This is a genomic window from Croceibacterium segetis, assembly GCF_011320115.1.
Lineage (GTDB): Bacteria > Pseudomonadota > Alphaproteobacteria > Sphingomonadales > Sphingomonadaceae > Croceibacterium_B > Croceibacterium_B segetis.
Genome location: NZ_JAANOZ010000012.1, coordinates 1 through 56125, shown reverse-complemented (window position 1 = coordinate 56125; position 56125 = coordinate 1). Strand labels below are relative to the sequence as shown.

Genomic DNA, 56125 nt, shown 5'->3' with positions numbered 1-56125 from the left:
CCGCGCTCCATCAGTGATACCCCTCGCCGCCGACCTTGCCGCGGAACACCCAGTAGGACCAGGCGGTGTAGCCGAGGATCAGCGGGATGGTGATGAGGAAGCCCATGAACATGAACCACTGGCTGCGCGCCGACGTGGCCGCGTCCCAGATCGTCAGCTCGCCGGGCACGACGTAGGGCCACATGGTCACACCGACGCCGGCCATGCCGAGAGCAAACAGCGCCAGCGCGAGCAAGAACGGCGCCAGCTCCCACTTCTTCGCCAGGCCGTAGAACAGGAAGCCGGCGATGATCACCGTCAGCAGCGGCACCTGGCTGGCGAAGTAGATCTCCGGCGTGCCGAGCCAGCGCTCGCGGTACTCGGGCAACAGCGAGAGGTTGTAGAGGCTCACCGCGGCCATCAGCGCCAGCGTGGCGATCGCGGCGCGCACGGCGAGGCGGCGGACCTTTTCCTGCACATCGCCCTCGAGCTTCCACACCAGCCAGCAGGCGCCGAGCAAGGCGTAGCCGGCGACGACGCCGAGGCCGGTCAGCAGCGTATAGGGCGTCAGCCAGTTCCACCAGCTGCCCGAATAGGAGCGGCCGGTGACCTCGATCCCCTGCAGGATCGCGCCGAGCACCATTCCCTGGCAAAGGGCAGCGACGAGCGAGCCGCCGAAGAAAGCGAAGTCCCAGAACGCCCGATGCCGTTCGTCGCGCCAGCGGAACTCGAAGGCGACGCCGCGGAACACCAGGCCGAGCAGCATGGCGATGATCAGCGGGTAAGTCGCCGGCAGGATCACCGCATAGGCGAGGGGGAAGGCGGCGAGCAGCCCGCCGCCGCCCATCACCAGCCAGGTCTCGTTGCCGTCCCACACCGGCGCGATGGCGTTCATCGCCCGGTTGCGCCCGTGGCCGACGGTGATTGCCGGAAACAGGATGCCGATGCCGAGGTCGAACCCGTCCATCACCACGTAGGCGAACACTGCGAAGGCGATGATGAAGGCCCAGACGGTGGTCAGGTCGAAGTCGATCATAGCTCGCCCTCCGCCGTGCCTTGCGCCGCCGGGGTGATGCCGGCGGTGCGGATCGGCCCGGCGTCGACGTCCTTGAGGCGCGGCTCCTGCTCCTGCGGCGGCCGGTGCATCAGGCGCAGGATATACCAGATGCCCACACCGAACACGGCGAAGTAGACCACCACGAAGGCAAGCAGCGAGGTTGCCACGGCCGGGGCGCCGAGCGGGCTCATGCTCTCACGGGTGCGCAGCAGGCCGTAGACGAGGTAAGGCTGTCGGCCGACTTCGGTCGTCACCCACCCGGCGATGATTGCCACGAAGCCCATCGGCGACATCAGCACTGCGAAGCGGTGCAGGAAGCGCGACCGATAGAGCGTGCCGCGCCAGCGCGCCCACAGGCTCAGCAGGCCGAGCGCGAACATGAGCAGCCCGAGGCCGACCATCAGGCGGAAGGACCAGAACACAATCGCCGCTGGCGGTTGCTGGTCGTCGGGTATGGTGTCGAGCCCGGCCAGCGGCGCATTCGGATCATGCTTGAGGATCAGGCTGCCGAGCTTGGGGATGCCGACCGCGTAATCGAGATGCTGCGTGCGGTCGTTGGGTATGCCGAACAGGTAAAGCGGGGCGCCGTCCGGATGGCTGTCGTAGTCTCCTTCGAGAGCCAGGACCTTGGCCGGCTGGTGCTCGAGCGTATTGAGACCGTGCTGGTCGCCGATGGCGATCTGGATCGGCGCGACCAGCGCCGCCATCCACATCGCCATCGAGAACATCTTCTTCACCTGCGGCGTGCCGTTGCCGCGCAGCAGGTGCCATCCCGCGACACCGCCGACTACCAGCGCCGTGGCGAGGAATGAGGCGGTTACCGTGTGGACCAGCCGATAGGGGAAGCTCGGATTGAAGATGATCGTCCACCAGCTCGGACCGGGCAGGAACTGGCCGTTCGCGCCCATCTCGAAGCCTTGCGGCGTCTGCATCCAGCTGTTCGCCGCGAGGATCCAGAACGAGGAGAGCAGGGTCCCGGCCGCCACACAGACGGTCGCGGCGAAGTGCAGCCCGCGCCCGACTTTCTCCATACCGAACAGCATAACCCCGAGGAACCCGGCCTCGAGGAAGAACGCCGTCAGCACTTCGTAAGCCATCAAGGGCCCGACCACCGGCCCGGCCTTGTCGGAAAACACCGCCCAGTTGGTGCCGAACTGGTAGGACAGCACGATCCCCGAAACGACGCCCATCGCGAAGTTGATCGCGAAGATCTTCAGCCAGTAGCGGAACAGGTCGAGGTACAGCGCCTTGCCGGTCTTCAGCCACAGCCCTTCGAGCACCGCGAGGTAAGCGGACAGACCGATAGTAAAGGGCGGGAACAGGAAGTGGAAGCTCACCGTGAAGGCGAACTGCCAGCGCGCGAGCAGGAGGGCGGTTGGGTCCGTCAGCATCGCGCCCTCCTGCTACGCCGCCCGCGCGGCCTTGATAAGAGCGAAGCGTGCAACGACCGTTGCGGTTCCGGCAAGCCGGCCCTTCCGGCGCGACGCCGCATGTGGCACGTTTGCGCTGGGAACGAGGGGAGGAGTGAGCGATGGGTCGCTTTTGGATGCTGGCGGGACTTCTCCTGGTGACCGCTCCCACCACTCTCGCCGCCGATACGGGACAGCCGACAGCCCAGGCGCGCCAGCGGGCCTTCGCACAATTGCCCTATTGGCCGGGATACTGGGTCAGCGAAGCCGAGGCCGGAACCACCATCGGCGGCGTCCGCCCCGCGAACGACAAGCCTGCGGCACGAGACCCGACCAATTCGCTGGCGCTATGGGCCAACGCCGCCCCCTGGAATGACGAAGGGCGGCGCAGGCTCGCGGAAGCCTTGCGGACAATGGCGGGCAGGAAGGGCCTCGGCTGGGGCTATCCCCTGATGATGACCGCGCCCACGCCGCTGCAGGTGCTGATCACGCCGGAGGAAGTGCTGATCGTCAACGCCTACAACGAAACGCGGCACATCTACACCGACGGACGGCCGATGCCGCCGGGCGAAGACCTGTGGCCGACCGTCACCGGCACCTCGATCGGGCGCTGGGAAGGGCGCACGCTGGTGATCGACACGATCCAGGTGACCAACCCCAACGTGTTCTTCCAGGGCGGGCCGCCGCTCAGCGAGGAAGCGCGCTACCACGAGCGCCTTTGGCTCGACGGAGACAAGCTGCGCGGCACCATGACGATCGAGGATCCGGTGACCCTGAGCGCCCCGTGGACCGTCAACGTCAACTGGGTGCGCGAAGAGGGGTTCGACCGTATGCCGCAGGCGGATTGGAGCAACGACCGCACCGGCTCCGAAAACGGACTGAACACCATCGAACCCCCGGCGGACGAGCGGACCGGGAACTAGGCGAAGCTCCCGGCGGACCGGCGGTTACTCCTCGTCGTCCTCCAGCGGCTCGGGCATCGCCGCGCTCGCCGCCAGAACTGCGACGTTCATTTCGACCGCGAGCAGGAACAGGGTAATCGTCATCCAGTCCATCGGCGTCTTAGGCGCCCACAGGCCCGCCATTCCGGCCATCGTCCAGACAGTGCAGAAGGTGATCGTCAGCGAGCCGAGGATCGCGACGCCGAGCGCCCACATCATGCCGGTGAAATGCCCCTCGCGGACAATGGCCGCCTCGCGCTCGTCGAGCTTGCGCGCGCCGAGCCGCCCCATGGGCCCGAACGGCTGGCACATGAAGCTGCCCATCCAGCCGGCCCACACGATCCAGAACCCGGACAGGCCGCCGCGGCCGATCTGCAGCGCCATGCCAGCCACGGCCAGGATCAGCAGGATCGAGGGCAGCGCGCGGAAGCGCATCGGGTCGCGCGACTGGAACTTGCGCTGCAACGCCGGGATACGGGTTGCCTCGGCCAGCTGATCGAGCTTTTCGGCGATCGGATCGCCCTTGTAAGTCATGCCTGGTCTCCTTGGCCGAGCAGCGTTTCGGCCATGCTGGGGAAGGGGCGGAAGGAAAACAGCAGCTCGACCGGCAGCTTGAAGACGGCGGCGACATTGAGCGCCAGCTCGAGGCTGGGATTGTAGTCGCCGCGTTCGAGGAATCCGATCGTCTGCGGGTTGACGCCGACTTTCTCGGCCAGCGCCTTGCGGCTCATGCCGGCTTCAGCGCGCAGGACCGCGATTCGGTTGTATATTTTCCGTGCCACGCGCGTAAAGTGCCATAGATATTGTGTATACGCAACGAAAAGATGAATTCCCTGCAGGCCCTGCGGTTGGCCAGACTCCCGCCCGGCGCAGCGTCCTTCGGCGGGGGCCAAGCGATTTTCTTGGCGTCAGGGCGGCAGGTCCGCCGCCGACGCGACGCTTTCCATTCGAAAGTGACGTTTCCGCTCGCGGATCGTGTCAGCGTGTCAACTTCGCGTCACTGTCGGCTGCCGCCTCTGCAAGACTCGCGCTTTTGCCTTGCCGGATCGCGGCGAATACCCCCATCTAGGCCGCGATGCTGCGCCAGTATGAACTTGTCGAACGGGTCAAGGCCTACGAGCCCGACGCCGACGAGGCGTTGCTCAACCGTGCCTACGTCTACACCGTGCAGAAGCACGGCACCCAGAAGCGCGCCAGCGGCGATCCCTATTTCAGCCATCCGATCGAGGTCGCCGGGCTGATGACCGACCTCAAGCTCGACCAGGACACGGTGATCACCGCGCTGCTCCACGACACGGTCGAGGACACGCTGGCGACGATCGAGGATATCGAACACCAGTTCGGGCCCGACATCGCCCGGCTGGTCGACGGCGTCACCAAGCTTTCCAAGATCGAGCAGCTGACCGACGACGAGCGGGCGGCCGAGAACCTGCGCAAGTTCCTGCTGGCGATGAGCGAGGACTTGCGGGTGCTGCTGGTCAAGCTCGCCGACCGGTTGCACAACATGCGCACGCTGCACTTCATCAAGAGCCCCGAGAAGCGGCAGCGCATCGCCCGAGAGACGATGGATATCTACGCCCCGCTGGCCGAGCGCGTGGGGATGTACGAATACATGCGCGAGATGCAGCTGCTCGCCTTCGAGCAGCTCGAGCCTGAGGCCTACGCAACCATAGCCGGGAGGCTCGAGCAGATCAGGAGCAGCGAAGGCGGCCAGGTCGACGCCATCGCGCTCAAGATCAAGCAGGCGCTGGCCGAAGGCGGCATCAAGGTCGAGGTCCAGGGGCGGGAGAAGCACCCCTATTCGATCTGGCGCAAGATGGCCGAACGGCACATGCCGTTCGAACAGATCACCGACATCATGGCGTTCCGCATCGTCACCGAAAACGTCGAGGATTGCTATCGCGCGCTCGGCGTCCTGCACCAAGTCTGGCAGATGGTCCCCGGGCGCTTCAAGGACTACATCTCGACACCGAAATCGAACGGCTACCGTTCGCTTCATACCACGCTGATCTATGAAAGCTCGATGCGCGTCGAAGTGCAGATCCGCACCCGCGAGATGCACCGCCTCAATGAGTTCGGGCTCGCCGCGCACTGGGCCTACAAGCAGGGAGACCGGCCGGACGGACAGGTCGGCTGGGTCCGAGACCTGATCGAGATCGTCGACGCCAGCCACGACGCCGAGGAACTGCTCGAGCACACCCGCATGGCGATTTACCAGGATCGCATCTTCGCCTTCACTCCCAAGGGCGCTCTGTTCCAGCTTCCGAAAGGGGCGACCCCGGTCGATTTTGCTTTCGCGGTCCACACCGACCTCGGCGCGCAGGCGGTCGGTGCGAAGATAAACGGGCGGCACATGCCGCTGAGGACCGAGCTGCACAACGGCGACGTGGTCGAGATCGTCAAGGGCAAGCACGTCGAGCCGCAGCTTTCGTGGCTCGGCTTCGTTGTCACCGGCAAGGCCCGCGCCTCCATCCGCCGGGCCGTCCGGGCCAAGGAACGCGAGGAGGTCGCCGCCATCGGCCGCAAGCTGTTCGACGACATCGCCGGACGCGTGCCGGCCAAGATCGGCCGCAAGGCGATCAAGGCCGCGGTCGAGCGCCTCGAACTCGAGGATGAGGATGCGCTGATGCACGCGATCGGCTCGGCCAAGCTGACCGACCGCGAAGTGATGGAAGCGCTTGTCCCCGGCAGTACCGCCGACTTGCCCGAGCTACCGGCTCAGGAGCGGGCGATCTCGATCCGCGGACTCACCCCTGGCATGGGCTTCACGCTGGCGCCGTGCTGCCATCCACTGCCTGGCGACAGGATCATCGGCTTGCGCAAGCCGGGGGTCGGCGTGGAGGTCCATGCGATCGACTGCCTCAGGCTGGCCAACGGAGTCGACGCCGACTGGGTCGACCTGTCGTGGGGCGAGCGCTCGAAAGGCGCGATCGGGCGCCTCAGGATCGTGCTTTATCACCGCCCCGGCACTCTCGCCGAAATGGCGACGATCTTCGCGCAGAACCGCGCCAATGTGATCAACCTCGAGCTGACCCAGCGCGATGACCCTTTCCACACTTACGAAGTCGATCTCGAGGTCAACGACCTTGCGCACCTGACCCGCATCGTCAGCGCGTTGCGTGCCAGCGAGGCGGTCGCGCAGGCCGAGCGGATCTGAGCCGATGGGTGTGATCGGGCTCGATCACGTCCAGCTGGCCATGCCGCGGGGCGAGGAGGAGCGGGCGCGGGCATTCTATGCCGGCGTGCTCGGCCTCATCGAGGTGCCTAAGCCCGAGACCGATCGCGGCGGCTGCTGGTTCGTCGGCGGCGCGGCGCACGTCCACCTCGGCGTCGAGGAGGGGTTCGCGCCGACGAACAAGGCGCATCCCGCGTTGCTTGTCGACGACCTCGATGCGTTCGTCGGCCAGCTCCAAGCAGCCGGTGTGGGCTTCGCGGCGGGCCGTCCGCTCGCCGGATACAAGCGCGGCGACATCGCCGATCCGTTCGGCAACAGGATCGAGCTGATGCAGCGGTTCGATCAGTGAAGCTCGAGCAAGACCTCGACCGGCTCGCCTTCCTCAAGCCCTTCGGCCAGACGCACCGGCTTCTTGATCGGCAGGAACCAGCCGCCGGTCTTCTGCGGAAACAGCGAGGTTTGCCAGCGACTGTCGCCTACCTGGACTGTCACCTTCACTGAGCCGAACCCGCGGCGCTTGCCGCGCTCGAGGCGGCGGACCAGTTCGTGCCCAGCAACGGCATCGGCCGCTTCGCCGGTGAGCGGAACCCAGCCGATCGGGTCGTACCCTTCCTCGATCACCATCGCCTGCAGCGGCGCGGTGAAGCGGACGGTATCGGCGCTCATTTCTTCGCCCGCCGGATCGGCACCTGGACGTTGCACACGTCGATCCCCCCGGCGGAGACCTTGTAGAACGCGTCGTTGCGGTTCGCCTTGACGTGAATGTAGTCGGCGAAGCTCCGGCTGTCGCTGGCGAGGTATTCGAAGCGCGGTTGCTCGGCTGCGGGCAACTCGTTGCCCAGCCGCAGCGACACGATCGGCACCCTGAGCGCCGGATCGTCATATACGCCCTGTGCGCCCTTGCCGCGCGGGAGGGTGGAGAGGTTCTCGATCCCCTCGATCACCCGTCCGACGACAGCGATGTTGCGATCAAGCTGGCGGGGCGCGTGGCCGATCACCGCGTAGAGTTCGGCCCCCGTGCCTGTGTCGGGCGACAGGTCGCGGGCAACGCCGACACCGCCATAGCAATGCACCGGCCATGTTCGATTGCCCTCGCCTTGCAGTGCCACCGCAACAGGCCAACCGGCGGCGAACCCGGCCTGGCCTTTCAGGACGTAGGGGTCGATCGGCTCAAGCGCCGTGAACGGCGGGTCGCACTCCTCCTTGATGACCTTCTTCTCGAACAAATAGACCTTGCAACTCACCGGCGCGGTGTACTCGCTTTCGGGAACCTTGGTGATTCCCGCCGGAAGCGGCTTTGCCTTCTTCGGGTCGTCCTCGCCGTCGCCCCATTGCGCCACCCAGTTGTCGACTACGCGATAGACGCTCGTCCCGTCCCACCAGTGGGCCTTGGCGAGGGTTCGAATGTTGCCAACCCAGCCCTGGCTGAACGGTGGCGGCATCAACTGGACGATGACCTGGCGTTTGGCCCCTGTTGCATCGGGCGCCAGGTCCATGACCAGCAGCTCCGCCGGGTCGATTGCTTTCCACTCGCTCGCCTGGGAAGCCGCGACGACCGAGGCCGGCGTGGGTGGCTCGGCGGCCTTCTCCTGCGCCCCGAGCGGCGAAGCGGCAAACACCAGAGCGAAGGCGGCGAGGCGTGTGGTGATCATGTGCGCCGGTGTGCCACCGCCCGCGCGCTTGCGAAACCCCCGCCGCATCGCTAGGCCGCGCCGTCCCAGGAGATGCGGAGCGGTGGCCGAGTGGTCGAAGGCGCACGCCTGGAAAGTGTGTATACGCCAAAAGCGTATCGTGGGTTCGAATCCCACCCGCTCCGCCATGCACCCCCAGCACTATTCTCCTGTTGCTGGGGGCCCGCGCAAAGGCGCGGAACAGGCGGGTTTGCGCAGCCGAAGCCGTCACTGGCCGTCCAATCCTCGAGCGTCTCTGGCCATTTCAGGCCGGCTTCGCGGGCGCCGTCTCTCGGCCTTTCGCCATCGGTTCGGTTTCCCTGCATTTCAGGCAAGAACAGGGAAAAATGCAAATCTGAGGCCGAAAACAGGCCGTTTTCAGCCGATTCAGCCGACTTGGCCGGAGATTTATCACGGTTTTACCGTGGGTTACGCGCCAAAAACCGTCTTTCCCTGTTATTCGCCATAACAGGGTATTTAATCGGTCATAACAGGGGCTTTAATCGCCATATCAGGCCCTGTTCTCGTCCATAACAGGCTCATCATGTCGGCCATCCCAGGGCCGCTTTCTGCCCGTTCCAGGCGAGCGGAATGGCAATCGATTTGAGCTTTTCCAGATTGAGCATCGGCGGCTGCCGACCGGCAAGTATGTCGCGCTGGAGTTCGGGAGCAAGAAAGGCGAGCCGCAAGATCTGGCGATCGTAAAGCGAGAGCGGTGAACTCTTCACGACTGGCATGCCGCCCTCGCGTTCGAGCATCCGATGCGCCTTTCGCAGCGCCGTGATCAAGGCTGGATCAGGCCTGGCGCTTCTCGTTGCACCAGTGAGTACCAGCGGTCGTCCTCCGCGGAGCGGCAGCGCAAGCGGCACATGGATGCGGACCACCTTGCTGGCGGCGTGAACGATTGTCTCTTCATCGCTGAGTCGAAGACCGAGATCGGCAGCGCGACCGCCGGGGAGATCGACTACGAGCCCATCGCTGACGAGCCGGACGGCCATGATCTTGTCGAGCTGCCGTTCGCTGGTGTCGAGCAAACGTTCGGCGACCTCGGTGACCACTCGCTCGATGGCTTGCGCAGAAAGGCGTCGGATCACGCCGCCATCGGATGAAGCGGCGCCTTGCTGCAGCGAAGCGGAGACGTAATAGCGATAGCTCCGCCCCGACTTGCCGCGCGAGAAGGTCGGGCACATCGGTTCGCCGGTGGCGTCGAACAACTTGCCGGTGAGAGGCGCCCTGGCGATGCGGTGCTCTGCCTCGGCGCGATGCCGACGGGCATTGCCATCCAGTATCCGCTGCACGCGCTTGAACAGGTCCTCGTCGACGATGGCCTCGTGCTCGCCCTGGTGGACCGCCTCGCGATGCACGATCTGCCCAAGGTAGATGCGGTTCCGCAGAAGGTGGAACAGCGCCCCGCGGCTGAAGGCGTCGCCGCCCAGGGTTTTGCCGTTCGCGGTCACCCGCTGCTTGGGACGGATACCCTGATCGGCGAGTTCGCGCTGCAGGGCGTGGACCGAGCCGAGCTCGAGATAGCGAGCGAAGATATGCCGGACCGTCGCCGCTTCGCTCTTGTTCACTTGCAGCGTCCGCGTGCCCGCTGCTGGAAGATCGTAGCCGAGAGGCAGTGTCCCGCCCATCCACATGCCCTTGGCCTTCGAGGCAGCGATCTTGTCACGGATGCGCTCGCCAGTGACCTCGCGCTCGAACTGGGCGAACGAGAGCAGCACGTTGAGCATCAGCCGGCCCATCGAGTTGGTGGTGTTGAACGACTGCGTGACCGAGACGAAGCTCGCCCCCGCCTTCTCGAACACCTCGACGATGCGCGAAAAGTCCGACAGCGAGCGCGTCAGGCGGTCGATCTTGTAGACCACTACGACGTCGACCAGCCCCGCCTCGATATCGGCGAGGAGACGCTGCAGACCGGGGCGCTCCATGGTCCCGCCCGAGAACCCGCCGTCATCGTAGAGCGCAGGGATCACGGTCCAGCCTTCGCTGGCCTGACTCTTGACGTAGGCCTCACCGGCTTCGCGCTGGGCATCGAGCGAGTTGAACGACTGGTCCAAGCCTTCGTCGGAGCTCTTGCGCGTATAGATCGCGCAGCGGATGGTCTTGACCGTCATGCGGCGTCTCTCAGGCCGAAGAAGCGAGGCCCGTTCCAGCGGCTGCCCGCGATCGCGGTCGCCGCCGCCGACAGGCTCGGATAAAGCCGATCCTGCCAGCGGAACCCCTGCTCCTCGACGATCACCTCGACCTTGCGCCCCTGCCAGGTGCGGCTGAGGATGGCGCCATGGCCGAGGTGCTTGCCCTCGGCCTCGGTCGCACCCGTTCGGACCAGCGCGCGCCGGGTTTCCCGGTCGAGCCCGCCGAATGCTTCGGCCTGAACGCGCCAGGCGAGCATCATTTGCATGATCGGTACTGAGCGCAGCGGGGGAGGGGCGCCGTAGCGCCGCCTCCAGAGTTCGCGCAGTTGCTCGAGGTCCATCGCCCCGATCTCGGCAACGAGCTGCTCGATACTGTCGCCGCTCATGCCGCCCGGCTCCCGCGATAGCGGCGCACCCCGTCGAGCTTTTCCGAGGTGATCGCGAGGCCGCGCTTCTTGAGCGCTCCTGCCATCGCTCCGCGCACCGAATGGGGCTGCCAGCCGGTGGCCTCGACCATCTCGGCGATGGTAGCTCCGGTTTCCCGCGTGAGCAGAGCCTCGAGCTGATGGAGCCGAGAGGGACCCGGCTTCTTCGCCGATGCCTTGCTGGAAATATTTTGCGCGTCGGTCTTGGGCTCGCGCGCCATGCGGCGAGCGCGCTTCGCTGTGGTGGTTTGTGTCATCGTGGTTCTTCCGGTTCAGGCGGTGCCGGAATGGCCGCCGCTACCGGCGCGAGCCCGGCTCGCCGGGCGTGGAACAGCAATGCTCGCTGTCGGCCGACAGTCCAGTGCAATCGCGCTGTCCCGGGTTTTTCCCCCGCCGCGGGGGGTCTAAGGGTTATTCGGGGTGTCGCGGTCCACTATTGTTCTCGAATGGACACACCTCCCGCCCTGGCAGCCGGAGCTGCCACTCGCCCGCTCACGGTCGTCTACAAGCCGATCGACAGCCTGACCCCGGACCCGCGCAATGCCCGCACGCACCCCAAGCGGCAGGTCGAGCAGATCGTCGCCTCGATCCGCGCGTTCGGGTTCACCAACCCGATCCTTGCCGATCCGGAAGGAAACCTGATCGCCGGCCACGGACGACTGCGCGCGGCGAAGGAGATGGGCCTCGCCGAAGTCCCGGTGATCGAACTCGCGGGTCTCAGCGAGGCGCAAAAGAAGGCGCTGCGGCTCGCGGACAACAAGATCGCGCTCAATGCCGGGTGGGATGTCGAGATCCTCAAGCTCGAGCTCGCCGATCTCTCGCTTCCCGAGATCGACATCGACCTCTCGCTCACCGGGTTCAGTCCCGGCGAGATCGATGTGGTGCTCGCCGGCAGCCCGGATCCGGATGACGAGGTCATTCCGGCGGTGCCGGCCAATCCCCGCGTGCGTCCCGGCGATATCTGGCAGCTCGGCGAACACCGCATCGGCTGCGGCGACGGGCGCGATCGAACGTTCCTGGCTGAGGTGATCGGGGAAGGCGCCCGAATCGATGCCGCCTTCCTCGATCCCCCGTACAATGTGAAGATCAACGGCCACGTCAACGCCAAGGGCCGCCACCGCGAGTTCGCCATGGCCTCAGGCGAGATGACGACGGACGAGTTTCGCAAGTTTCTCGAGGACACCCTCGGCGCTTGCGCTTCTGTCTCGCGCAACGGCGCCGTCCACTTCGTGTGCATGGACTGGCGGCACATGGATGATGTGACCGCTGCAGCGGGTGGAACCTACGACGAGCTGCTCAACATCTGCGTGTGGAACAAGAGCAACGCCGGGATGGGCTCCCTGTATCGCTCCAAGCACGAGATGGTGTTCGTCTACCGCGTCGGGGATGCCTCGCACACCAACGCGGTCGAGCTGGGCAAGCACGGTCGCAACCGGACCAACGTGTGGGACTACGCCTCGGTCAACTCGCTCAAGGGAAGTCGACGCGAGGATCTGGCGCTGCATCCGACCGTGAAGCCAGTTGCCATGGTCGCCGATGCGATCTGCGACGTCACCCGTCAGGGTGAGCTGGTGCTCGACATCTTCCTTGGCTCCGGCACCAGCCTGATCGCTGCCGAGAGGGTCGGCCGCCACTTCCGCGGGCTCGATATCGATCCGGCGTATGTCGACGTCGCGATGACCCGCTGGTCGGAGATCACCGGCAAGGAGCCGCAGCTGGTTCATCGCGCGAGCGAGGAGGCCGCGGCATGAGCAGGGGCGGCCACACCAGGTTCTCGAAGGGCCAGTCTGGAAACCCCAAGGGTCGGCCAAAGGCCCGCCGGCCGCACGTCTCGGCGTTCGACATCATCTTCGACAAGACGCTGACTGTCACCCAGGGAGGTGTTGAGCGCGAACTGACCATCGACGAGGCGCTGCAGTTGCAGACCTATCAGGCGGCGCTCAAGGGCAGCCGGATGGCGATCCGCCAGGTCCTCAAGATGATCGAGAAGCGAGAGGCGGCGCTCGCTAAGCTCAATCCTCCCAAGTCCCGCGCCCTGACGATGGAAGTCGAGCACGATGCTGACAACGCCGACGAAGCCATGCGCATTCTGGGGATCGCGACTCTCGACAAGACCGAAGATTCCGGCGGTTACTGGAGCACACACCTGCGTCTTGCCACCTGGGCGACCCAGGCCGCTCTCAGCCGCCCGGGGCGCCGACGGCTTACCGAGAAGGATGTTGAAGACATCAAGCGGCTGACCTGCAGTCCGGAGCGCCTGAAATGGCCGCGCGGGCGGTTGGCATGAGCGAGCCGCAAATTCCTGAGGAGGGGCCGCGTGTCGGTTACAAGCGGCCACCTCCTGCCACGCAGTTCAAGAAGGGTCGGTCCGGCAATCCGAAAGGCCGGCCTCGGACCCGGCACCGGCAGATTCCCTATGACAGTGTTCTTGGACAGATGGTTACGGTCCGCGAGGATGGGCGCGAACGGCGCATCACGGCGGCGGAAGCGTTCATTCTCCAGCTGACGCAGAAGGGCCTGGCCGGAGACAGTGCGGCAGCGCGTGCATCCCTGGCGGCGATCGAGGAAGCGCGAGGGAAACGCGAGCCTGACAAAGACCTCGAGATAACGCGGATCATCATATGCTCATTCGGAGTCGGAAGCGCGCTCCGGATCCTTGGCCTGGGGGTCAAGAAGTACCCGCTCGACAAGCAAAAGGTCCGCTGGGAGCTTGAGCCCTGGATAGTTGAGGCAGCTTTGAGCAGGTTGGACGCGGGGGCCCTCTCCAAGGACGAGCAGCGAGAAGTCTGGATGAACACTCGCACCCCGGACAAGGTGTGCTGGCCGGCTTGGTGGGCCGAAAAAGGTTGAATGGCTGCTTTGCGCCAATCTCGGCCGCATGTCAGTAACTGGGTAGAGCCTGTGAGCCGACTGTCTGCTTCGAGTGGACTCCGCACAGGCGGGGTGGAGGGCACAGGCGGATGCGAAACTCCCCTTGAACGCATTCGGTGCAACTGCGCCGACAGTTACGGTTGGCCCGCGACTTCTGAATTGCTAGGCCTGTCATGGGGCGTGTCTGCTTGAGATGCGCGTTGCGGTTGGCCCGCGATTTCTGAACTGCTAGGCCGCACTCAGCCTGTAGATGCGATAGATGCCGGTTGCGGTTGGCCCGCGATTTCTGAACTGCTAGGCCTGAACAAGCGCAGCCATGCAGCAACAAGCCGTTGCGGTTGGCCCGCGATTTCTGAACTGCTAGGCCCTGCGGCGTCGAGGGCTGATTGAGGGATTGGTTGCGGTTGGCCCGCGATTTCTGAACTGCTAGGCCACAGCGCGTAGAAGGCCGACACCGGCATGAGTTGCGGTTGGCCCGCGATTTCTGAACTGCTAGGCCCTGCAAGCGCATCGAGGAAGCCCAACGTCAGTTGCGGTTGGCCCGCGATTCTGAACTGCTAGGCCGCAGGTCCAGTGCTTTCATCGGCTTATCGAGTTGCGGTTGGCCCGCGATTTCTGAACTGCTAGGCCAGCGCGGGTCATTTCGCTTGTCCTTGTGCGGTTGCGGTTGGCCCGCGATTTCTGAACTGCTAGGCCCCTCGATGGGCTGTCGACCTCGGATGGCTTGTTGCGGTTGGCCCGCGATTTCTGAACTGCTAGGCCCCACCCCGCTTCGACCGATGACGGGGAGCAGTTGCGGTTGGCCCGCGATTTCTGAACTGCTAGGCCACAGGCACCGGGAATATGCCTGTGGTTATAGTTGCGGTTGGCCCGCGATTTCTGAACTGCTAGGCCGGATGGCCCGATAACCTGCTGTGAAAAACAGGAAATCGGAACATCCGGCCAGCACATTCCGCCAGATATAATTAGAACATGGCGAGCTGGTCGGGATTCCTGCGCGGCTGCTTGCGCCGCTGGCTCGCGAATCGGACGACGCTTTCATACTGTCGGTCGGTGAACGTGAGCACATGGACCTAGCCCTTTTCCGGCAGTCTCATCTCGATCCGCTTGAGGTAGGACTTGTAGGCGACCTTGCCGTTGCAGAATCTAGCATAGACCGAGAACTGGCTCATCTCGAAACCTTCATCGAGCAGGAATTCGCGAAACTTTGCGGCGTCGCGCATCTGCTTCTTGGTGCTCACGGGCAGGTCGAACATCACGAAGATCCACATCAGCCGATATCCGCTCAAATGAGCCAGATCGCTCGCGATCATGGCTCGCTGCTGTCATCGAGACGGCCTGCAGCGGCCCATTCGATGGGAGTGGGTGGCTCGAATAATATCAGGTCGGCATGGCCGGTTTCGAACGCGCGGGCGAGCGATTGTGCGAGGCGCGCCGCGGCGACCGATACCGGCGAAACTTCGCCCGCAATTCTGAGATCGAAGGCAATCAGCCGCGCGAACCGGCTCTTGGCTGGCGGATCGAGCGCTTCGATTCCTTCGTATACCATGTTCCGGGCAAGTGCATCGACGAGCGGGCGAAAGGGCTGGACCAGATCGTCGGCGAGGGCGAAGGCATTCCCGCGATTGGAATGCTGGATGCCGAGGGTGGGATGCAGGCCCGCGGCCACAACGGCCCGGGTGCAGGTCGCGCGCATGATGGCATAGCCGTAGTTAAGAAGCGAGTTGACGCCGTCCGCGTCACGATCGCGCCGGAAGTCCAGGCCCATCAGCAGCGGCCAATACCGCCGTGCCGCTTGGGCCTCCAGATTCTCCTTGTCGCCCGAGCTGACCCGGCGCGCCATGAACGGGAACGCCTCGGCGCCGGCGATGCCGCGCGCGGCCAGCAGCGATCCTTGCATTTCGATCTTGGCGCCAACGATCCGGCGCCAGAGCTGTTTTACTAGAGGTCTGGAAGCGGCGAGCTGGGCCTGCATCCGCGCGTTCTGGGCATGGTGGCCTTCAAGCGGCAGCGTCACCGCGATCGGCGAATGGTTCGAGCCGCAGAACACGATTGGCGCGCCTCGTTCGCCAAGGCCGGCGACCAGATTGGCTGCAGGTGGCGCCACGGGCGTGGACGATGACGGCATGAATGTCATCGAGCGCGACCCTGCCGATCTCCTCGCGCTCGCGCTCGACGATCAGGAACCCTCGATGGATGGACAGGTGCTGGCCGTCAGTGGCGATATCGACGATCCGGTCCATCCCGCGCGCTCCAGCTACTCGCGCGGCCCGGAATCAAACACGCGGCCAAGCGGATCGATACGGACCTGGCGGGCTTTCATTTTCTTGAGGCTGCCACCGGTGGCGTAAACGTACTTGAACGGGTCCGTGTCGGCCGGGGCGGCATCGCGGGCTTTCAGGGCACCAGCCTCATTGGCCGCCGCGAGCGCCAGGCTTCCATTGGTCGAGAACTTCACGACCCTCAGTATTTCAATCGCCCCACCGTGGCGCTCGACAGCCAGCAAATCGCTCTGGCGAAGGCTGAGTACCTTCTTGGCGGCGGGGTGAGGGCGACGCTCGGCGGCGTCAGGCTGATGAGCGTCGAACATCGAAACGATGTCGTGGACCCATTTTCCATTGGGCAAGCGCCACACGTCGTAGCGCGCATTTGAATCGCCCTTGTAGGCTTTGTAGGCCCGGCCCGTCCGGTCGCGAACCGGAATGACCGTGAGCGGCTCGCGCACCCGCACGCGCCGGACTCCTTTGAACACAGGGTGCTCCTGAGCAAAGCGAGCCAGCGCTTGTTCGAAGTCCTTACCTGAAAGATCATGGGTCGCGGCGCGGAGCGCGTTGCGCAGCGTTTCGTCGGGAATGCGGCTTGGGTCCGTCAAGTCGCCCGGCTTGAGGCTCATCAGCGGCACGCGGTGGACGACAATGGGCGTCTTCCGATCCGCAGCGAACTCGCCGGTGAAACCGTAAGCGGTTTCGTTGTGCAGGCGACCTGCCGTCACGTCGCGATCCTTCGAGGGTCGACTCTTACGTCCGTGATCCGGCTTGTGGCTGACGGTGACGCGCGCCAGCTTTTCTCCCAGCTCCTCGCGGAAGCCTTCCCACGGCTGCGGCAAGTTCTCGAACAGGCGGTCGAGGTCCTTATCTTCTGCTCGGCTGGCCGCGTGGGCGATTTCCTGCATGAGATCAAGGGTCGTCACCGCCGCCACCGCCGCGTCGATGGCATGGTGACGGTGATCGAGCCGGTTCTTCGGGGCGTTGCTGTGCTCATTCTCGACGTAGTTGTGGTCGGGCAACAGGCTGTTGAGGCCCCATAGCCGCCGCAGCATCGCGGTCATACGACCCGGAATGACATCCACGCGGCCGTCCTGTGCTGTCGGATAGAGACTGCGCAGATACTTGCCCGCGATGCGCGAGAGGTACTGCGTGTCGGTGAGTTGGCGAGCGAGGAAGCCGCCCTCGCGCTCCAGTCGCCGCAGGGCGTCGGGTCCGAAGCGCCACTGTTTTGACTTGTGTAGGCGGGCGACTTGGGCGCTGATGGTGTCCCAGCGGTCCTCATCATGGCCCCAGCGTTCCCAAGGCGTCTTGTTGCCCTTGGCGCGATTGCAGCTGCGGTGCGCGACGACCTTGTTGCCTGCGCTGTCATCGAGCGAGCGGGAATAGGGGATGATGTGGTCGACGTCCGCTTCGCCGGAGAAAAGCTGGCGGATGCCAATTGGCTGGCCGCAATAGGGGCAGCGGCGGTCGAGCGGGTTGGCTGGACTGAGGTCCTCCCAAAGCCGGAGCAGCATTCGGTTGGCGCCGGTGTCGAGGAAGCCTTCCGAGGCGAGCTTTTTGCCCCGCGCGATGGCTGCATCGGTCTCCTGTTTGATGCGCTTCTTGTGCTCGTCTTTCTGCTTCTCATTGAGCTTCAATTCGCGCGCCAGCTCTACCACGATCTGGTCCGGACGGCCGTGGACGGCGATCACGGCGTTGACCAGCTTCTCCAATTGGCGAAGGCCGATATGCACGGTGGGGTTCGTGATCTTGCCATAGCGCCGCTCGAGCGGATCGCCATACTCTTCCTTGCCGGGCGCGATCTCGCGGGTGAGGATTTCGCCGTAGTAAGGCAGCTGATCGAGTACCTCCCCGGTACGATGATCGCTGTGATGGAACCCGGCTGCCTCGGCTGCCTTGTCGTATGTGACGACGTCGGCGCGGAGTGCATCGAGCAGGCGCCTTGTTGCCGTGAGCCCGAAGCGCCCATAACCCTCCGGCAAGTCGGCATTGGCGACGGTCTCGGCGGCCGCGTCGTCGAGCCCGTATTCCGCCTTGAGCCAGGCGAGCAGTGTTTCCGGGCTCTCGTCGTTCTGCAGCCGGTCGAGTACGCGCAGCTGCTCGTCGAGGCCGAAATGCAGCCAGCGTGTGTCGAAGCGCTTCCTGTCGCTGAGCTCAGCCCGCACTTCGTCGCCGATCAAGTCCTTGCGATTCTCGCTTTCCTTGTTGAAGCGCTCGTCTTCATGGAGCCCGATGACCTTGGCCAGCGACTGGAAACTGACCTTCTTCTTATCCTGGAGTTTGAGGATCAGCGCATCGCGCTCATCGCGCGTGAGTGGCCGGTCGGCCGCGCCGGCCGAGACGATGCGGAGCTGGTTGACCTCTTCATAAAGCCGCCGTTGCTGGAACAGGGGGTGCGCTTTGGCCAACCGCCGCTCGTCGGCTGGTACGCCGCTCAAACCCGCGAACGTGCAATAGCCGACCTCCTGCTCCTTCAGCGGGCGCTGGAAGAAAAGGATGCGATGAAGCGCCGCCCGTGCCGTATCGGTGAGAAGCACGGGATGGTGCTTCGCCTGCTCCTCCCAGATACGACCGAACTCGTATTCGATATGACGCCGCTGCGGATAGAAATCGTATTCCTGGTTCTCGCTGTCGAGCCGCACACGCTTGGCTTCGCGGTTCGCGAGGAATTGCCCAAGGGTGTCGGCACCCACCTTGGCTATAGCCTGATCAAGCGCCTTGGCTCCGCTGGCGATCTTTCCTTCCTCGCCCGGCTTCCCCTTGCGATCGGTCTTCCGGTTAGATTTGAAACCGCGCCTCTGGTTAAGGTGGAACAGCGCGCGACCGATCTCGTAAGGCTCGAGCCGCTCGTTTAGTGCGCGCTTGCGCAGGTCATAGGGATCGCGCTCGGTAATTAACTTGGCCTGGTCGGCGTTGGCGGGCATGAACTTGTGCACGATTAGCGCGTTCAAAAAAGCTGTGCGTCTTCCGAGATAACGGTCCCGGCGGCGCCGCATTGCCCGCGCATCTCGTCGATCTACTGCCAGCGATGCGCCAGACTTGGGGTCCCGTCCGTCGCTGAAGATGCGCGCGCCAACGTCGACAATCCGGCTGCCATCTTCGATCAAGCACCAACCGATGCTGTTGGTGCCGATATCGAGGCCAAGTCGTCTCATGATGCGTCCTCCTGCCGGCATTGTGGCAAGCGGAGGGTGTTCCGGCAATTGACTTTGTGATGGAAGTTCAGTATTATGACCGCTCAGAAATCGCGAGCCAGCTGTTAACAAGCAGCTTGACTGCACCAAATAAGGGCGGGGCTACGGCCCCGCCTTTCACGTCTGGCTACGAGTCAACTGGCGAGACGCGCATCGTCTGCTTTAGCACAAGCTGCATTCGAAGCAGGCAGTCGGCTTCCGGCCACGACTGGCCGCCAGGCTGATCACGGGACCGGGTTCATGCGCCGGTGCGCGTCGAATCTCATTTTAGGCAAAATCTCTTCGCGAGGACGTGAGCCGCACGCACGCCGCCGCCTGAGTCTCTATCTACCTTGATCATCGTGCCGATGGCGATCATGTGGCGGACGATGACCTTTCAGTTCGCTTGCCGCCCGATGGTGGATGATGTCTGAGCCCGACGGCAACGCATCGGGTGACGGGGTCCGTGCAGCGCGCGTGGCACTGCGAATGCTCGAGCTCTTGGCCAGCCGCGAGGACCTCGGCGTGTCCGAGATCGCGCGCGAGACCGAAACCAGCAAGCCCCGCGTGTTTCGTCACCTGCGCACCCTCGTGTCCCTTGGATATGCGGTCCAGCGCCACGGGAGCGATCGATATGCCCGCGGGCCGCGGTTGCTCGCGCTGACGCGGGTGATCGGCCAGTCGGCGGATGATGGTCTCATCGAACTCTCGCGGCCGATATTGCGCCGGTTGCACCAGGAGTTCGACCACAGCTTCAACCTCTCACTGGTCTATGGTGACAGTGTCTCGATCGTCGAGAGCATGCCGGGCAAGGCGCTCGTGGGGATCACCGTTCAGCTCAACCAGGAAATCCCGCTCCATTGCACGGCTGCCGGCAAGCTGCTGCTGGTCGAGCAAATCAGGCGAGAAGGCAGCCTGCCTCATGGAAAGCTCACCCGTTTCACTCCATTGACCATCGCCGACCCGCTCAAACTCCAGCAGGATCTGGCGAAAGTCGAGGCGCTCGGCTGGGCGGACGCACCAGAGGAGGTCGTGCTCGGCATCAACGCCGTAAGCGCCCCGGTGCGCGACCATCGCGGCGATCTGGTAGCGATGGTATCAGCCATGGATTCGATCCAGTTCATCCCGGTGGAGCCGCCGAAAAAGCTTGTCCAGGCCCTGCAGACGGCGGCGGCGGAGATTTCCGCACTGCTTGCCATGTGAAAGGGAGGCGACCGCGATGCGGATCGCGTCGTCGGGGGTGCGGTGAACGCACGACTCGCAGCCCTTTGGAGCAAGACGCAACCGCGCTTGCCGTCACAATGGGACAGAACGGAGAGGATCGCGCGCAAATGACCCATGGACTTGAAATCGCGCGATTCCGCTCGGCCATCGCGTGCGCCGGCCTCATTTTCCTGGCGGGCTGCGCGACGGCTAGCGGTGCCGCCCTTCCGAACGGTGCCGTCGCCATCGCGCGGCAAGGATCGTTTGAAGCTGGCGGCAAAGTGCTCGGCGATCCGGACAAGTCCTCGCTCGTCTGCGACCACGGGCACGTCGAATACGAGATTCCGGTCGCCGAAAGGCCTACAGCGCTATTCCTGTGGCACAGCTCCAGCGCCGCTGTGTGGCAACGCCGGTGGGACGGTGGCGAGGGTTATCAGACCAAGCTTCTGCGTGCCGGCTATCCCACTTACGTGTGGGACGGACCGCGGGTCGGCCGCGCCAATTGGGGCTGTGAGGATTACACCTACAAAGCGCAAGTCGGCCGCGACCAAGGCAATTTCGGCGCCTGGCGCTTTGGGCCGAAGTTCGGCGAGTTCTGGCCGGGCGAGCAGTTTCCGTCGGATGATCCGGCGGCGCTGGAACAGGCGAACCGCGCGCGTTACGACGAATTCGACACGGTCAGGAATGCCCAGCTCGAAACCGACGCCGCTGCCAAGGCGATGGACCGAATCGGCCCTTCGGTCCTGCTGACTAATTCGGCCGGCGGCTTCCGCGCGCTGTTGACCCGGCTCAAGAGCGACAACGTCAAGGGAATCGTCGCCTACGAGGATCCAGGCTACGTTTTGCCCGATACGACGGAGCCGAAGATGAAGGAAGGGCCGTTCGGCCCGGTCTATGTATCGGAGGCGGAGTTCGCCAGACTCACGAAGATCCCGATCCAGCTGGTCTGGGGAGACCATATCGAGGATTCGAAAGGCTGGCAGGATTTCTACAACCTCAGCCTGAAGTTCGCCAAGGCGGTCAACGACCGTGGCGGGCGCGTCGAAATTCTGCGCCTCACCGACGCAGGGCTCCACGGCAACTCGCACATCCCGTTTGCCGACATGAACAACGATCAGGTCGCCAGGCTGCTGTTCGTCTGGCTCGAGAAGAACGGCTTCTGAGGAGCGGCGGGCGTGGCAAGCGTCATTTCCCGAGTTCGCGCCGCCGACGGCAGAGGCCTGCTCGGGACCTGGGTGAAGATACCGTCGCTGGAGACGGTGCAATTGCTCGGCCACGCCGGGTTCGATTTCGTCGTGATCGACATGGAGCACGCGCCGCACACGCTGCAACGGGCGGTCGAGCTGGTGTTCGCCGCCCAGGCGATGGGCATGGCGGCGCTGGTGCGACTGCCCGACCATACCGGCACGACCATCCAGCCGCTACTCGACGGCGGCGCCGACGGGTTGCTGGTGCCGCGGGTCACGAGCCCCGCCATCGCCGACGCGCTCACCCGGCGAATGGTCTTTGCGCCGAAGGGAGAGCGCGGCCTGGGCGCCACTTCGCGGGCGGGCCGGTGGGGCCTGATGGCGCTGCCGGACTATCTTCGCGCCGGCGATGAAGCCCTGCGGATGATCCAGCTCGAGGACTGGCCATCGCTCGAACGCGCCGCCGAGTTTGCCGGCCTCGATCACGTGAACGGCATCTTCATCGGCCATGGCGACTTGTTCCTGTCGAGCGGTATGCCGACGAGCGACCCGGCGGTGAGGGACCTGACTGCCCGCGTCCTGAAGGCAACCCGGGAGGCGGGCATCCTCTCGGGCGTGGCCGTCGCAACGCCGCGGGATGCGCGTGAGCACCTGGAGATGGGCTTTTCGCTGGTCATGGTCAGCAATGACACCACGCTGTTCGGCCGAGCCGTCGCCGAGGCGGCGAGCGCCACACGGGCAGCGCCTAAGGAGTAATGACGATGTACGAAGCAGACGACCCCCGCTCCCGCCTGTCAACCGCGGCTGGCGGCACGGGGCCGATCTCCGCGTTCGGCGCGTCCAGCTACGGCCGGTTCTACGCCGGTGCGCCGCAAGAGACGGGCGAGGGTCAGCGCAACTGGTACACCCGCGGGCAGAATTTCGTCGTCTGCTACTCGGAGGTCGAAGCCGGCGCGGTGTTTGAGCGCAAGGGCCAAGTCGACGAATACGTGCTCCTGCTCCATGACGAGAACATGGCCGCCACGGTGGAGGCGAACGGCGAAACCGTCGAGGTGCCGGGCTACACGATCACGATGATCCCGCCGGGCGACAGCCGCGTGACCTGCAAAGCTGGCGGACGCATCGTGCGCCTGATTACGGCGCAATCGGCCGATGTGACAGCCAAGGTCGACAATGCCGGCAACTACGCCGGGCCGCATCCGCAGGTGCCTCCGTTCCAGCTCTGGCCCGACCCGACCGGCGGCTGGAAGATTCGCAGCTATTCCCTCGACGTGCCGGACCAGGAAGGGCGTTTCGGCAAGATTTTCCGTTGCACCACCTTCATGGTCAACATTTTTCCGCCGCAGGGCCCGCGCGACGTGACCAAGCTCTCGCCGCACCACCACGACGATTTTGAGCAATGCTCACTCGCGCTGGAAGGCTGGTACATGCACCACTTGCGCTGGCCGTGGACGGCCAACCAGCATGACTGGCGTCAAGACGAGCACGAACGCTGCGCATCGCCCTCGGTCTGCGTGATCCCTCCCAAGGTGATCCACACCTCGGCGCCATCGGATCCCGAGAACAACGTTCTGGTCGACATCTTCTCGCCGCCGCGGGAGGATTTCTCGGATATGCCGGGCTGGGTGCTCAACGCGGCAGACTATCCGCGCAAGTAGCGGACTGGCGGGCTGCAAGGCTGGGCCGATCGTCCGCGACAACATGGCAGCCGGGATCTGGGCGTCCCAAGGCCTAGGCCCTCCCCGACAACTGCGTCGGAGAGCTCAATAACTTGAACAACAGGACGATCCAGTTCGTTCGCAACGCCGCCGTCATCAAGTTGCCGGCAGCAGGGTGCCCTATGAAGATGGACCGATTCGCTTGCGCGTCGCCGAGCAGATCCTGGGGAAAGGTTTCAGCACATGATAGATCGTCGCATGCTCATTGGATCGGGTATCGCCGTAGCCGGCGTAGCGTTGCTGCCGAAGGCCGCCTTCGCCCATGTCATAAAACCGTCGTTCAAGCTGTTCGACACCCATGCACACTTCTACACAAACGATGTTGACAAGTACCCGTTCAAGGCAACCCGAAGCCGCTACGGTCCGGAAGTCATGGTTGCCAAGGCTATGCGCTATCCGCAGACACCGAAGGAAATCTTCGCGTTCTGGGACGAGTGCGGGATCGAGAAGGGCTGCGGGGTGCAGTACAACAGCACCTACCAGACCGATAACAGCTATTTGCTCGACATCGCGAAAGACCATCCCGACCGGATTGTCCCGGTGGTGATCACCGATCCTGTGGCAAAGGATGGCCCTGCGCTGCTTGAAAAGTTCACCAGGGACAACCGGATTTCCGGCGTGCGTTGGACAAGCAGCCCGGACAAGAGCGGCAGCTACGTCTTCCTTAGCGACGCCGCAACCGCATCGTGGGAAGCGGCGAATTCGCTGGGTCTCGCAGTGGTGCTGATGCCGATTGGCGGCAATATGGCGAATGCCATGGCCACGGTGGCGCAGTTCGCCGTGAAGTATCCGCGCGTGAACATCGTGCTCGACCACATCGGCTTTCCGCGGCCGAAAGATCTGCCGGCCACGCAAGGCCTGACGCCGGAGCACATCGCGCTCGCAAAGCTGCCCAACGTCTACTACAAATACACCACGCTGCTGATCGAGCAGTTCCACACCCAGGGTGTGGATCCCAAGCCGTTCCTCGAATACATGGTCAAGACCTTCTCGGCGGACAAAATGGTCTGGGGGAGCGACGTCGGGAACACCCCCGGGTCGATGTTCGGCTGGGTGCAATACGCTCTCGATTCGGGTTCGGGCCTGTCTCAGGCGGAGCAGAAGGCCCTGTTCCACGATACCGCTACCCGGGTCTTTATTCCCGGCGGGCGCCCGGCCTGAGCGCGCGATCGCAGGGCACGCCGATGAAGTTCGCTCCGCCACGCCGGCCCAGCCAGGTCGATCACGGGGTCGTCTATCGGCGTGAGGACGAGTTCTGCTCGTGGCCTTTCACTAGCGGCTTCTGGCAGACCGGCGACGGCACGCTGATCGCCAATTTTGCGACCCGCACCGTGGCTTACGATGACGGTTCAAAAATCCGCCACGACGTTCTCGGGAAGAACAGCTCCAACCCGCGGACCGTCACCGTGCGCTCGAACGACCGAGGCCGGTCCTGGAGCGGCCCGCAGTACGACATGATGGCCGGGCCTGGCGGGGAAGGTCGCGGGATGAAGCGCGAGAATATGCCGGCGGCCTTCGCCGAGCCGGTGAACTACCTCGACCAGAACGTGCTGGTGTCGAGCGGGAGCATGGGCGGCTTCGCCACCGCCGGCACGCAAGGCACCGCGCGACTGTCGCGCGATGGCGGCAAGACCTGGGGGCCAACGATCCTCCTTGCGCTCGAAGGCATCGCTTCGATGACCGGCGTCCAATCGACGCTGGTTCGGCCGGACGGGCGCCTGTTGGTGTTCATGTTCTCCGTCGACAAGGACAACACCCATCGCCACCCGCTGGTCTATGGCAGCACTAACGAAGGCCGCGAATTCCACTTCATATCCTACGTGACACCCTACGAGGACCCCTTCGGCAATGCCGACGGCAATTACGCAGACCCGAGCGTTGCCTTCGTCGGTCATCGCTGGTTTTATCCACGCGGCTATATGCTCCCGAGCGGGCGGATCCTGTGTATCACCCGCTGCCAGCGCGATCCCACCGGCGTGATGTGGTCAGAGGTGTTCTACTCTGACGATGGGGGTGAAACCTGGGGCTTTCTCAGTCGCGTGAACGACTACGGCGCGCCGGGCAACCTGGTGGTCATGCCAGACGGGCGCATCGTCTGTGTGTACGGTTATCGCCTGATGCCCGCCGGCATACGCGCGACGGTAAGCGAAGACGGCGGCAAAAGTTGGGGACCCGAAATCATCGTTCGCGACGATGGCGGCAGCTGGGACCTCGGCTATCCGAACTCGTGGCTGATTGACGGGAACACCGTGGGCACGCTGTACTATTTCAACAGCAAGGACGATCCCATCCAGGCCAATGGCGGGGTCCGCCATATTGAACGCAGCATATTCACGATCGACTGACACTCCTTCGCCAGTTGTCGATGTCAAATACAGCATAGGCCAGAGCCTTACGGGGCAAGCGGTCAACCCTCCGAGCCGGCAGAACGCGCGCGAACGTGGCGCCAAATGCAGCCATGACGACAAGAGGCAGGAGGAGCTACCATGAGGATCGCAGGGAACAGTTCGAAACATCGCGCTCGGGCCGGGCAAGTGGCATACTCCTTGTCCGCAGGCGCGCTGGCGCTCGCTGCTGCAATGCCTGGCGTGGCCTGCGCACAGGACACGGCCGCCCCGGCACCTGTCGATTCCAAGGACGCCGAGAACGCTAAAGCCGGTATCGACGAGATTCTCGTTACCGCTACGCGGCAGGCGACCAACCTGCAGGATACCCCGATTGCGATCACCGCTGTCACGGCCGAGGCGCTGGAGGCGCGCGGCATCACCAATATGGGCGACCTGACTTCGGTCGTCCCCAATGCTCAGTTCCGGCGCGTGCAGGGCGCCTTCGGTCCCGGCATCTCGGCGTTCATCCGCGGCATCGGCTCGACCGACACCGGCCTCGGCGCCGAGAACCCGGTCGCCTTCTATGTGGACGATGTTTACTATCCGATCCTCCTCGGGGCCAACTTCGACCTGCTCGACATCGATCACATCGAAGTTCTGCGCGGACCCCAAGGCACGCTGTTCGGTCGCAATACACTTGCGGGCGCGATCAACATCGTCGCCCGACAACCGAAGTTGCACGAGGTGTCGGGCTATGCAGACGTGACGACGGGTTCGTTCAATCGGGTGGACTTGCGCGCCGGGTTCAACCTGCCGCTTGGCAACACCGCTGCGCTGCTCGTCTCCGGGCTGTCGAAGAAGCAGACCGGTTACCAGAAAGAGCTCGACTTCACCTGCGAGATGAACCGCCGTGGCACGCCGCAACTCGCCGGCTCGTTCCCCGTCACCAGTCCGCTACAAGGAACCTTTTCGAATGCCCCGGGGAGCTGTGTGATCGGCCACTACGGCGGCACCGATGTGCGCGGCGCGCGTGGCAGCCTGATGTGGGAGCCGTCGAGTGATCTCAAGGTCACCGTCACCGGCGATTACATTCGCGACCTGTCGGATAACCCGGCAGACTCGATCGTCGATATCGATCCGGCCCGCGCGAACGGCAACATGCGGAGCCAGGCGGCGTACTTCGGCCTGACAATCGACCGCCGCTTCATGACCGGCGATCCGTACTCCACTTACGTTACGTACACCGACCGCATCGCGGCGTGCACGGTCATCCCGGGCAATACTTACTACAACGGCAGCAAGTCGCCCATCACGGGTGAGTGCACGCGGGGCGGCTACGTCATCCCCAACCACAACGACTTCACTAACTGGGGAGCGTCGGGCAAGTTCAACTGGAGCTTCGGCGGAGGCATGGAGCTGAGCGCGGTCGTCGCACACCGCAAGACCGATGAGACGCACACATTCGACACCGACGGCATGCCGCTCGTGGTCGAACACGTTATCAATCACCTGATCCAGAGCTACGACCACGCCGAGTTGCGCCTATCGGGCAAGTCCGACCTGGTCGACTGGGTCGGCGGCCTGTTCTACTTCAAGGCGAAGGGCGAGCAGTTCGCATCACTGATCCAGGGTAGTTCGGGTCTGCAGCGTTCACTGCACACGTTCTACACTCCAACCAGCAAGGCGGTGTTCGCCAACGCAACGGTGCGGCCCTTCGGCGAGCGCTTCGGTATCGTCCTCGGCGGCCGTTATGCCGACGATAAGAAGGTCGTGAACTTCTCGAATGTATCGGACCTCAGCCCGGCTGTCACCAGCTCGGACATCAAGTTCACCGTGGTGCCCAAGCAGAAGAAGTTCAGCTGGAAGGCCGGCGCGAACTTCCAGCCGAACGACAACATGTTGCTCTACGCCTCAGCTTCGACCGGCTACACGCTGCCCGGCTACAATCCGCGTCCGCTGCAATACACCCAGGTGGCGCAGTTCGACGGCAACGAGGACATCGCCTACGAACTCGGCGCGAAGATGGACATGTTCGACCGGCGGCTTCGGATGAACCTGGCCGGATTCTACACGGATTTCAACAATCGCCCGACCGGGATCGGCGGCGCCGAAGCGCTGCTTAACGATCAGGGGCAACCGCAAGTCGGCGACCAGCAGCTGATCCCGCTCCCCGGGGGCCCTCCCGGATCAACTCAATGCAGCACGACGCGTGTCGCTCCCGGCACAGGCATTGTCTGTCTCGGCCGCACCTACTTCCGCAACCAGCCAGCGACGATCCGGGGCTTCGAAGCGGAGTTGACGGCAAACCCGATCGACGGTCTGCTGATCAACGGCTCACTTGGCTGGTCGAAACTCAAGGCGCCGGACATCGCCGCGCGGACCGTGAACCGCCGACAGAACAATCCGTTCTGGACCGCTAGCGCGGGCATTCAGTACACGATCGAACACCCGTCCATCGAAGGCTCGATCACTCCGCGGATCGATATGACGTACGAATCGAATCAGATCGTCAGCGGCACTTCGACGAAATATAACGACCTGATGCCCGCGAAGGCGCTGTTCAACGGCCGGATCACTTACCAGAACGATCCCTACGATTTCAGCGTCGCGCTGGGCGTCACGAACCTGTTCGACAAATTCTACTACGTGAACGTGTTCGATTATCAGGGGCTCGGCTATCCGCAGACAGACGCCCAGCCGGCGCAACCGCGCGAATGGCACCTGACGGTCAGCAAGCGCTTCTGAGACGAATCCGCCGCGGCGCTTCTGCGAGACGCCGCGGTTCGATTGCGGCGTGCCGCAATCCTTCCTCCCTGGGGCCCGGCGCTTTCGCGTCGGGCCTCTGTTTTACCGGATTGTCAGAATGCGACGCGGTCTCCTCCCTTGAGGCCGAGCATTAGGCGCGCCTCGGCCGGGGTGGCGACCTCGCGGCCGAGCGCCTCGACGATCGAGCGGATGCGCGCGACTTGCTGCGCGTTGCTCGTGGCGAGCTCTCCCTTGCCGATGAACAGGCTGTCTTCCAGCCCGACCCGCGCGTGGCCGCCGAGAAGCACCGACTGGGTGCAGAAGTCCATCTGGTGGCGCCCGGCGGCGAACGCCGAGAGAATGTAGTCGTCGCCGAACAGGCTGTCGGCCACCGTCGTCATGTGCGCCAGGTTGCGCGGGTCAGGCCCGATACCGCCGAGGATGCCGACCACCGCCTGGATCAGGAACGGCGGTTCGACGAGCTTCCGGTCGACGAAGTGGGCGAGGGTGTAGAGATGGCCGGTGTCGTAGCATTCGAACTCGAATTTCGTGCCGTAAGCCTGGCCGACCTCGACCATGATGCGTTCGATGAACGCGTTGTCGTTGTACATGATCCGGCCACGGCTGCTCTCGACGTACTCGCGCTCCCAGCCGTACTGCCATTCTGCAACGCGTTTCCCGGCCCCCGAGAAGTCGAAGATCAGTGGCCCCATGTTGAGGCTGCACAGCTCCGGTTTCGCGGCATGAGCGCCTTCGAGCCGGGCGTCGAGGGTCATCGTCGCGCTGCCGCCGGTCGAGATGTTGATCACCGCGTCCGTCCCCTGTTTGATGCGGGGCAGGAATGCCAAGAAGTCCTCTGCCTTGGGGCTGGGGCTCCCGTCGGCCAGGTTGCGCGCGTGGAGGTGGAGCACGGCCGCGCCCGCCTCGGCAGCGCCCAGCGCCGCCTCGGCGATCTGGTCGGGCGTCACCGGGAGGTGCGGCGACATTGAAGGGGTGTGGATCGAGCCAGTCGGCGCGCAGGTGATGATGACTTTGTTCGACTTGCGCACCCGCGCCTCCTTACAAACGCGCCTGGCAGAGATACTTGATGTTGAGGTATTCCTCGAGCCCGTGGTGCGAGCCTTCCTTGCCGAGACCACTCATCTTGACGCCGCCGAACGGTGCGGCGGGGGTCGAAATCAGCCCGGTGTTGATCCCGACCATCCCGCTCTCCAGCCCGCGTGAAACCCTGGCGATGGTCTTGGGGTCCTCGCTGCACAAATAGGCGGCCAGGCCGAAATCGGTCGCGTTGGCCAGCTGCAGACCTTCCTCCAGCGTGGCGAAGCCGATCACGCCGGCGAGCGGACCGAATGTCTCTTCGTGCGCGATCTGGGCATCGGCCGGCACGTCAGCGAGTAGGGTTGGTGCAAACAGCCGGCCCTGCGCTTCGCCGCCCTCGACCACGAGACGCGCGCCGCGCGCCAGGGCATCGTCGCGGTGCTCTGCCACCTTCGCCTTGCCGGCGTCGTCGATCAGCGGACCAATGTCGTTCGCGGGATCGAACCCATCGCCCGCGCGCATCGCGCCGACACGCTCACCGAAGGCGCTCAGAAACGCCTCGCGAATGCCGTCCTGCACATAAATGCGGTTGGCGGCGATGCAGCTTTGGCCGCCGTTCCTGAACTTGGCGACCAGCGCCGCTTCGACAGCCGTCTCGAGGTCGGCGTCGTCGAAAACGAGCAGCGGCGCGTTGCCGCCGAGCTCGAGGCCGAGCTTCTTCATCGTACCGGCGCATTCGCGGTAGAGCTGCACGCCGATTTCGGTCGAACCGGTGAAGGAAAGCTTGCGCACCACCGGCGAGGCGGTGAGCACGCCGCCGATCAACCGGGCCGAGCCGGTGACGATGTTGAACACGCCTCTGGGTACGCCCGCCTCTTCCCCCAGCCGGGCGAAGGCAAGCGCGGTCAAGGGGGTGGCGCTGGCGGGCTTGGCGACCATGGTGCACCCAGCCGCCAGCGCCGGGCCGACTTTTCGGGTGAGCATCGCCAGCGGGAAGTTCCACGGAGTGATCGCCGCGGCGACCCCGAGCGGCTCGCGCTCGGCGTAAAGCCGGCGGCCCGGCACCGGGGCGGGGATCATTTCGCCCAAGGCGCGGGTCGCTTCGTCAGCGTAGAATTCGATGAAACCGGCACCGTAATCGAACTCGCCTTGCGCTTCCTTATAAGTCTTGCCGTTTTCGCGCGTGATCAGCCGGGCGATGTCGTCCCGGTTGGCCACGAGCAGTTCGAACCAGCGGCGCAGGATCGCGCCTCGCTCCCTGGCAGGCCGGGCCGCCCAGGCGGGAAACGCAACCTCGGCGGCGGCGACGGCTTCATTCGCTTCGTTCTCACCGAGGTTCGGCACTTCGGCGAAGCTCTCGAGTGTGAAGGGGTCGTCGACCGCGATCGGCGCGCGGTTTCCACCGATCCACCGACCGTTGATCAGATTCTTGGAAATGAGCAGATCGGCGTTATTGAGCGCGCCGCGGACTTGGTTCGTCACTTGTCCGCGTCCAGGTCGGGATTGGTCACCGGGACGTCGCTTTCGAACAGGTGCTCGAAGCGGCGGTAGGTGCACAGCCAGCGCCCGTCGCGGCGGACATAACGATCCGTCGCCAGGCTGATCGTCACGGGTTCGTGGCTGGGCAGCGGTCTAACTCCGTCGCGGGCATAGAGAAACAGGAAGTTGCTCGCCTCTGCGCTGTCCTCGCCGGTGAACCGCGCCCGGAAGTTGGTGAATCCGTGGACCGATAGCCTTTCGCCGCGGTCGCGCCGCCAATCGTAGAACTGCTGGATCTTGGCGACCCCGATGTAGCTGGCGAATTGGCCGTGGAACTCGGCTTCTTCAACGTAATAGCTCGAGGCGTCGCGCCCGCCGTTGAAATCGATCTCGTGCCAGTAATCGGCCAGCTGGAGCGACAACTCGGCGTTGAGCTGGAGTAGGTTTGCGTCGGCCATGGGCCCTCGTATCTCCTTTTGATATTCTGTTCGCTAGAGTGCGGCGTGGTAGATTGCCCGCGCATCGGCTTCGGTCACCTCGCGCGGATTGCGCACCAGCAACCTCTGCACGGTCATCGCCGCGGCGGCCATGTGCGGGATCGTGTTGTCGCTGATGCCGAAAGCCGAAAGGCGGCGCTCGATTCCGATCGTTTCGGACAGTTGTTCGATACGTTCGATCCCGGTCAGCGCCGTTTCCGCATCGTCGCGCCCGGTCGGACATCCCAGCGCGCGGGCCACTTCGGCATAGCGCGCCGGCGCCGCGTCGAGATTGAAACGCAGGACGTGCGGCAAGAGCAGCGAATTTGCGACGCCATGCGCGACGTGAAACTCGCCGCCGAGCGGATAGGCGAGTGCGTGGACGGCGGCGGTGTTCACCGGGCCCAGGCACTGGCCGCCCAAGTGGCTTGCACGCAGCATCCCGGCGCGCGCCTCCATGTCGCCGCCATCGGCGCAGGCGCGCTCGAGATGGCGGCCGACCAGCCGGATGCCCTCGAGTGCCCACTGGTCGACCACAGGATGGGCGAAGCGGTTGGCATAGGATTCGATGCAGTGGGTCAGGGCATCGATGCCGGTCGCGGCGGTCACCGCGCGCGGCATCGTGCGAGTCAGCTCGGGGTCAAGGTAGGCGAAATCCGGGACGAGGTAAGGGCTGACGACGCCCTTCTTCAGCTGCGCTTCGACGTCCTCGACAATGGCGATCGGTGTCACTTCGCTTCCGGTGCCGGCGGTCGTCGGGATGCAGGCGAGCGGGATGCGGCGCGGCGAGAGCAAATCGGTGCCGACGGTCTCGGCGAAGTCCTGCTTCCCGTCGATCAGGCCGGCGACCAGCTTGGCAACGTCCATGGCGCTGCCCCCGCCAAGGCCGATCACCCCGTCGGCGCGGAATTCACGCGCCGCCGCGAGGGCAGCGGCGAGATCGCCGGTGGTCGGTTCGCCCTCGCTTGCTTCGAGCACCAGCGTCGCGCAGCCGGCGGCTGCGAGCGCCCTCTCCGGTCCCGCGCACAGAGCCCGGATCGGTGCGCCGGTGATGACGAGCACGCGGCGGCAGCCGGCGCCGGCCATGTCTGTCGCGCAGGCGTCCGCCACGCCCTGGCCGAGGCGGACGGTTCGAACATTGTGCAGCACCAGATTCGGGGAATCTTTCACGTCGCGCTCCTCCCCTCTCCCAATCCGCGCAAGAGCGTCCGCGTGTCTTGTCCAAAGCGGCTCAATGGGTTGCGCGCTCGCATGAGCGGTTCAGCCTCCCGGAGCCCTTGCTGCCGAGGCACGCGGCAACTTCCGACGCCGCGCGGGACAAGCTCGCCAGGCAGCGCGACCTAGGTTAGCAAAGCTTGGGCATGGTGCGGCCGAGGCGCTTCGTTCCCCGGCGGCCGTGTCGTAGCAGCGGCTCGCCAAAACAGAGGCTTGGAGAGGCATTGCATAGATGGCCATGTTAAGCTGGTACCGCGAGGCGGATAAGAAGGCCCGTCGCATCTTCTGGACCTGCAGTGCGGGCTGGGCGATGGATATGGCCGATAGCGTGGTCTATTCCTACCTGATCCCGCTGCTGATGACTGCGCTGGGCATGACGCTGGTGCAAGCCGGCTTTATTTCCAGCGCGAACTTCTTTGCCGCGGCGCTGGGCGGCTGGATCGGCGGCTGGCTGTGCGACCGTTTCGGCCGGGCGCGCATCCTCCAGCTGACGATCCTGTGGTTCTCCGTTTGCTCGTTCATTTCCGGGTTCGCTCAGAACTACGAGCAGTTGTTGGTCATTCGCGTGGTTCAGGGGCTCGGCTTCGGCGCGGAATGGGCGGTCGGCGCGGTGCTCCTGGGCGAGCTGATCGACCCCAAACATCGCGGCAAGGCGCTCGGCACAGTGCACAGCGGCGCGGCGATCGGATCTGCCATCGCCGCGGTGCTGGCGGGCCCGGTGGCCTCGGCCTTCGCGCCAGAATGGGGCTGGCGGATCGTGTTCTGGAGCGGAATCCTGCCCGCGCTGCTGATCTTCCTGGTTCGCAGGGATTCCGATGATTCCGAGATTTTCAAACACGCCAAGAAGCGTGCCGAGGCCGCCGGCAGGCGGCATTCGCTCGGGGCGATCTTCCAGCCGCGAGTCCTGCGGATAACCGCGCTCGCTGCACTCCTTTCACTCGGTGTGCAAGGCGCGGCTTATTCGATCAGCAACTACCTGACCCCGTTCCTCACTGGCGAGCGCGGCGTGACGCAAGCGACTGCCGGCTGGGTAGTGATGTGCCTCAGCGCCGGCGGCTTCTTCGGCTTCCTGGTCAACGCCTATGTCAGCGACTGGGTAGGGCGCCGCAACGTGTTCCGGCTGTTCGGGCTCGGTTTCGTGATCCTGTCGCTTACGTTCGTGCTGACGACAGCGGGCGCCTCGCCCGCCGTCCTTGCGCTGGTGGCGTTTGTGTACGGCTTCTTCCAGTTCGGCATGTACGCCTCGTTCGGAGCCTATTTCACCGAACTCTTTCCGACCGAGCTACGCGGCGCCGGCCAGGCCTTCGCTTACAATTTCGGCCGCGCGGGCAGCGCCTTTTTCGTGATGTTCGTGCCGCTAGTGGCGCTGTCGACGGGACTCGGCGCGGCGATGGGAATCATGGGCGCGGTGGGCATTGCTATCATGGTGGTGGCAACCGCGTTCCTGCCCGAAACCGCGGGCAAGGGCCTTGTGGACCTTGAGGATACGGCGTTTCGCTCAGTCTTCGGGAAAGGGTCGGCTTCGCAAATCGGGCAAGTTGACGGCCTGGGATAAAACGAAACGCTGTTTCGAAAAGCTTGACTCGTTGCGGAGGCCATGCGAGCCTCGCCGTCTGGGAATGCGTGTGCCAACCCGTCGCAGAGCGGGCCCCGGGGAGGTGAGAACATGGAACTTTTGACTACGCAGGGGTTGCCAGTGGCCGGTCGTGCGGCAGCCTGGGGCGAAATGTACGCGACCAGGATGAGCCAGTGCGAGTTCACCCCGGGAGATCATAACAGCTTCGACGCTGAACTTAGGATCGGCCAGTTCGGACCGGTGAAGCTCGCCCGGCTCTCGCTCGATCGCTGCAGCGTGGAGCGCAAGCAGTGCCACATCGCGCGCAATTCCCCACGGCTTTTCAATTTCCTGCTCCAGGCCGAAGGGGCAAGCACTTTTTACCACTGCGGCCAAAAGTCCGATCTCGAGGCGGGCGACTTCGTACTTTGCGACACTGGGCTGCCGCATTATTTCCTTACCGATAATCATTCGGTCACCGTGATGGTGCGTGTGCCGGGCGAGATCCTGCGAACTTACCTGCCCACCCCTGAACAGTTTTGTGGCCGCCAGCTCGGCCGAGCGACGGGCGTGACCCGTGCGGCCGCGGCGATGGCTCGGGAATTGAGTACGGGACTGAGCGGGGATATCGAAGCGGGATACGAAAATCGCGTGGTGCGCTACCTGCTCGAAATGATCTCGATGTCCTACACGATCGGCGTCGAGACCGTCGACGACGCCTCGGCCATCGCCTGGCAGCGCCGCAAGGACGTCATTCAGTTCATTGAGGACAATTTGCGCGATCCCGAGCTGTCGCCTGCCTCGATCTCAGCCGGCCTAAGGATATCGCCGCGATATCTGCGAACCGTCTTCGCTCCCGGAGGCGAGAAGATGAGCGCTTACATCCTGCGCCGCCGACTGGAGGAATGCGCTCGCCAGATGTCCAATCCCGCTTGGGGTGTGCACACCTTGACCGAGATCGCCTTTTCCTGGGGCTTCAACAGCGCGGCTCATTTCACGCGGACCTTCCATGAGAAGTACGCCATGCCGCCACGTGAATACCGAAGGCTTCAGCTCGCCAAAGCGGCATAGGCAGAACTTCGGGCTCGGAATTCTCGTTCAAAACGAAGTTCGACCATGATCCCCCGCATCAATTGGGGCTTGATCCCGTTGCCCGCGCGCCAGAGTCATCGTCGAATGCAGGCAAGCAAGTTATCCGGCCCCGGCAGGCAAGCTACTCGGACCCCACACGCCGTAATCGACGTTCAGCGCCGGGCCCATCGGTGCGCAAGTCTTGAGCCCATGCGCGAGACGGTCGATGTGAAGCCGGGGCGTTAAACGCTCCGAATTGCGAGGAATTGTTGAGTATGTCGGCCAAACTACTGGACACGCATGCTCATCTGATAGCCGACGATTGGGACACTTATCGCGCCCGCCCCTTCACTGCCGACCTGCCGGTTCCGGAGCGCCCAGATTTCACGGTGACCGCGGAAGCGCTTCTGAAGCTCATGGACCGACACGGCGTGGACCATGCCTGCCTGGTCCAGCGCGGGCATGTTTACGGCTACGACAACAGTTACATTCTAGATTCGGCGCGCCGATTTCCTGACCGCTTCCACCCGATCGTAATCCTCGATACTCAGGACCCTGCCACGCCCGATGCCTATCGCCGGATGGTGCGGGAGGATGGGGTTGCCGGATTCCGCATGGCGAACAGCCGGCCATGGATACTCGATACCCGGTGGATGAGTTCACCGACGGCCATGAAAATCTGGGAGGCGTGCGCGGATCTCGGGACGCCGGTGACGATCATCGTGTTCGACAACCAGCTTTCCTACGTCCTGCCGCTTATCAAGCTGATCGCGAAGACGTATTCGGACTTGCCAATCGTGCTCGATCACGGCGCGATGCCATACGGTATGTCGCAGTACGAGCTCGCCCTGCGCGAACAGGCGGGGGAGGTCGTGTCCATGCCGCCGCCGCCCGATTACGGCATAGCAGGCACGATCGCGATCTTTGCCGACGTGCCGAATGTCTATTTCAAGATCACCGAGATCAACATGGAGCGGCTGGTGAAGGCGAATGTCGGTTCTGCCGGACTGGTTCGCCGGATGGTCGACGTGTTCGGGCCCGACCGGCTGGTCTGGGGATCGGACGTCGGTCAAAGCATGTTATGGGATTACGCCACCAAGGTTTCCATGGCCCGCGAAGCCGCCGCCGAACTTTCCGAGGCCGACAAGCGCAAATTCCTTCACGACAACGCGGCGCGCATCTACCGACTCGATACGGCAGGCACTGCGACAGTCTGATGCAGTCATGAGCGATTGGGCAACCATCCTTCCATTCGATGGCAAGACCCCGCGCATACACGCAAGCGCCTTTGTAGCTCCGGGTGCGCGCATCATCGGTGACGTCGAAATCGGGCCCGATGCGAGCGTCTGGTACAATTGCGTCCTGCGCGGCGACATCAACCGAATCGTCATCGGGGCGCGCTCGAACCTGCAGGACGGGACGATCGTCCATGTCGAAGGCCCGCGGCCAGGTGGTGCGGGTCTACCAACGATCGTGGGCAAGGACGTACTGGTTGGCCACATGGCCATCCTGCATGGTTGCGCGGTGGAAGACGATGCCTTCGTCGGCATGGGCGCGATTGTAATGGACGATTGCAGGATTGGCGTCGGGGCGATGCTCGCGGCCGGAGCCATGCTCACGCCCGGAAAGCACATTCCTGAAGCGCAGTTATGGACTGGTCGACCCGCCACCTTTCGGCGCAACCTGACCGCGCATGAGCGCGGCACTATGGCGACGCAGGCGCGGCATTACGTCGACAACGCCCGGCGTCACGTCGAGGCCTTGCGCGTAGCTCCCGGCACAAGGCCAAATTGCGCCAGCCGGACATCGACCAGCTAACGGCCCGGCTGGTTGCATCTGAGCCAGATTAGTTGAGGCCGATACCCATGCACCTGAAGTTGTTCGCCCCGCTTGTCGCCGGCCTTGCCCTGACGACTTACGCCACCGGCGGTCTCTCCTCGGGTATTTGGCCGCCGCCGCCGAAGGTCTACATCGTTGCCGAGGTCGACGTGAAGGACCTCGCGGCCTAGCGCAACTATGCGAAGACCGCTTTTCGATCATCCAGAAGTATGGTGGCAACTTTCTGACCTGGGGAGGCAGGACCATCGCAGTGGAGGGCGATCCGCCAGCGGGGCGGGTCATGATCATCGAATTCGCGAGCCTCGATCGCGCCAAAGCCTTCGAATACTCCGAGGAGTGTTCGGACATCGCACCGCTCAGGCACGCGTCGGTCAGAAGCCCTCTGTTGATCATCGAAGGAACAGCCGATGCGGCCGCCAGCAAGCCTAGATTCTCGAGCCCGCCTAGAGGGCGGCGATGTAGCCCCCGTCGAGCGGCAGGATGGCGCCATTGACATAGGCACCGGCGCGCGACGCAAGGAATACGACCGCCCCTTCGGCGTCCTCGGCCGTCCCCGCACGGCCAAGCGGAACAAAGGTCGCAACGCTCGCCCTGACTCTCTCGGAACGGGTGTCTGTCAGGCCTGAAGGAAATGGTCCCGGCGCGATGGCGTTGACCGTTACCCGGTCCTTGCCCAGCGCCTTGCACAGCGAGCGGGTCAGGTGATGAATCGCCGCCTTCGACGTGTTGTAGGCGTGCGCCTCCCAGTTGGGAATATGCAGACCCCCAATCGATCCGACGTTTATGATCCGCGCCGGATCTTCGTCCCGCGCCGCGGCCTTGAGCTGCGGAAGCAAGTGTTGCGCGAGGAAGAACGCTGCGCGAACGTTCACATCCATCACCAGATCCCAGTCGCTTACGGTCATCTCGGCCAGGCTCCCGGCCGCGTTTGCGCCGGCATTGTTGACCAGAATGTGCAGCCGGTCCTCGCGCTCGGCGATTTGCGCCGCGAGGGCCGCGGGGCTCCCGGCCTCGCTCAATTCGGCGACAAGGCCGATGCATTCGCCGCCGCTGTCGGCAAGCTGCTGGGCGAAAGCCGTGACCTGGCCAAGGTCGCGCCCCGTGATGTAGGTTTTCACCCCGCGCCTGACGAGTCCCCCGGCGATCATCGCCCCAATGCCTCGGCCGCCGCCGGTGACCAGCGCGATCTTGCCGGCAAGGGCAAAGAGCGTGTCTGAGGTATCCATGTGAGTTTCCATCATGTCGTCAGCAGCCGCGCATGGGGGAGACTATGGCCCCGCAGATCAGCGCTGCACGGGCGGCTCGGCCGATTTCCACCCGCGCGGGGTGGAAATCGGCAGCGGCTCGAAAAACGCGTTGATCGCATGGATTTCACCGCCCCAGACCTTGAACGCCTCGTATGTCAGCAGGGCCTTGCCCGGACCATACGAATCCGTGAAGCCGAAATTCATCCACAACACGACGGTGCCCGCATGTTCATCGACAGCGACGACGCTCGCCAGCAGGCCCGGATGAACCATGATCCGCTGGCTGTACATGCCGCAATCGCTCAGCTTGCAGCCATGGCCGGCGGTAATCACGCCATTTTCGACCCGGTAGGCATCGTGCGCGAAAGGCGTGCCGGCGTCCGTGAAATCGCCTCGTCGCAGACCGTCGGCGTAAGTCAGGGCGGTGGCGATCAGCGCGGTTCGTGATTGCCCTTTGCCAGACGGGACTGGGTCGTTCATTCCGCGGATCGATGCGCCGAGCTCGGTCGGTTGGAAACGGGAGTCGGGCGTAACCCGCTGGGCCAAGGTCTCGATCCCGGCGATCCGCGCACCATCCATATGGAGCGCGACCGAGTAGAGGACCGACCTCGAGCCCTCGAACAGTTCGACGTGGGCGACTGCGACGTGCTTTTTCTCATCGAGGTAATCGTGCCGGAATTCGCCGTTTCGCGTCACCGTCCGCCAAAGCCCTTCGCCGAGCTTGAGGACGCGCGAATCTTCGGTGAAGCGCGCGTTCGGAGTCAGCGGCAGCGCAGACGGATCGTGCGCCACCAGCGCGGCGATGTAGCGCGTGAGCATGCCCGAGAGGCAGGTCCGATCGCAATCGGCTGCGGCGGCGGGGGTTGTCGCCAGGGCCGCCACCGCGACGAACGCGAGGGTGCCACGGCGGATCAGTCGCCGCAGGCTCACGCTATTTCGCGCCCCCGGTCGCGCCAGCCGGATCGGGCAGCGTCAGCTCGATCCCGTCGATCGAGGGGCCGGTCGGCGGCATTTCATACCCGTTGCTGGTCAGCCGTACTTCCGGCCGCACTTCGCACGGCACGCAGTCGGGCCAGTAGTGTTCGGGCACGCGTCCGCTTACGGGATTGCGATAGTGGAACCACATCGGGAGGATGCCGGGCCAATCGATCTTCGTGCCGGTTCCGCCAGCGAACCCTTCTTCGCGTTTACCGAGGTCGGTCAGGAGCAGGTCGGGGGGATAGCGCAGCAGCAGCGGGCTGGCGCGCATCCCGCCTCCCGGCGGCGGTGTCTTGGCCGCGGACCAGCCACCCTGCCAGCTCGGCATGGTCATGTAAGGCTCGTCGATCGTAAGGGTCCACAAGCGCCAGATGCCATCCTCGAGCACGACCTGGTCGTTGGGGTACATCCCGCTCTGGATCGTCGCCGCCCGGCTCGCACCTGGGGCGGCGGGATCGTACTTGGCGGTGTTGGGATGGAACAGATATGTCCTCAGCAGGGCAGAACGACCATCGTGCGAAACGTCGACCACGGGCGCGATACGCCAATGAATCGCAAGCCGCTGACGCAATACGGTCGAAGGATCGGGTGTCTTGCCGTACATCGCCGTCGCAGCGCCGGCGATCCGGTCGCGGCCGAAGTAGTAGCCGGCGAACGGCGACTGCTTGTTGCCCTTTTCGGCGAAAATGCCGGACATGCACGGCCACTGGAAATCGTCGAGGCAATAGCCGTAGGCGGCCGAGACGTTCTCGGCCCCGTCCCACGCGGTCGAGCGCAGCAGGCGGCGGCGCACGTCGGACAGATCGGTGGTTTGGGCACGGGAGCCTGAAGGCGCGCGGCCGGTCAGCGTCTGTTCCCCGACCATTGCGAAACCATTTATCGCAACCGGCTGGCCAGTGGCGGGGTTGGGCCCGAGCCAGGCGGGCATCGCCGGCTTGACCGCGCCTAGCCGGCCGCCTTTGCCCCAGCCTTCGGCGTGGTCTGCATCCATGACGGGCGTGATCCGCATCTCGCGAATCTTCCACAGCCCGTCTTCGCGCACGAAGCGGTTGCGGAACACGCTCACCCGCCAGCTCGACGTGCCCGCGTCGGCATCGCCGATCATGGCCAGCTCCGTTCCGCGCGCGAAAGCCTCGAACCCGCCAGGCATGACTTTGACGATCGTATCGAACGGCAAGTGGTCGTTCATGATGCCGCGGCTGAGCCCCTGCGGCCCCATCAGCGTCATCGCCTGGCGCACACCGGCCTTGCCCTTGTAAAGTTTGCCGCCGATTTCGATCACACCATCATCACTGAAGAGATCGACCACGTCGTCCCACATACGCATGTCGACGTAATAGCCGTAGACGTTCTGCAAATTGCGGACGGCGTCCTGGTCGTTCAGCTCGCCTACGCGACTGGATAGCGCCATGATCGTGGCGCCGCTTGCGGGCGGCGTGCCCTGTGGGGCGGGGATGGGGATGCCGGTTTCATCGACGGTGAAATGATAGGGGACGATCGGCAAGTCCTTCTGGCCGATGTTGCTCCACCCGGTTTTGTAATCGCCTTTGTACTGCGGGAAATAATGCAGCGTGGCGAGTTTCCAGCGACCATCTTCGAGTACGTATTCGTTCTCGTAGAGCCCGCCCTCCATCCATGCGCTGCCTTGGCCGTCGCCGCGGAATGCCAAGCCGCGCCAGCGCCCCTTGGCCGACTTACCGTCCGCGGAAAGGTTGACCAGGGGATCGTCGATGAGCTCCATGTTGAGCCCGCCAGGGTTGGTAACCGGGCCATCGTGGGCGGCGAGCCATTTGGCTATCCCGCTCCTGCCTGTGACAGCCTGGTCTCCCCAGACGATCCTGCCCTGCGATGCAAAGAGATCGGCCATTTCGCTCCACAGGCCGAACTGTGCGTATTGGGCATAGATGCGCTGAAGATCCTTTACTTCGCGCAGCGACTCCATTCGGCTCACGTCGCGTTCGACACCATCGATCTGAGCCGTGGTTGGCGGCTCGGCTTGTATCGGCGCGCAAGGCGCCAGCACGACAAGAAGTGCCGCAGCAAGGCGGTGATTGATCCGAGACATCTGTTGCTCCCGAAGGGGTATGGCGCTCAGCATGTTTGGCGTGGCGGACATAAGCAAGGCTGAACCGTCAACTGCCATTGTAGTGCCAATGATTGCGCCACCTCAGTCAAAAGCTGGCAAGATCCAGCAAGAGCCAAGCTGCACCGTGGATCTCTCGGAAATGGTAAGGCCTTCGATGCGGCGCCGTTGCAAAACCACCCAGCCGTTCCGCTTCGTTAGGGTCCGTCCCTGCTTTGTTCCCGTGGCGGAGCGCAGGGGCATTACGGACTCTCGTGATCGGCGAGTGGAACACAGCAACGGGTCTGAGATATGGTCGCTGGTCCGAGGGCATTTGAATGCGGCGGTGGAGAAACCTGTCCCACTCGCACGAGCGGTCGCGCGGTCTTATTGTGGAACCTGATCGTTGGGTTGGTCCGCGCGCTCAAGAAAAACTAATCATTACAAACGCTTCGTCATTGGCTTACTGTTGGCGTAGGGGGGAATAGACGGTCCGGCTTCAGCAGTTCCGGGCCTCGGCCATCGGGAAGAAATTCCGACAAGTTCTTGGGCCCAAGCAGTCAAGCCGAAAATCAGGCCCCTAGGTACTCAGGCTTCAATTCCAATTCGAGCTTGGGGGTAGGATCACTATGAGGAAGCCTTTGGCATTGGCGACGAGCTCAGTTCTCGCCCTTCTCGTCGCGCAGCCCGCGTTTGCGCAGGACCAAGCTGCCACCCCAGCAGACAGCGCCGCTGCGAAAGCCGGGACGGCCGAGCCGAAATCCGAACGCGCTAACGGCGAAATCATTGTCACCGCGACCAAGGTCGCCACCAACGTTCAGGACGTGCCAATTGCCATCACAGCGGTAACAGCGAAGGCCCTGGAAGACCGCCAGGTCAATACATTCGCGGACCTTGGCTCCATCGTCCCGAACGCGACCTTCCAGAAGGAGGGTGCCATTTACGGCGCGGGTGTTTCGGTGACCATTCGCGGTATCGGTCTGGTCGACACGCAATTCTCGCAGGAGCCCGCGGTCGCGTACTATATCGACGACATCTACTACCCGTTCCTGTTCGGGTCCAACTTCGACCTGCTCGATCTCGATCACGTGGAAGTCCTGCGAGGTCCGCAGGGTACTCTATTTGGCCGCAACGCCATTTCGGGCGCGGTCAACATGGTCTCGCGCAAGCCGAGCTTCGATGACTTGTCGGCGTACGTCGACATGAAGGCTGGTTCCCGCAATCGCACTGACGTCCGCGCCGGCGTCAACCTGCCGATCAGCGACACGATGGCGATCGGCGTCTCGATGGTCGCGAAGCGGCAGCGAGGATATATGAAGATCCTCGATTTCAGTTGCCAGATGTACAAGAACGGCACGCCGGAACTCGCCGGTACGTACCCCTTCGCGAGTTCGAAGACGAGTTACGCCGGCGGCGTCCAGAAGCCCAAGAATTGCGTCATCGACCACGCCGGTGGCGAGGATGTGCGCGCCGCGCGGGCCACTTTGCGGTGGGAACCCGCGAACAATATCGAGCTCAACATCACCGGTGACTATTCCTACGCCAACAACGAAGGGGCGGCAGACAAGGTCACCGACATCAACATGCAGCTGACCGCGGGCCATCTGCGCGGACTTGACTCGCTCGGCGCCCCTTACGGCGACTACACCGGGGTGATCGTCAATTCCGGGCCCGGTGTGAACCGCAACCTCATCACGCTGTTCGACCTCTACTCGGTTCCCGGAACGCCGTTCCGCTTCGACCAACGCTTCCTCACCGACGATATCTACAGCACCTACGAGACCAACTGCGACCGTCTCCCGAGCGGGTACAAGATCTCCGGCAATACCTACTACAACGGCTCGATCTATCGCGGCGGCAACTGCTGGGGGCGCCGGGTTCCGGTTGAGAACTGGGGTTTGAACGGCAAGCTGCGGGTCGGGATCACTTCCGACATCGAAGCCCTGGCCATCTTCGGAATGCGCCGGATCCACACCCAGTTTGGCGCCAATTACGACGGCACGCCGCTGGTGGACGCCTACATCTATCACGAAGACGACATGAAGTACTGGACTGGCGAGTTTCGCCTGACCGGGCAGCACGGCTGGGTAGACTGGACCGCCGGCCTATTCTATTACGACGGCACCGCGACCGAGCGCGGCCAGCCCCAGAATACCGCCGCCGGGACTCAGCAGTTCCACGATGTGTTTTACTACCCCAATGCGAAGGCGGCCTACCTCAACGTCACCCTTCGGCCCTATGAACTATTCAGCTTCGCGGAGGGCCTGAGCCTGAACGGCGGTTTGCGCCGCTCCACCGACAAGAAGCTGGTCGACTACACCGCCCAGTTCGACGCCACGCCCGCGGGGCAGATCCAGTTTGTGCCGTCAAGCAGCAGCACCTACTTCACGCTGCCGATCAAGAACACCCGGTGGGACTGGAAGCTCGGCGCGGACTACAAGATCACTGATGACATCATGATTTATGGTTCTGCGGCGACAGGCTACCGCTTGCCGGGTTTCAACACCCGCATCTTCCAGGCCGGACAGATCGAGCAGCAGTTCCCGACCGCCCTGATCAGCTATGAACTGGGCTTCAAGGCCGACTTTTTTGACCGCCGCGTGCGGTTGAACGGCGATGCCTTCTGGATGGCCTATTCGATGCGCAACGGTTCCTTCGGCGGACGCGAACCGCGATACGATCCGAGCTCCACCGCCCTGGTCATCAAGCCCGGTCTGGAGACTCTGATCCCCGACGGCCCGATCGGCACAGCGTGGGAGGGCCAGTTCACGAACTGCCGGCCGTACAACGCCGCGACCGACGGGCCGCCGAACGGCTCGACGGTGGGCATCGAGTGCATCGGCCGATCGTGGAACTATCCGGTCAAGGGCGGTGATCCGATCAGGGGCGTCGAGCTCGAGGCGACAGTCGAGCCGATCGACCGCCTCATAGCGAACTTCTCACTCGGCTACACCGACCGCGGCAGCACGACGGGACGTCCCCTTACCTTCCCGGACTGGACGCTAAGCGGCGGGGTTCAATACAGGTTTGACATCCCGGCAATCGCCGGTTCGCTCACCCCGCGCCTCGACTGGTTCTGGACGGGCAAGATCGCCTACAGTTCGAACTATCCCGAGTTCGATACGCCGGCACGGTCACTCTTCAACGGTCGCCTCACCTACGAGAACGACAAGGACCAATACGAAATCGCCGCAGGCGTGACGAACCTGCTCAACAAGAAGTACTTCATTCAGAGGACCATCTTCACGCGCCTTGCGCTGTCCGTCGACCTTGCGCAGCCCGGTGAACCGCGTTCCTGGTACGTGAGCTTCAGCAAGCGCTTCTGATGTTGCGATCTCCCCCCCCTTCCGCCCGTGACAAGGGGACGCGCACCGGTTCTCTCGTCGCGGTGGATCGGCAGTTGCTTGTGGGGGAGGGTAAAACGTCCACGATGGGCCGGGCGACACGGCGAAGTGTCATGAAGAGCGGCGTGGCCGCCAGCCTGATGACGTACTCGGCGTCCGTCAGCGCGCAGGTGGGCGGAGTTCGCACCCGAGACTACGCTCCGCCGCGCAGGCTCACGAATGTCGAACACAAGGTCGTCTACCGCAAGGAGAACGAGTTCGCCGGCTGGCCCCATGTGATGGGATACTGGAATATCGGCGACGGCGAGATTCTCCAGCAGATCCGTGCGACGACCACGACTTATCCCGACGCGGATGCCATCGCCCACAACAAGCTCGGTGGGCAAGGCGCCGTCACTAAGATGCTCTCGTTCCGCTCCAAGGATTACGGGAGGACCTGGTCGGGCCCGGAGGATGACATCTTCGGCAAGATCGACAGGACTATGGCCGGCGCAGAGGACCTGGGAGACCTCCACCTCGATTACCGCGACAAGAACGTCCTCATCGCCAATAACGCCACCGCATTCGCCGCCCCGAACTCCAAGACGACGGTTCGGGTGTCGAAAGATCGGGGTCATACGTGGAGTAAGCCCTTCGAAGTGCCGCTCGACGGTCTGCATTCGGTATCGGGCATGAACTCGGTCCTCATTCGGCCCGACGGCACCGCGTTGATCTGGCTGATCGAAGTCATCGACGGATTCGATCGTCATCCGTGTGTTTTCGCGCTTCCCCCACGGGGCCTCGCTTTTCACTTCCTGTCGTTCGTCACGCCTAAGGTGGACGTGTTCCGCAATACCGCCGGTGACTGGAAGCCGCCTCTGGCTTACGCGGGACAGCATTGGTTCTACCCGCGCGGTTACCTGCTGCCCAGCGGGCGCATGCTGTGCGCGTTGCGCAGCCAGCGCGGCCCGCAAGGGGTGATGTGGACCGAACTGTACAAGAGTGACGACGGTGGACGGACCTGGTCGTTCTTCTCCCGTGTCAACGATTTCGGCGCGCCGGGCAGCCTGGTCATCAAGAGGGATGGGCGCCTGGTGATGGTCTATGGCTATCGCCTGATGCCGTCCGGCATCCGTGCCCGGGTGAGCGCGGACGAGGGAGCGACTTGGGGGCCTGAGCTCATCGTTCGCGACGACGGCGGAAGCTGGGATCTGGGGTATCCCAACGCCTGGGAAATGGACGACGGGCGGATCTGCACGATCTACTACTTCAACAGCAAGGACGACACGGTCCACGTGAATGGCGGCGTCCGTCACGTGCAGCGCAGCATTTTCTCGATCGACTGAGCCGCCGCTCGCGCCGGACAACAATCACGAACGGATGAACCGTCTCACAAGTAGAAAGAAAACATGGACATGCATGGTCTTGCTGAGAGGATAACGCGCAGATGCGTGACAGGCCTCGTCGTCGCCGCCGCAATGGGACTCTCGGCCTGCGCCACACTTCCCGCGCAAAGTGCGGCCGCTGGCGAGCAGCTTGTCACCATAACCACACCGGACGGAAGGGCCGATGCCCTGCTGTTCACACCCGCCAAGGCCAAAGCGCCGGCGGTTATCCTTTGGGGGGACCTTGCCGGGCTGCGGCCAACAATAGCCGAGATGGGGCGCAGGCTCGCCGCAGAGGGATATGTCGTACTCGCCCCGAACGCGTTCTATCGCAGCATGACGCTCGACGGCACGACCGCCAGCAAGCTCGACTTCGCGACGCGCAACAAGGAGTGGCGCGGCACGGCGACCGACGAGCGGATACTCTCCGACGCGAAGGCCTATCTCGCCTACCTCGACAGCCTGCCGCGGGTGAACACACACGCCAAAGCCGGTGCGGTCGGGTACGAGATCGGCTCGGTCCACGCGTTCCTTACCGCCCGGGCCGCGCCCGATCGGATCGCGGCGGTGGCGGCCATTCAGCCGCTGGCCATCGCCACCGCCCGGCCCAATAGTCCGCACCTGTTCGTGAAAGACAGCAAGGCAGCCTATTACGTGGCCATCGGCAAGAACGCCGATGCGCGGGAGCCGGATGACAAGGCAGACCTGGCCAGGGCATTCGCGACGGCCGGACTGAAAGGAACAGTCGTGGTCATGCCCGGCAACCACGGCTTCGCACTGTCCGACAATCCCGCTTACGACAGTCCATCGGCCGAGCGGGCCTGGGCCGCGACGATAGCCCTACTGCGCGATCGGCTGAGATGAAGGAGGGCAAGGTGAGCTCGGACACCGATGCGATGGGGGCAGCGCCTGTCCTTTCTCGCCGCGGCGCGCTCGTCGGCGGCGGCGCCGCGGGGCTTGTCCTGGTGTCCGCCGCAGCGCGCGGGCAAGCCGCACCGCTAATCCGCAAGTTCGGCCGCGCGCGCTGGGCCAAGAACATCGACAACGCGGTAGTCTACCGGAACGAGCGCGAGTTCGCGAGCCATCCCTACACGCGCGGTTTCTGGGAAACTCCCGAGGGCGGCCTGATCTGCAACTTCTCGCTTGCGACCGTGGATTATGCCGCCGCGGCTGCCGGCAATCCGGACCTTCTCAACCATACATTTCTGGTCACCAACAGTCCCGGTGGAAGGCGCGGAGCGACTGTGCGTTCGGACGACGACGGCCGGACCTGGAAGGTCGTCAGCGTCGATCCGCGGCGGCCCAACAACGATGTGATGATCCCCCAGGTGGGGATCGACGGACGGCCGGGACCTTTGAGCGAGATCGGGCCGGTCGATCTCGGTGACCCCAACGTCCTCGTCACAAATTTCAACTACCTCTACATGCAGGACGACCCGCTTGTGAAAGACTTCTATGCGGACCTCAAGACCGTGGTCGAGACGCCGGAGCGTCATTCGTTCTTCCGAATTTCCAAGGACGCCGGCAGGACCTGGTCCCGCTCTGCGATGCTGCCGATGGATAATCTGGCCTCTCTCGCAGCGTACGATTCGGCGACAGTCAGGGCTGATGGCCGTTGCCTCCTGTTCCTGACGGGGAGCACGCCGGGATTCCAGGGTTCGCCGGGCACGAACGGACCGCTGGTGTACTGTAGCACGGAGGCGGGGACCGACTTCCATTTCCTTTCCTCGATCGCGCCGGATCGCAACGGTGGACCCGCATTCATGTACCCGCGAGGGGTAGCACTCCCGAACGGGAGGCTGCTCTGCATTCTGAGGCGCGATCGCGATTGGTCTGCTGCCCAGTGGACCGAGATCTATTCAAGCGACGATGGCGGCGGCACCTGGCAATTCCTCTCGCGCGCGACCGACTTCGGGGCTCCGAGTGCGCCCGTCCTGATGAGCGATGGCAGGCTGGTCCTCGTCTACGGGCGCCGGATGGATCCGCCCGGCATCCGCGCGGTAGTCAGCAAAGACGGCGGCAGGAGCTGGAGCCCGGAGATCATCGTGCGGGACGACGCGGGCAGCTGGGACATCGGCTATCCGCGCGCGTGGGAAGTCTCCGCCGGGCGCGTCGGCGTAATCTATTACTACAATGACCGGAACGACCCTGTGCAGGTCAAGACGGAGAAGTGGCCGCCATGGGGCAAAGGCGGCGTCCGTTACCTCGCGCGAAGCATATTTTCGATCGACTAGTGCCAAGAGCCCGCGACGTTGCCCTGCCGACGGGCTCTGTCAGAGCAAATGCACCGGCTGGTAAGGAGTTGAGGGCAGGGCGGGGGAATGCCTCGTCCGAAGAAGCCTCAGAGCCCGTTCCGCTACTTCAACTCCTCGCCGGAAGTGATCCGGCTGGTGGTGATGATGTACGTCCGCTTCCCGCTGTCCTTGCGCAATGTCGAGGACCTGCTGGCCGAGCGCGGCATCGACATCTGCCACGAGACGGTGCGCCACTGGTGGAACAGGTTCGGTCCGCTGTTCGCGGCAGACGTGCGCCGGCAGCGAGCGAGCCGGATGCGCGGCTTCAGGCAGTGGCGCTGGCACCTCGACGAGATGTACGTGAAGTTGAACGGCGAGATGCATTACCTGTGGCGAGCGGTGGACCAGGAAGGCGAGGTGCTCGAGAGCTACGTCACCAAGACGAGGGACAAGGCCGCCGCCCTGACGTTCATGAAGAAGGCGCTCAAGCGCCATGGCTCACCCGAGACGATTACCACCGATGGGCTGCGCTCGTACAAGGCCGCGATGAGCGAGCTCGGCAACGCCGACAAGCAGGAGGTCGGCCGCTGGGCCAACAACCGGGTGGAGAACAGCCACCTGCCGTTCCGACGACGAGAGCGGGCGATGCTGCGGTTCCGGCAGATGAAGAGCTTGCAGAAGTTCGCCTCGCTCCATGCCAACGTCCACAACCACTTCAACCTTGAACGCCACCTCGTCGATCGACAGACTTACAAGACCCGCCGCTCGGCCGCCCTGGCCGAGTGGCAGAACCTCATGGGATGAACCATGCGCCATCAAGACACAGCTGCGCCGATCGGAGACGAGTTGCGATTAGACTGACAGCACCCGGCTGCGCCTTTCCGGCTCATTCGCCTGGCTGCTGTGGTGCACGGCGCACATCTTCTTCCTCGTCGGCTTCCGCAACCGCTTCATCGTCGGCGCCAGCTGGCTGTGGAACTACCTCACGTTCGAACGCGGCGCCCGGCTCATCACCGGCAATCCCGCCCCCGCAATCTCAGGAGAATGATCATGGCCAACCCCAGCCTGCGCAACGAATTGCGCAACCACGGCCAGCAAGTGCTGGTCCTTCAAGGAGGCGGCGCGCTCGGCGCCTATCAGGTCGGCGTGTACCAGGCGCTGCACGAAGCCGGGATCGAGCCCGACTGGGTTATCGGCACGTCGATCGGCGCGATCAACGCGGCGATTATTGCCGGCAGCCCGGCGAGTGAGCGCATGGAGCGGCTGGCGGAGTTCTGGCGCCGGGTGCAGCACGGCCATGCCTTCGAATCGCTGATGCCGGCTTCGCTTTCGACGATGTGGCGCAACATGGCGACGATCATGGGCGGGCACCCGACATTCTTCAGCCCGAACCCGCTGGCCTTCACCAGCCCGCACGCGCCGCTCGGGCCCGAGGAGGCCGGATACTATTCGGTCGAGCCGATGCGCGAGACGCTGTCCGACCTGGTCGACTTCGATCTCGTCAACCGCGGCCCTGTCAGGCTCACCGTCGGCGCGTCGCAGGTCACCTCGAGCGAGATGGTCTACTTCGATTCCCGCGACATGCCGCTCGACCTGCGCCACATCATGGCCTCGGGCGCGCTGCCACCAGCGTTCCCCGCGGTGCGCATCGACGGAGAGCTCTACTGGGATGGCGGCATTCTCTCGAACACGCCGGTCGAAGTCGTGTTCGACGACAATCCGCGGCGCGATTCAATGGTCTATGCGGTTCACATCTGGAACCCGCATGGACCCGAGCCGCAATCGATCTGGGAGGTGATGAACCGTCAGAAGGACGTGCAGTATTCGAGCCGTTCGTCGAGCCACATCAAGCGGCAGCGCCAGCTCCACCGCCTGCGCCATGTCATCAGCGAACTTTCGGCGATGCTGCCGCCCGAGGCGCGCCAGAGCCAGGAAGCCGCCGAGCTTTCCGCTTACGGCTGTCCGACACGAATGCACGTCATCCGCCTGCTCGCGCCAGTCCTCGATTACGAGGATCATTCGAAGGACATCGACTTCAGCCCCTCCGGCATCAGCACGCGCTGGACGGCCGGATACGCCGACACGATGCGCACGCTCGATGCGGCGCCGTGGCGCGAGGAAGTCGATCCGCTCGAAGGCTTCGTGCTGCACGAGGCGATGGGCGGTCAGATGGTCGAAACTTCGGCCGCGGCGTGACGCTCGATGCATCGAAACCATGCATTCCCGGTAGCGGACATCGCGCGCCGAGTGGGCGAGTGAAGCGATGCACCTTGGGTGCTCGGATCCATTCGAAAGGGAAACGCCATGAACAAGATGAATATCGCCATTGCCGCCGCGGCAGCCGCCGCGCTCGGCGCCAGCGCCGCCCACGCCGGCCCGGTCAAGCCGCAGCCGAACAAGGACAAGTGCTACGGCATCTCGCTGGCCGGCAAGAACGATTGCAAGGCCGGCGCGGGCACGTCGTGCGCCGGAACCAGCCATGCGAACTACCAGGGGAATGCCTGGAAGTACGTCGCCAAGGGCACCTGCGCGAAGATCAAGACCCCCAAGGGGTTCGGTTCGCTGACCCCGAAGGCCTGACCCGATGCAACCGACCGCCGGCGTGGCCTTCAAGCCCCAACATTTCGACGAGGCCATGGCCGCGTCGGCGGACGGCCTGTGGTTCGAGGTTCATGCCGAGAACTACATGGTTCCCGGCGGGCCGCGCCTGGCCATGCTTTCCGCGCTCCGCCAGGCGAGGCCGCTGTCGCTCCACGGCGTGGGCCTCTCGCTAGGCGGTGCCGAATTGCCTGACGCCGAGCACCTCGCCGGGCTCAAGCGACTGGTCGACCGGTACGAGCCGTGGCTGGTCTCCGAACACCTCGCCTGGTCGCGTTTCGGATCGCGTTGCCTGCCCGACTTGCTGCCGGTGCCGCGCACCCGACAAGCGCTCGATTGTGTGCTTCGCAACATCGATGCGGTGCAGCAGGCGATCGGCCGCGCGATTCTGATCGAGAACCCGGCACACTACCTGCAGATCGCCGGAGAGTGGAGCGAAGCCGAATTCCTTGGCGAAGTCGTCAGCCGCAGCGGCTGCGGGCTGCTGATCGACGTAAACAACGTCGCCGTCGCGGCGCATAACCTCGGCTACGATCCGCGCTCGTATCTGGCGGCCCTGCCGCACGCCGCGATCGGCGAAATCCACATCGCCGGCCACAGCGCCGACGCCCACGTCGACCTGCTGATCGACAGCCACGATGCGCCCGTTTCCGAAGAAGTCTGGGGTTTGCTCGAGGCCTTGCTCGGCCTGACAGGACCGCTGCCCGTGCTGCTCGAGCGCGACGGAAACGTGCCCGCCTTTGCCGACCTGATGGCCGAGCGCGACCGCGCAGCCACGCTGATCATGAGAGAGGAACTTGTCAATGTGTGAACTTGCTACATTTCAGCAGGAATTCCTGCACCAGATCGACCATGCCACGTTCGCCCATCCGGCGATGGCGGTTTACCGCAACACCGTCGCCGTGGGCGCGATCACCGCGGTTATCGATAACTTCTCCACGGTCGCTGCCCTCGTCGGTCCTAAGGCGATGAAGGCGCTGGCGCAGGAGTTCGTCCGAGATGTTCCGCCGGACAACCCGATCCTGGCCCGATACGGCGGTGCGTTTCCGTCATGGCTCGCCGAACACCCGCTCGCCGACGAGTTGCCCTACCTGGCCGACGTGGCGCGGATCGACCGCATGCGAACCGAAGCGCATCTCGCGGCCGATGCGCCCGAGTTCGGCCTCGAAGACGTCGCCCGGCTGACCGCCGAAGAATGGACCCGTTGCCGGGTGACAATGCGTCCAGCTACGCGGATCGCCTGGTTCGCGGTTCCTGCGCCGTCGATCTGGGTCGCCCATCCCGTTGCAGATGGGACCGAGATCGCGCCCGAATGGCAGGCCGAGGGAATCTTGGTCACCCGGAGTGAGGGCGCCGTCGGCGCCTGGGTCATCGGCGCGTGTGAACACCGCATCCTGCACGGGCTGCGTCTGGGCGAAACGGTCGGGCAAGCCGCGCTCGCTGCATCCCGCCTGTACCCCGGCGACAATATCACTCGCGCCTTCCGCAAGATCGTCGCCAGCGGCGCGTTCAGCTCGATCAAGATGAAGGGATAATCACAATGCATATGGATGCCACCATGCCGCACGCCGCCGAGCCGCGCCCCTCGCTCAATGATCGATTGGCGATACTTGCCTCCCGGCTGCTGCCGATGTCGCTGCTGTTGTTGATCATGCGTTTCGGAATTGCCGCGATCTTCTTTCTCTCGGGACGAACCAAGGTCGACGGCTGGTTCACTATCAGCGACAGCGCATACGAGCTTTTCGAGTCCGAATACGCCCTCCCGCTGATCCCGCCGCATGCCGCGGCGATCGGAGCGACGATTTCGGAGCACGTCTTTCCGATCCTGCTCGTGCTCGGCCTGTTCACGCGTTATGCCGCGCTCGCTCTGCTCGGGATGACCTTGGTCATTGAAATCTTCGTTTATCCCGACGCCTGGCCGACGCACCTAAGCTGGACCGGGCTGATGCTGCCCCTCATCGCTCTTGGAGGCGGACGGTTCTCGCTGGATCGAGCGTTCCGGATCGGATGAGGGGTTAAATCGACCAGCCTAGGTGGCAAGCCGGTGCTGTCAGAGCAACTGCACCTTAACATCTGAGCGTTACGTCAGTGAGGCTGTCAGTCTCGCTCTTGTCGCCGGCTATGTTCCAGGACCGGAGGCCTTTGGCCAAAATCCCATCTCCCGGGAGACGAAGATGACGTCCTCAGTCGGCTCGGTGCAGTTGCTCTGACAACACCCTGGGAAGTCCTTGTCAGCCATGGCCGCGGCGAGCTTCTGCTCGACCGTGTTCAGTCCCTTGACCGAGCCCTGGTAATTGTTCTGCCAATGCGAGGTGATCAGCTTCTCCGAAAGGCCGCTCAGCTTGGCTGGGTCGAACTTGAGGGGCTTCACTTGGTGATTGCCGGCGAACGCCGGGACGGGGATCGGGGAGCCCTGGCTGAGCGCGGGCGCACCGGCGAAAGAAACCGCCGCAGCTCCGGCGCCGGCCACGAACATGGCATTCCTGCGGGTAACCTCGGCCATATCGTTCCTCCTGGAATTGCTTCCGGGCCACTTATGTCGCGGCAGCCAGTGGCACAGCCTATCCCTGCTGAGACGCCGAGTCACGCTTAGGGCCACAGTTCCTCGACCGTGCATTCGCGACGATCGCTCAGGAGCGCCCCGCGGCGGATCGCATAGGGTCGACCATTCTCAGCTGTTCAGGCCTGTGCCGCTGAATGTCCGCAATGGGTCGACAGCAGCCATTGGCTGAATGTCCGCAACAGGGGGAATGTTGCCATTGGATGAGGCAGTCCTCGGAGCCGGTCCCGCAATGTGCTTGCGACACAAAATTATTCGTACCTAGGCACGTACCTTGACACGTAATGTTCGATGCGCTCTACCGCAAATATGGATTTCGTTACTGGCCTTGGTCCCGCGTTCGTCGCCCACCGGCTCCGCCGGCTCTCAGACCGTTTCGTTGACGAGATCGGGGAAGCCCTGGCGGAAGAAAAGCTGAGCATCCCGCCGCGTAGCGCTTCCACGATATTGCTGTTGGCCGAACGCGGACCGATGGGTCCGGTCGCTATCGCACGGACCCTGCAGTTTTCGCATCCTATGATGGTTCGCGCCTTACGCGTCCTCGAGCAACTCGGCCTCGTGCGCACCGTCGGAGATCCGAGCGATCAGCGGCGCCGAATGTCGGCGCTGACGGCGCGCGGTCGCAAAGAGGCCGCGATCCTGAAGCGTTTCAACGATCGTCTAAACCGGGTGATGCGCGAGGTTCTCGACGAGGGAAGCGGCAACGCCGACGCCTTTCTCGATACCCTCGACACCATTGTCAGTTCGCTTGACCGACGTCCGATTCCAACCCGCCTCAATATGAAAGTAGATGCATGAATCGCCTGACTGTTGCCGCCGTTGCATTGCTTGCTTCCGTTTGTGCCATGCCTGTCCAAGCCATCGATGCCGCGCCCTCGGCGGGGGTTGATGAGGATAATGCGACTGGTCCGGCGCTCTCGGCAACTGAACGTAAGGAACTGATCGACGGGATTTCCAGGGCACTGGCTGAAGGCTATGTCTATCCGGGCAAGGTTTCGGCGATCGTCGCAAAATTGCGCTTGGCGGATCGTTCCGGCCGTTATGCGAATCTCGACCAAAAAGCGCTGGCCGATGCGATGACCGACGACATTCACGCTGTCGTCGAGGACGCGCACCTCGCTGTGCACTATTCGCCGCGAGCGCTACCCGTTCCTGACCCCGACAAGGAACCCTCTGCCGCAGAACGCGCCGAGCGCGACGCCTATTTCAAGTCAGTCAATTACGGCATCCGCAAGGTCGAGGTTCTTGACGGGAACATCGGATACCTCAGCATCGAAGGCTTTCTCGACGGGGGAAAATCTGCGCCGATCATCGATTCCGCGATGACCTTCCTGGCCAATTCTGCAGCCATCGTGATCGACCTGCGCGGCAATCATGGCGGTAGCCCGGATACTGTCGCATTGGTCGCCAGTTATCTGCTGCCTCCCAAAACCCACATAAACGATATATATCTGCGCGAGGGCGACCTCACGAAGCAATATTGGACCGACAGCATCAGCGACAGTCGGCGGATTCGCGCGGACGTTCCGATCTACGTACTTACCGACAAGCAAACTGCCTCCGGCGGTGAAGAGCTGGCCTATGATCTCCAGCAACTGAAGCGCGCGACACTGGTCGGTGAATCGACTTGGGGCGGCGCCAATCCGGGCGGCACCGTCAGGCTATCGGACCACTTTGGCGTGTTTGTTCCAGGCGGACGGGCCATCAATCCGATAAGCAAGACCAACTGGGAAGGCGTCGGCGTCAAACCTGACATCGCTGTCGCCGGAGATCAGGCGCTCGCCAAGGCCGTGGAATTGATCAAGGCCAAAGCGGATTGACCAGGTTGCGGATGGCTCCGCAGTTTCCGCGGGCTGGCCTTAGGATCATGCCGGACCTTGGACAAACCGGTCGTTGATTCGAATTTTCTCAACTGTCTCCGATGGTTCTGTCAGAGCTACTGCACCTTAACATCTGAGCGGTACGTAAGTGAGGCTGTCAGTCTCGCTCTTGTCGCAGGCTAAGTCCAGGGCCGGAGGCCTTTGGCCAAAATTCCATCTCCCGCGAAACGAAGATGACGTCCTCAGGCGGCTCGGTGCAGTTGCTCTGACAACACCTTCCGAAGAGATCCAAGACGACGCTTTCGCTCCTGACTGACAAGGCGACGACAAGACAGGTCACAGCCACCGGTCATTCGTAATGTTAAGGAGCTGGGGCCTCCGGAACTTATCTAGGTGCCAACGTTGGAGAGCGCGCTCACAGACGAAGCTCAACGCGCGAGTGCGACCATGACCCACGCTCTGATCATCGATGACAATCTTATCATCAGCCGTGCTATCCAGGATCGTCTTGAAGCTTTTGGCTTCAATTCGTTCGATCACGCTTGGGCGGAGCACCAGGCTGTCGAAGCGGCTGCACTCCACGCACCTGACCTGATCGTCATCGGCGACACTATGGCCGAAGGATCCCCGCTGCAGCTGGCTGAAGAGCTGGCTCGAGCAAACGATGCACCTGTTCTCGTCGTAACTGCTCAACGGTTCATGCTGCAACACCGTATGCCCGACGGCGCGGTGGTGGACGGACCATACCACCTTACCGAGCTCGACGACGTGCTCACTGTAATGGGCAGAGGAAGCTCATTTCCGTCCCCAATGCAATGCCTTGCGGAGGGCCGTGTCAGAGCAAATGCACCACCTGGTAAGGAACTAAGGGCACGGCAGGACCATGCCTCGTCCGAAGAAGCCTCATAGCCCGTTCCGCTATTTCAACTCCTCGCCGGAGGTGATCCGGCTGGTGGTGAT

At 63.8% G+C, this 56125-nt stretch carries 54 protein-coding genes, 1 tRNA gene and 2 CRISPR repeat arrays (1 of these 57 cut by a window edge); of the genes, 33 read left to right on the top strand and 22 right to left on the bottom strand.

Translation table 11 applies throughout. The features are described from left to right. The 3 genes in view from G7B69_RS13125 to G7B69_RS13115 are tightly spaced (each overlapping or abutting the next) and all read right to left on the bottom strand, a layout consistent with a single transcriptional unit that may run on beyond the window. Positions 1–11 carry the beginning of a DUF2474 family protein gene (locus G7B69_RS13125; protein ID WP_423717950.1) on the bottom strand. It extends 157 nt beyond the left edge of the window, so the window shows 11 of its 168 coding nt (coding positions 1–11); its start codon is at positions 9–11; its stop codon lies off the left edge, out of view. After that, positions 11–1015, bottom strand: a complete 1005-nt coding sequence (cydB, locus tag G7B69_RS13120) for a cytochrome d ubiquinol oxidase subunit II (protein WP_166179995.1) — start codon at positions 1013–1015, stop codon at positions 11–13. The genes G7B69_RS13125 and cydB overlap by 1 nt, the downstream gene beginning before the upstream one ends. Next, positions 1012–2427, bottom strand: a complete 1416-nt coding sequence (locus tag G7B69_RS13115) for a cytochrome ubiquinol oxidase subunit I (protein WP_166179993.1) — start codon at positions 2425–2427, stop codon at positions 1012–1014. Before G7B69_RS13115 ends, cydB begins: the two co-directional genes overlap by 4 nt. Positions 2428–2567: 140 nt before the next feature. On the opposite strand from G7B69_RS13115, the gene G7B69_RS13110 reads away from it, so the two are divergent. Continuing rightward, the gene (locus G7B69_RS13110) at positions 2568–3368 is read left to right on the top strand and encodes a hypothetical protein (RefSeq protein ID WP_166179991.1); all 801 of its coding nucleotides are present in this window, start codon (positions 2568–2570) and stop codon (positions 3366–3368) included. A gap of 24 nt (positions 3369–3392) precedes the next feature. Here G7B69_RS13110 and G7B69_RS13105 read toward each other — a convergent pair whose 3' ends face one another. Together G7B69_RS13105 and G7B69_RS13100 are read right to left on the bottom strand one after the other, a co-directional pair. Next, entirely contained in the window at positions 3393–3920 is a 528-nt protein-coding gene (locus tag G7B69_RS13105; RefSeq protein ID WP_166179990.1) for a hypothetical protein, read from the bottom strand. Beyond that, the gene (locus tag G7B69_RS13100; RefSeq protein WP_166179988.1) at positions 3917–4168 is read right to left on the bottom strand and encodes a helix-turn-helix transcriptional regulator; all 252 of its coding nucleotides are present in this window, start codon (positions 4166–4168) and stop codon (positions 3917–3919) included. Before G7B69_RS13100 ends, G7B69_RS13105 begins: the two co-directional genes overlap by 4 nt. A 293-nt stretch (positions 4169–4461) precedes the next feature. On the opposite strand from G7B69_RS13100, the gene G7B69_RS13095 reads away from it, so the two are divergent. Together G7B69_RS13095 and G7B69_RS13090 are read left to right on the top strand one after the other, a co-directional pair. Further along, on the top strand, positions 4462–6543 hold the full coding sequence (locus G7B69_RS13095) for a RelA/SpoT family protein (protein ID WP_166179986.1): 2082 nt from the start codon (positions 4462–4464) through the stop codon (positions 6541–6543). A gap of 4 nt (positions 6544–6547) precedes the next feature. Further along, positions 6548–6910 (top strand): VOC family protein, encoded by a 363-nt coding sequence (locus G7B69_RS13090; RefSeq protein WP_166179984.1) that lies wholly within the window; start codon positions 6548–6550, stop codon positions 6908–6910. Here G7B69_RS13090 and G7B69_RS13085 read toward each other — a convergent pair. Together G7B69_RS13085 and G7B69_RS13080 are read right to left on the bottom strand one after the other, a co-directional pair. After that, positions 6904–7227, bottom strand: coding sequence for a DUF1905 domain-containing protein (locus tag G7B69_RS13085; RefSeq protein WP_166179982.1), 324 nt, complete (start codon positions 7225–7227; stop codon positions 6904–6906). The genes G7B69_RS13090 and G7B69_RS13085 overlap by 7 nt on opposite strands. Beyond that, positions 7224–8213 (bottom strand): peptidylprolyl isomerase, encoded by a 990-nt coding sequence (locus G7B69_RS13080; protein ID WP_166179980.1) that lies wholly within the window; start codon positions 8211–8213, stop codon positions 7224–7226. The genes G7B69_RS13085 and G7B69_RS13080 overlap by 4 nt, the downstream gene beginning before the upstream one ends. Positions 8214–8289: 76 nt before the next feature. Here G7B69_RS13080 and G7B69_RS13075 point away from each other — a divergent pair. After that, a tRNA-Ser gene (locus G7B69_RS13075) sits at positions 8290–8380 on the top strand. 393 nt (positions 8381–8773) lie between these two features. Here the strand turns inward: G7B69_RS13075 and G7B69_RS13070 are convergent. Genes G7B69_RS13070 through G7B69_RS13060 form a run of 3 tightly spaced genes read right to left on the bottom strand, consistent with a single transcriptional unit; the run spans position 8774 to position 11051 of the window. After that, a complete protein-coding gene (locus G7B69_RS13070; protein ID WP_166179978.1) occupies positions 8774–10348 on the bottom strand; it encodes a recombinase family protein in 1575 nt (524 codons plus the stop codon). Then, positions 10345–10755, bottom strand: a complete 411-nt coding sequence (locus G7B69_RS13065) for a DUF2924 domain-containing protein (RefSeq protein WP_166179976.1) — start codon at positions 10753–10755, stop codon at positions 10345–10347. Before G7B69_RS13065 ends, G7B69_RS13070 begins: the two co-directional genes overlap by 4 nt. Next, complete coding sequence (locus tag G7B69_RS13060) at positions 10752–11051, bottom strand: DUF3489 domain-containing protein (RefSeq protein WP_166179974.1); 300 nt, start codon at positions 11049–11051, stop codon at positions 10752–10754. The genes G7B69_RS13065 and G7B69_RS13060 overlap by 4 nt, the downstream gene beginning before the upstream one ends. Before the next feature lie 189 nt (positions 11052–11240). Here G7B69_RS13060 and G7B69_RS13055 point away from each other — a divergent pair, with 189 nt between their 5' ends. Genes G7B69_RS13055 through G7B69_RS13045 form a run of 3 tightly spaced genes read left to right on the top strand, consistent with a single transcriptional unit; the run spans position 11241 to position 13644 of the window. Beyond that, positions 11241–12545, top strand: a complete 1305-nt coding sequence (locus G7B69_RS13055) for a site-specific DNA-methyltransferase (protein WP_166179972.1) — start codon at positions 11241–11243, stop codon at positions 12543–12545. Further along, complete coding sequence (locus G7B69_RS13050; RefSeq protein WP_166179970.1) at positions 12542–13081, top strand: DUF5681 domain-containing protein; 540 nt, start codon at positions 12542–12544, stop codon at positions 13079–13081. The genes G7B69_RS13055 and G7B69_RS13050 overlap by 4 nt, the downstream gene beginning before the upstream one ends. Next, positions 13078–13644: a DUF5681 domain-containing protein gene (locus G7B69_RS13045; RefSeq protein WP_166179968.1), complete on the top strand. Its 567-nt coding sequence runs from the start codon at positions 13078–13080 to the stop codon at positions 13642–13644. The genes G7B69_RS13050 and G7B69_RS13045 overlap by 4 nt, the downstream gene beginning before the upstream one ends. 154 nt (positions 13645–13798) lie before the next feature. Continuing rightward, positions 13799–14164: a CRISPR direct-repeat array (repeat unit 36 nt; unit sequence GTTGCGGTTGGCCCGCGATTTCTGAACTGCTAGGCC). Between the two features lie 94 nt (positions 14165–14258). Then, positions 14259–14559: direct repeats of the CRISPR family, unit length 36 nt; unit sequence GTTGCGGTTGGCCCGCGATTTCTGAACTGCTAGGCC. A gap of 179 nt (positions 14560–14738) precedes the next feature. On the opposite strand, the gene cas2 is transcribed toward G7B69_RS13045, so the two are convergent. The 4 genes from cas2 to cas9 are packed head-to-tail and all read right to left on the bottom strand — an operon-like array spanning position 14739 to position 19087. Then, a complete protein-coding gene (cas2, locus tag G7B69_RS13040) occupies positions 14739–14978 on the bottom strand; it encodes a CRISPR-associated endonuclease Cas2 (protein WP_243415176.1) in 240 nt (79 codons plus the stop codon). Continuing rightward, entirely contained in the window at positions 14975–15715 is a 741-nt protein-coding gene (gene cas1, locus G7B69_RS13035) for a type II CRISPR-associated endonuclease Cas1 (RefSeq protein WP_243415175.1), read from the bottom strand. Before cas1 ends, cas2 begins: the two co-directional genes overlap by 4 nt. Further along, entirely contained in the window at positions 15666–15908 is a 243-nt protein-coding gene (locus G7B69_RS16870) for a hypothetical protein (RefSeq protein ID WP_243415174.1), read from the bottom strand. Before G7B69_RS16870 ends, cas1 begins: the two co-directional genes overlap by 50 nt. 14 nt (positions 15909–15922) lie before the next feature. After that, positions 15923–19087, bottom strand: coding sequence for a type II CRISPR RNA-guided endonuclease Cas9 (gene cas9 / locus G7B69_RS13030; protein ID WP_243415173.1), 3165 nt, complete (start codon positions 19085–19087; stop codon positions 15923–15925). Positions 19088–19531: 444 nt separating this feature from the next. On the opposite strand from cas9, the gene G7B69_RS13025 reads away from it, so the two are divergent. The 7 genes from G7B69_RS13025 to G7B69_RS12995 all read left to right on the top strand — a co-directional run bounded on the left by G7B69_RS13025 (position 19532) and on the right by G7B69_RS12995 (position 28285). Then, a complete protein-coding gene (locus G7B69_RS13025) occupies positions 19532–20308 on the top strand; it encodes an IclR family transcriptional regulator (protein ID WP_166179964.1) in 777 nt (258 codons plus the stop codon). Between the two features lie 128 nt (positions 20309–20436). Next, positions 20437–21471 (top strand): alpha/beta hydrolase, encoded by a 1035-nt coding sequence (locus tag G7B69_RS13020; RefSeq protein ID WP_243415172.1) that lies wholly within the window; start codon positions 20437–20439, stop codon positions 21469–21471. 12 nt (positions 21472–21483) lie between these two features. Further along, positions 21484–22251, top strand: a complete 768-nt coding sequence (locus tag G7B69_RS13015) for an HpcH/HpaI aldolase family protein (protein ID WP_166179962.1) — start codon at positions 21484–21486, stop codon at positions 22249–22251. A gap of 5 nt (positions 22252–22256) precedes the next feature. Then, complete coding sequence (locus G7B69_RS13010; protein ID WP_166179960.1) at positions 22257–23153, top strand: cupin domain-containing protein; 897 nt, start codon at positions 22257–22259, stop codon at positions 23151–23153. A gap of 243 nt (positions 23154–23396) precedes the next feature. Further along, positions 23397–24374 (top strand): amidohydrolase family protein, encoded by a 978-nt coding sequence (locus G7B69_RS13005; protein ID WP_166179958.1) that lies wholly within the window; start codon positions 23397–23399, stop codon positions 24372–24374. A 23-nt stretch (positions 24375–24397) separates the two neighbouring features. Then, complete coding sequence (locus G7B69_RS13000) at positions 24398–25558, top strand: sialidase family protein (RefSeq protein ID WP_166179956.1); 1161 nt, start codon at positions 24398–24400, stop codon at positions 25556–25558. 243 nt (positions 25559–25801) lie between these two features. Continuing rightward, positions 25802–28285, top strand: coding sequence for a TonB-dependent receptor (locus G7B69_RS12995; protein ID WP_166179954.1), 2484 nt, complete (start codon positions 25802–25804; stop codon positions 28283–28285). 113 nt (positions 28286–28398) lie between these two features. On the opposite strand, the gene kce is transcribed toward G7B69_RS12995, so the two are convergent. The 4 genes from kce to G7B69_RS12975 are packed head-to-tail and all read right to left on the bottom strand — an operon-like array spanning position 28399 to position 32448. After that, positions 28399–29334, bottom strand: a complete 936-nt coding sequence (gene kce, locus G7B69_RS12990) for a 3,5-dioxohexanoate:acetyl-CoA acetone transferase (protein ID WP_166179952.1) — start codon at positions 29332–29334, stop codon at positions 28399–28401. A gap of 10 nt (positions 29335–29344) precedes the next feature. Continuing rightward, complete coding sequence (locus G7B69_RS12985) at positions 29345–30805, bottom strand: NAD-dependent succinate-semialdehyde dehydrogenase (RefSeq protein ID WP_166179950.1); 1461 nt, start codon at positions 30803–30805, stop codon at positions 29345–29347. Next, positions 30802–31260, bottom strand: a complete 459-nt coding sequence (locus G7B69_RS12980) for a nuclear transport factor 2 family protein (RefSeq protein ID WP_166179948.1) — start codon at positions 31258–31260, stop codon at positions 30802–30804. Before G7B69_RS12980 ends, G7B69_RS12985 begins: the two co-directional genes overlap by 4 nt. Positions 31261–31293: 33 nt before the next feature. Further along, positions 31294–32448, bottom strand: coding sequence for an iron-containing alcohol dehydrogenase (locus tag G7B69_RS12975; protein WP_243415171.1), 1155 nt, complete (start codon positions 32446–32448; stop codon positions 31294–31296). A 277-nt stretch (positions 32449–32725) separates the two neighbouring features. Between G7B69_RS12975 and G7B69_RS12970 the strand changes: the two genes are divergently transcribed. From G7B69_RS12970 to G7B69_RS17055, 6 genes are all read left to right on the top strand, one after another. Further along, on the top strand, positions 32726–34048 hold the full coding sequence (locus G7B69_RS12970) for an MFS transporter (protein ID WP_243415170.1): 1323 nt from the start codon (positions 32726–32728) through the stop codon (positions 34046–34048). 111 nt (positions 34049–34159) lie between these two features. Continuing rightward, on the top strand, positions 34160–35119 hold the full coding sequence (locus G7B69_RS12965) for a helix-turn-helix domain-containing protein (protein ID WP_166179945.1): 960 nt from the start codon (positions 34160–34162) through the stop codon (positions 35117–35119). A gap of 275 nt (positions 35120–35394) precedes the next feature. Further along, entirely contained in the window at positions 35395–36336 is a 942-nt protein-coding gene (locus G7B69_RS12960; RefSeq protein WP_166179943.1) for an amidohydrolase family protein, read from the top strand. Between the two features lie 7 nt (positions 36337–36343). Further along, positions 36344–36937: a gamma carbonic anhydrase family protein gene (locus tag G7B69_RS12955; RefSeq protein ID WP_166179941.1), complete on the top strand. Its 594-nt coding sequence runs from the start codon at positions 36344–36346 to the stop codon at positions 36935–36937. Positions 36938–36984: 47 nt separating this feature from the next. Next, positions 36985–37128, top strand: coding sequence for a hypothetical protein (locus tag G7B69_RS12950; protein ID WP_166179939.1), 144 nt, complete (start codon positions 36985–36987; stop codon positions 37126–37128). Continuing rightward, entirely contained in the window at positions 37065–37451 is a 387-nt protein-coding gene (locus G7B69_RS17055) for a DUF1330 domain-containing protein (protein ID WP_166179937.1), read from the top strand. The genes G7B69_RS12950 and G7B69_RS17055 overlap by 64 nt, the downstream gene beginning before the upstream one ends. Here the strand turns inward: G7B69_RS17055 and G7B69_RS12940 are convergent. The 3 genes from G7B69_RS12940 to G7B69_RS12930 are packed head-to-tail and all read right to left on the bottom strand — an operon-like array spanning position 37402 to position 41248. Continuing rightward, a complete protein-coding gene (locus G7B69_RS12940; RefSeq protein WP_166179935.1) occupies positions 37402–38184 on the bottom strand; it encodes an SDR family oxidoreductase in 783 nt (260 codons plus the stop codon). The genes G7B69_RS17055 and G7B69_RS12940 overlap by 50 nt on opposite strands. Positions 38185–38241: 57 nt before the next feature. Beyond that, positions 38242–39135: a DUF8021 domain-containing protein gene (locus G7B69_RS12935; RefSeq protein ID WP_166179933.1), complete on the bottom strand. Its 894-nt coding sequence runs from the start codon at positions 39133–39135 to the stop codon at positions 38242–38244. A 1-nt stretch (position 39136) separates the two neighbouring features. Then, the gene (locus G7B69_RS12930; protein WP_166179932.1) at positions 39137–41248 is read right to left on the bottom strand and encodes a nuclear transport factor 2 family protein; all 2112 of its coding nucleotides are present in this window, start codon (positions 41246–41248) and stop codon (positions 39137–39139) included. A 644-nt stretch (positions 41249–41892) separates the two neighbouring features. Between G7B69_RS12930 and G7B69_RS12925 the strand changes: the two genes are divergently transcribed. The 10 genes from G7B69_RS12925 to G7B69_RS12880 all read left to right on the top strand — a co-directional run bounded on the left by G7B69_RS12925 (position 41893) and on the right by G7B69_RS12880 (position 52796). Continuing rightward, positions 41893–44571 carry a TonB-dependent receptor gene (locus G7B69_RS12925; RefSeq protein WP_166179931.1) on the top strand — a complete coding sequence of 893 codons (2679 nt, stop codon included), beginning with the start codon at positions 41893–41895 and terminating at the stop codon, positions 44569–44571. Positions 44572–44702: 131 nt separating this feature from the next. Next, a complete protein-coding gene (locus tag G7B69_RS12920) occupies positions 44703–45914 on the top strand; it encodes a sialidase family protein (RefSeq protein WP_166179930.1) in 1212 nt (403 codons plus the stop codon). A 63-nt stretch (positions 45915–45977) separates the two neighbouring features. Next, complete coding sequence (locus G7B69_RS12915) at positions 45978–46817, top strand: dienelactone hydrolase family protein (protein WP_166179929.1); 840 nt, start codon at positions 45978–45980, stop codon at positions 46815–46817. 11 nt (positions 46818–46828) lie between these two features. After that, the gene (locus G7B69_RS12910; RefSeq protein ID WP_166179928.1) at positions 46829–48187 is read left to right on the top strand and encodes a sialidase family protein; all 1359 of its coding nucleotides are present in this window, start codon (positions 46829–46831) and stop codon (positions 48185–48187) included. A gap of 87 nt (positions 48188–48274) precedes the next feature. Beyond that, on the top strand, positions 48275–48991 hold the full coding sequence (locus G7B69_RS12905; RefSeq protein ID WP_166179927.1) for an IS6 family transposase: 717 nt from the start codon (positions 48275–48277) through the stop codon (positions 48989–48991). Between the two features lie 246 nt (positions 48992–49237). After that, entirely contained in the window at positions 49238–50383 is a 1146-nt protein-coding gene (locus G7B69_RS12900) for a DUF3734 domain-containing protein (RefSeq protein ID WP_207786020.1), read from the top strand. A 108-nt stretch (positions 50384–50491) separates the two neighbouring features. Then, positions 50492–50767: a BufA1 family periplasmic bufferin-type metallophore gene (locus G7B69_RS12895; protein ID WP_166179925.1), complete on the top strand. Its 276-nt coding sequence runs from the start codon at positions 50492–50494 to the stop codon at positions 50765–50767. Between the two features lie 4 nt (positions 50768–50771). Then, entirely contained in the window at positions 50772–51596 is an 825-nt protein-coding gene (gene bufB / locus G7B69_RS12890) for an MNIO family bufferin maturase (RefSeq protein ID WP_166179924.1), read from the top strand. Next, positions 51589–52320, top strand: coding sequence for an HvfC/BufC N-terminal domain-containing protein (locus G7B69_RS12885; RefSeq protein ID WP_166179923.1), 732 nt, complete (start codon positions 51589–51591; stop codon positions 52318–52320). The genes bufB and G7B69_RS12885 overlap by 8 nt, the downstream gene beginning before the upstream one ends. A gap of 95 nt (positions 52321–52415) precedes the next feature. Continuing rightward, the gene (locus G7B69_RS12880) at positions 52416–52796 is read left to right on the top strand and encodes a DoxX family protein (RefSeq protein WP_423717952.1); all 381 of its coding nucleotides are present in this window, start codon (positions 52416–52418) and stop codon (positions 52794–52796) included. A 108-nt stretch (positions 52797–52904) separates the two neighbouring features. Here G7B69_RS12880 and G7B69_RS16865 read toward each other — a convergent pair whose 3' ends face one another. Further along, entirely contained in the window at positions 52905–53288 is a 384-nt protein-coding gene (locus G7B69_RS16865; RefSeq protein WP_243415169.1) for a hypothetical protein, read from the bottom strand. 366 nt (positions 53289–53654) lie between these two features. Between G7B69_RS16865 and G7B69_RS12870 the strand changes: the two genes are divergently transcribed. The 3 genes from G7B69_RS12870 (at position 53655) to G7B69_RS12860 (ending at position 56074) form a co-directional block, all read left to right on the top strand. Then, positions 53655–54143, top strand: coding sequence for a MarR family winged helix-turn-helix transcriptional regulator (locus G7B69_RS12870; RefSeq protein ID WP_166179921.1), 489 nt, complete (start codon positions 53655–53657; stop codon positions 54141–54143). Continuing rightward, a complete protein-coding gene (locus G7B69_RS12865) occupies positions 54140–55165 on the top strand; it encodes a S41 family peptidase (RefSeq protein ID WP_166179920.1) in 1026 nt (341 codons plus the stop codon). The genes G7B69_RS12870 and G7B69_RS12865 overlap by 4 nt, the downstream gene beginning before the upstream one ends. 447 nt (positions 55166–55612) lie before the next feature. Then, positions 55613–56074 (top strand): response regulator, encoded by a 462-nt coding sequence (locus G7B69_RS12860; RefSeq protein ID WP_166179919.1) that lies wholly within the window; start codon positions 55613–55615, stop codon positions 56072–56074. Positions 56075–56125: the final 51 nt, after the last annotated feature.

Bases quoted from the DNA above. Each gene is read 5' to 3' on its own strand.
- G7B69_RS13070 (WP_166179978.1), bottom strand. From the start codon at position 10,348: ATGACGGTCAAGACCATCCGCTGCGCGATCTATACGCGCAAGAGCTCC.
- G7B69_RS13085 (WP_166179982.1), bottom strand. From the start codon at position 7,227: ATGAGCGCCGATACCGTCCGCTTCACCGCGCCGCTGCAGGCGATGGTG.
- G7B69_RS12865 (WP_166179920.1), top strand. From the start codon at position 54,140: ATGAATCGCCTGACTGTTGCCGCCGTTGCATTGCTTGCTTCCGTTTGT.
- G7B69_RS12965 (WP_166179945.1), top strand. From the start codon at position 34,160: ATGGAACTTTTGACTACGCAGGGGTTGCCAGTGGCCGGTCGTGCGGCA.
- G7B69_RS16865 (WP_243415169.1), bottom strand. From the start codon at position 53,288: ATGGCCGAGGTTACCCGCAGGAATGCCATGTTCGTGGCCGGCGCCGGA.
- cas2 (WP_243415176.1), bottom strand. From the start codon at position 14,978: ATGATCGCGAGCGATCTGGCTCATTTGAGCGGATATCGGCTGATGTGG.
- G7B69_RS12955 (WP_166179941.1), top strand. From the start codon at position 36,344: ATGAGCGATTGGGCAACCATCCTTCCATTCGATGGCAAGACCCCGCGC.
- G7B69_RS12905 (WP_166179927.1), top strand. From the start codon at position 48,275: ATGCCTCGTCCGAAGAAGCCTCAGAGCCCGTTCCGCTACTTCAACTCC.
- G7B69_RS13090 (WP_166179984.1), top strand. From the start codon at position 6,548: ATGGGTGTGATCGGGCTCGATCACGTCCAGCTGGCCATGCCGCGGGGC.
- G7B69_RS12960 (WP_166179943.1), top strand. From the start codon at position 35,395: ATGTCGGCCAAACTACTGGACACGCATGCTCATCTGATAGCCGACGAT.
- G7B69_RS13010 (WP_166179960.1), top strand. From the start codon at position 22,257: ATGTACGAAGCAGACGACCCCCGCTCCCGCCTGTCAACCGCGGCTGGC.
- G7B69_RS13000 (WP_166179956.1), top strand. From the start codon at position 24,398: ATGAAGTTCGCTCCGCCACGCCGGCCCAGCCAGGTCGATCACGGGGTC.
- G7B69_RS13020 (WP_243415172.1), top strand. From the start codon at position 20,437: ATGACCCATGGACTTGAAATCGCGCGATTCCGCTCGGCCATCGCGTGC.
- G7B69_RS12895 (WP_166179925.1), top strand. From the start codon at position 50,492: ATGAACAAGATGAATATCGCCATTGCCGCCGCGGCAGCCGCCGCGCTC.
- G7B69_RS13025 (WP_166179964.1), top strand. From the start codon at position 19,532: ATGTCTGAGCCCGACGGCAACGCATCGGGTGACGGGGTCCGTGCAGCG.
- G7B69_RS12915 (WP_166179929.1), top strand. From the start codon at position 45,978: ATGGACATGCATGGTCTTGCTGAGAGGATAACGCGCAGATGCGTGACA.
- G7B69_RS12885 (WP_166179923.1), top strand. From the start codon at position 51,589: ATGTGTGAACTTGCTACATTTCAGCAGGAATTCCTGCACCAGATCGAC.
- bufB (WP_166179924.1), top strand. From the start codon at position 50,772: ATGCAACCGACCGCCGGCGTGGCCTTCAAGCCCCAACATTTCGACGAG.
- G7B69_RS13005 (WP_166179958.1), top strand. From the start codon at position 23,397: ATGATAGATCGTCGCATGCTCATTGGATCGGGTATCGCCGTAGCCGGC.
- G7B69_RS13045 (WP_166179968.1), top strand. From the start codon at position 13,078: ATGAGCGAGCCGCAAATTCCTGAGGAGGGGCCGCGTGTCGGTTACAAG.
- G7B69_RS13050 (WP_166179970.1), top strand. From the start codon at position 12,542: ATGAGCAGGGGCGGCCACACCAGGTTCTCGAAGGGCCAGTCTGGAAAC.
- G7B69_RS12920 (WP_166179930.1), top strand. From the start codon at position 44,703: ATGAAGAGCGGCGTGGCCGCCAGCCTGATGACGTACTCGGCGTCCGTC.
- G7B69_RS13060 (WP_166179974.1), bottom strand. From the start codon at position 11,051: ATGACACAAACCACCACAGCGAAGCGCGCTCGCCGCATGGCGCGCGAG.
- G7B69_RS12870 (WP_166179921.1), top strand. From the start codon at position 53,655: ATGGATTTCGTTACTGGCCTTGGTCCCGCGTTCGTCGCCCACCGGCTC.
- cydB (WP_166179995.1), bottom strand. From the start codon at position 1,015: ATGATCGACTTCGACCTGACCACCGTCTGGGCCTTCATCATCGCCTTC.
- G7B69_RS13110 (WP_166179991.1), top strand. From the start codon at position 2,568: ATGGGTCGCTTTTGGATGCTGGCGGGACTTCTCCTGGTGACCGCTCCC.
- G7B69_RS13055 (WP_166179972.1), top strand. From the start codon at position 11,241: ATGGACACACCTCCCGCCCTGGCAGCCGGAGCTGCCACTCGCCCGCTC.
- G7B69_RS12940 (WP_166179935.1), bottom strand. From the start codon at position 38,184: ATGGATACCTCAGACACGCTCTTTGCCCTTGCCGGCAAGATCGCGCTG.
- G7B69_RS13095 (WP_166179986.1), top strand. From the start codon at position 4,462: ATGCTGCGCCAGTATGAACTTGTCGAACGGGTCAAGGCCTACGAGCCC.
- G7B69_RS12980 (WP_166179948.1), bottom strand. From the start codon at position 31,260: ATGGCCGACGCAAACCTACTCCAGCTCAACGCCGAGTTGTCGCTCCAG.
- G7B69_RS12860 (WP_166179919.1), top strand. From the start codon at position 55,613: ATGACCCACGCTCTGATCATCGATGACAATCTTATCATCAGCCGTGCT.
- G7B69_RS13115 (WP_166179993.1), bottom strand. From the start codon at position 2,427: ATGCTGACGGACCCAACCGCCCTCCTGCTCGCGCGCTGGCAGTTCGCC.
- cas9 (WP_243415173.1), bottom strand. From the start codon at position 19,087: ATGAGACGACTTGGCCTCGATATCGGCACCAACAGCATCGGTTGGTGC.
- G7B69_RS13105 (WP_166179990.1), bottom strand. From the start codon at position 3,920: ATGACTTACAAGGGCGATCCGATCGCCGAAAAGCTCGATCAGCTGGCC.
- G7B69_RS13065 (WP_166179976.1), bottom strand. From the start codon at position 10,755: ATGAGCGGCGACAGTATCGAGCAGCTCGTTGCCGAGATCGGGGCGATG.
- G7B69_RS12900 (WP_207786020.1), top strand. From the start codon at position 49,238: ATGGCCAACCCCAGCCTGCGCAACGAATTGCGCAACCACGGCCAGCAA.
- G7B69_RS12880 (WP_423717952.1), top strand. From the start codon at position 52,416: ATGTCGCTGCTGTTGTTGATCATGCGTTTCGGAATTGCCGCGATCTTC.
- G7B69_RS12970 (WP_243415170.1), top strand. From the start codon at position 32,726: ATGGCCATGTTAAGCTGGTACCGCGAGGCGGATAAGAAGGCCCGTCGC.
- G7B69_RS13080 (WP_166179980.1), bottom strand. From the start codon at position 8,213: ATGATCACCACACGCCTCGCCGCCTTCGCTCTGGTGTTTGCCGCTTCG.
- G7B69_RS12950 (WP_166179939.1), top strand. From the start codon at position 36,985: ATGCACCTGAAGTTGTTCGCCCCGCTTGTCGCCGGCCTTGCCCTGACG.
- G7B69_RS16870 (WP_243415174.1), bottom strand. From the start codon at position 15,908: ATGGACCGGATCGTCGATATCGCCACTGACGGCCAGCACCTGTCCATC.
- G7B69_RS12930 (WP_166179932.1), bottom strand. From the start codon at position 41,248: ATGTCTCGGATCAATCACCGCCTTGCTGCGGCACTTCTTGTCGTGCTG.